We start from the raw sequence: 57,671 nt of genomic DNA on the forward strand, positions 1-57,671 counted from the left end.
GGCGCGGCGCTGGAACATCTGTTCGGCTGGACACCGCCAACGCCACGCCCGCCGTTCAGCCCGGCGCGGATCGACACTTTGCTCGCCCTGGAAGAGGACCCTCGCGCCTGACACATACATGGCGCCCACCCTGAAACTGTGGGAGCCGAGCTTGCTCGCGATGGCGGTGGATCAGCTTGCATTGAAGCTGGCAGTGCCGACGCCATCGCGAGCAAGCTCGCTCCCACATTGGATCTTCAGCGCTCCCTGAGGATCAGTCCCCAGCAAATTCCCTGTGGGAGCGAGCCTGCTCGCGATGGCATCATCACGCTCAACGCAGGACTACAGCGCCGGCACACCACTGTGAAAACGAAACTCCACGTCCGGCGATTCGATCAGGTCCCGCTCGGCCTCGCGCACCTTGTCGATCACCTGGGCGATGTCCTTGGCGTCGCCGTACTGGTAGGCGAGTTTCAGATAACCCTGAAAATGCCGGGCCTCGCTTTTCAGCAGGCCGAAATAGAACTTGCCCAGTTCTTCGTCCAGGTGTGGCACCAAGGCCTCGAAACGCTCGCAACTGCGCGCTTCGATGAAGGCGCCGACCACCAGGGTGTCCACCAGCTTGACCGGTTCGTGGCTGCGCACCACTTTGCGCAGACCCGAGGCGTAACGCCCGGCGGATAGCTGGCGCAAGCCGATCTTGCGCTTTTTCATCAGGCGCATGACCTGCTCGTGATGGACCAGTTCTTCCCGGGCAAGACGCGACATCAGGTTGATCAGGTCGACGTGGGAATGGTACTTGGCGATCAGGCTCAGGGCGGTGCTGGCGGCCTTGAACTCGCAGTTCTTGTGGTCGATCAGTAACGTTTCCTGATCGGCCAATGCGGCCTGGACCCAGCCGTCGGGGGTGCGGCAGCCAAGGAACTCGTGGATTTCGGGAAGGATCATGGGGCTCACGGGCAAAGGTAATCGAGCGAAGGGCGCCGATTATACCGGCCTGTCCCCAGACCACCAGTCACGGGCGTTGATATGCATCAAGTCGACGGCCCAGCCACAACCACTAGACTGCCCCACACCAACTATAGTTGAGCAACGCCACGCCCTTTCATTGCTGGAGACGCCGATCATGCAAGCCATTCGCAGCATCCTGGTGGTCATCGAACCCGAACACGCGGAAAGCCTGGCGCTCAAGCGTGCCAAACTGATCGCCGGCGTGACCCAGGCCCACCTGCACCTGTTGGTCTGCGACAAGAAACACGACCATGCCGGCCTGCTCAGCGTGCTGAAAGCCGGGTTGCTGGCGGACGGCTACAGCGTGACCACCGAACAGGCCTGGAATGAAAGCCTTCATGAAACCATCATCGAGGTGCAACAGGCCGAAGGGTGCGGCCTGGTCGTCAAGCAGCACTTCCCCGACAGCCCGCTGAAAAAAGCCCTGCTGACCCCGGCGGACTGGAAACTGCTGCGTCATTGCCCGACCCCGGTGCTGCTGGTGAAGACCTCGGGTTCGTGGAAGGACAAAGTGATCCTGGCGGCGGTTGACGTGGGCAATGCCGATGGTGAGCACCGGCACCTGCACACCACCATCATTGACCATGGCTACGACATCGCCAGCCTGGCCAAGGCGCACCTGCACGTCATCAGCGCGCACCCGTCGCCGATGCTTTCGGCGGCCGACCCGACCTTCCAGCTCAAGGAAACCATCGAGGCCCGTTATCGCGAACAATGTCGGGCGTTCCAGGCCGAATTCGACATCGATGACCAGCATCTGCACATCGAAGAAGGCCCGGCGGATGTGTTGATACCATTCATGGCCCACAAGCTGCAGGCGGCGGTGACAGTGATCGGTACGGTGGCACGCTCCGGGTTATCGGGCGCCTTGATCGGCAACACCGCCGAAGCTGTGCTCGATACCCTGGAAAGTGACGTACTGGTGCTCAAGCCGCAGGAGGTGGAGGATCATCTGGTGGAGCTGACAGTCAAGCACTGACCCTTGCCACGAAAGCTCACCTGTCAGCCGCCAAACGCATCCTTCAGGAACCCCGGCGCAATGTAGCGCTGGTAGTGGGCTTCGGACAGGAGGAAGAATTCCCGATCGATGGCGTCGCGCAGGTCCGGCAGTTCCCAGTCGCGAAATTCCGGCATCAGCACCATCCCATAGGCCTCAAGGTTGTTGATGACCCGCGCGCCCCGGGCGATCAACTGATAGGCCCAGCAGTACTCCGACTGGTGCGGCACGAAGCGGATCTTGCGATCCTCGAGTTGCCGGCGCAGCAGGCCGGGGTCGAACACCTCCAGCTTGGCCACCATCACCTGCACCAGCAGTTGCTCCAACCGCATCCACACCGCGCGCTTCTCGTCCTCGTTGTAGCCGTTCCAGTGAATCACTTCATGGTGGAACCGCTTGCAGCCGCGGCACACCAGGTCACCGTAGACAGTGGAGCAAAGGCCGACGCAAGGGGTCTTGATGAGCTGGTTGGGCATAAGGAAACGCGCACGCAAAAACAGGACAGGCTGGCATGTTAGCCCTTTGTCTAAGATTGATCACCCCTCAAACTTCCCGGCCGAACTTACCTTTAATTTTTTTTTGCCGTAGAATCAGCCAGCCTTTTAAGGCGCCAATGTCCGTTAGAAGCTGTTTTCAAAGCGTCACGAGCACAGTCGTTCCTTCAGAGCGGTGTTGGCGAAGGGTCTTTCCAGCGGGGAAAGCCCTACGCCAACCCTCATCAGCTCCCCGTTCTGCAGGCGTAAAACTTTGAAAGCAGCTTCTGTGAGGAACCCCGGAAACCCTGGCGTGGTGGCTCAAAAAGCCCCCAGACGCGCAGGCATACCGCGGGTTTCTGGATGAGCGTCCCGGACACCCATTTGGGACCACTGATGAGGGTAATAACTGTGCTTGAAGCCTACCGCAAACATATCGAAGAGCGCGCAGCACTGGGTATCGTTCCCCAGCCGCTTAACGCCGAACAAACCGCAGGCCTGATCGAGCTGCTGAAGAATCCTCCGGCGGGCGAAGAAGCTTTCCTCGTTGACCTGATCACCAATCGCGTTCCGCCTGGCGTCGACGAAGCCGCCTACGTCAAGGCCGGCTTCCTGTCCGCCCTGGCCAAGGGTCAGGCCCAATCCCCTCTGCTGGACAAGAAGCGCGCCGTCGAGCTGCTGGGCACCATGCAGGGCGGCTACAACATCGTGACCCTGGTCGAGCTGCTGGACGACGCCGAGCTGGCGCCCGTGGCCGCCGCGGAGCTCAAGCACACCCTGCTGATGTTCGACGCCTTCCACGACGTGGCTGAAAAAGCCAGGAACGGCAACGCTCACGCCCAGGCCGTGCTGCAATCCTGGGCTGATGGCGAGTGGTTCAAGAAGCGCGCGGTACTGGCCGACAAGATCAGCCTGCGGGTGTTCAAGGTCACCGGCGAAACCAACACCGACGACCTGTCCCCGGCGCCAGACGCCTGGTCGCGTCCTGATATCCCGCTGCACGCCCTGGCCATGCTGAAAATGGCCCGTGACGGCATCGTTCCGGACGAGCAAGGCAAGACCGGCCCGATGAAGCAGATCGAGGAAATGCGCGGCCAGGGCTTCCCGATCGCCTACGTCGGTGACGTGGTCGGTACCGGCTCCTCGCGTAAATCGGCCACCAACTCGGTGCTGTGGTTCTTCGGCGACGACATCCCGTACGTGCCGAACAAGCGTGCCGGCGGCTTCTGCTTCGGCAGCAAGATCGCGCCGATTTTCTACAACACCATGGAAGACGCCGGCGCCCTGCCGATCGAATTCGATGTGTCGAACATGAACATGGGCGACGTGATCGACCTGTACCCGCACGCTGGCAAGGTCTGCAAGCACGGTACCGACGAAGTCATCACCACCTTCGAAATGAAGACCCCGGTCCTGTTGGACGAAGTCCGTGCCGGCGGTCGTATCCCGCTGATCATCGGCCGTGGCCTGACCGAGAAGGCACGTGCCGAGCTGGGCCTGCCGCCGTTCGACCTGTTCAAGAAGCCCGAAGCCCCTGCCGAAAGCACCAAGGGTTTCACCCTGGCGCAGAAGATGGTCGGCAAGGCCTGCGGCCTGGCAGAAGGCCAAGGCGTGCGCCCTGGTACCTACTGCGAACCGAAGATGACCACCGTGGGTTCCCAGGACACCACCGGTCCCATGACCCGTGATGAACTGAAAGACCTGGCGTGCCTGGGCTTCTCCGCTGACCTGGTGATGCAGTCGTTCTGCCACACCGCGGCGTATCCAAAGCCGATCGACGTGACCACCCACCACACCCTGCCTGACTTCATCATGACCCGCGGCGGCGTTTCCCTGCGTCCGGGCGACGGCATCATCCACTCGTGGTTGAACCGCATGCTGCTGCCGGACACCGTTGGTACCGGTGGTGACTCGCACACCCGTTTCCCGATGGGCATCTCGTTCCCGGCCGGTTCGGGCCTGGTCGCGTTCGCCGCAGCCACCGGCGTCATGCCGCTGGACATGCCGGAATCGATCCTGGTGCGCTTCAAAGGCAAGATGAAACCTGGCATCACCCTGCGTGACCTGGTTCATGCCATCCCTTACTTCGCGATCCAGAACGGCCTGCTGACTGTCGAGAAGAAAGGCAAGAAAAACGCCTTCTCCGGCCGCATCCTGGAAATCGAAGGCCTGGAAGGCCTGACGCTGGAACAGGCTTTCGAGCTGTCCGACGCCTCGGCCGAACGTTCGGCTGCCGGCTGCACCATCAAGCTGTCGAAAGAATCGATCACCGAGTACCTGCAGTCCAACATCACCCTGCTGCGCTGGATGATCGGCGAAGGCTACGGCGATGCCCGTACCCTGGAACGTCGTGCCCAGGCGATGGAAGCCTGGATCGCCAACCCTGAGCTGATGGAAGCCGATGCCGACGCCGAATACGCCGAAGTCATCGAAATCGACCTGGCCGACATCAGCGAGCCTGTGCTCTGCGCGCCGAACGACCCGGACGACGCCCGTCTGCTCTCCAGCGTTGCTGGCGAGAAGATCGACGAAGTGTTCATCGGTTCGTGCATGACCAACATCGGTCACTTCCGCGCCGCCGGCAAGTTGCTGGATCAGGTCAAGGGTCAGCTGCCAACCCGTCTGTGGCTGTCGCCGCCGACCAAGATGGACGCTCACCAACTGACCGAAGAAGGCTACTACGGCATCTACGGTAAGGCCGGCGCTCGCATGGAAATGCCAGGCTGCTCGCTGTGCATGGGTAACCAGGCACGCGTCGAGCCGAACAGCACCGTGGTGTCGACGTCGACCCGTAACTTCCCGAACCGTCTGGGCGACGGCGCGAATGTCTACCTGGCATCGGCCGAGCTGGCAGCCGTGGCATCGATCCTGGGTCGCCTGCCGACCGTCGAGGAGTACATGGAATACGCCGGCAAGATCGACAGCATGGCAGCGGACGTGTACCGCTACCTGAGCTTCGACCAGATCGCCGAGTTCCGTGAAGCCGCTGCAAACGCCAACATCCCGGTCGTCCAAGCCTAAGGCTCAGACGCTCGACTGAAAACGCCGCCCTTCTCACGAGGGGCGGCGTTTTTTTATGCCTGTCATTTCGGTGCAAGCCGAACCACCGCTATCGCGAGCAGGCTCGCTCCCACAAGGGATTGAGGGAGGGCGCAAATCTCGACAACACTTCAGAACCACTGTGGGAGCGAGCCTGCTCGCGATGGCGGCGTGTCAGCCACATCCATTGCAGCTGACATGCCACTATCGTGAGCTCAGGCCGTCAGGGAATAGACCAGCGCCGTGATCGCCACCAACCCCACCATCACCACAAAGACATTCGACGCCTGGCCGCGGTAGCGGGCCATGGCCGGGACTTTGCGGATGGCGTACATCGGCATCAGGAACAGGATCGCCGCGATCACCGGGCCGCCGAGGGTTTCGATCATGCCCAGGATGCTCGGGTTGAGCGTGGCAACGACCCAGCACACCACCAGCATGAACGCCGCCGTGAGGCGATCCAGGGTCTTGGCTGCCGGGCGACGGCCGCTCTTGACGATCAACCCCTTGAGGCCCTCGCTCGCACCGATGTAGTGGCCGAGGAACGACTTGGAAATGGCCACGAACGCAATCAACGGCGCGGCAAAGGCAATGGTCGGGTTGCTGAAATGGTTGGCCAGGTACGACAGGATCGACAGGTTCTGCGCCTTGGCCTCGGCCAATTGCGCCGGGGACAGGGTCAACACGCAGCTGAACACGAAGAACAGCACCATCACCACCATCAGCAGGTGGGCGCGCGACAGGATCTGCGCGCTGCGCGCCTCGGCGTTGACACCATGGCGACGCTTCTGGTCCACCGCAAACGCCGAAATGATCGGCGAGTGGTTGAACGAGAACACCATCACCGGGATGGCCAGCCACAGGGTCTGCAGCAGCGCCGAAGGCTCAGGCAACGTGGACGCCGTGGTCAGGATGCCGCCATTCCAGTGCGGAATCAGGAACACCGCCAGGAACAGCAACGCGACGATGAATGGGTAGACCATCAGGCTCATGGCCTTGACGATCGCCTGCTCGCCGCAACGCACCACCGTCAGCAGGCCGAGGATCAGCACCAGGGACAGCACCGCACGAGGGGGCGGCTGGATGTGCAACTGGTGCTCCAGGAAGCTGCCCACGGTATTGGTCAGCGCCACGCTGTAGATCAGCAGGATCGGGAAAATGGCAAAGAAGTACAGCAAGGTGATCAACGCGCCGGCCTTGAGGCCGAAATGCTCTTCCACCACCTCGGTGATGTCCGCGCCATCACGGCCGGACAGCACGAACCGGGTCAGGCCCCGGTGGGCGTAGAAGGTCATGGGGAACGCCAGCACCGCCAGGATCAGCAGCGGCCAGAAACCGCCGAGGCCCGCATTGATCGGTAAAAACAGCGTGCCCGCACCGATGGCGGTGCCAAACAAACCAAGCATCCAGGTGGTGTCCTGCCGGCTCCATTGGCTGAGGGTGGCTGGGACTGTCGTTTCAAAGCGCTCTTCGACGCTATTGGCCTGATCATTCATCCGGTCGGATCTCCGCTGTCCGGTCACGTGCACCCGGCCGGGACGAGTCGGAAAAACCCGACAGGCAGCGCCCTGGCCGAAACAGGGGCGCGATTGTCAGGGATTAATGAGCAGAAGCAAAGGCTTAGCTGAGGAGTGGTGGTGGGAGGTAGCAAAAATGCTTCGGAGCAAGGCAGCGCAGCTATCGCCGCTTTACGCCAGCTCCTACACTCAGCACAGAACGCACAAAACCTGTGGGAGCGAGCCTGCTCGCGATGGTGGCGCGTCAGTCAACATCCTATCGACTGGTACACCGCTATCGCGAGCAGGCTCGCTCCCACCGGGTCTTGCCTGAATTTCCCACAGGAGCCCAGCATGCCCGTCACCGTCCTGGTACTGGTTGAAACCGTCAATGAATACCTGCCGATCCTGGAGCGCCAGGGCTATCACCTGGAGCTGGCGCCGACGCCCGCCGAGCGCAAGACGGCGATCCTCGAACACGGCGAACGATTCAACGCAGTGCTGACCCGTGGTCCCCTGGGTTTGACGGCCGAAGAAATCGCCGCCCTGCCCAACCTGCAGATCATTTGCGTGATCGGCGCGGGCTACGAGCAGGTCGACCTGCACGCTGCGCGCAATCGCGGCATCGTGGTGACCAACGGCGCCGGGGTCAACGCCTCTTCGGTGGCCGACCACGCCATGGCGCTGCTGCTGGCGCTGGTGCGCGACATTCCCCGGGCCGACGCCTGCGTACGCCGGGGCGAATGGGCGAAGGTCATGCGCCCTTCCCTGGCCGGCAAGCGCCTGGGCGTGCTGGGCCTGGGCGCGGTGGGCATGGCGATTGCCAAACGGGCCGCCCTGGGCTTCGACATGAGCGTCAGCTACCACAACCGCCGGATGCGCAACGACGTGCCCTACACCTTCTGCGCCACGCCTACGGAACTGGCACGGGCCTCGGACTTCCTGATCGTTGCCACGCCAGGCGGCCTGGATACCCGGCAGTTGATCAACAAACAAGCGCTCGATGCCCTGGGGCCGAACGGCTTCCTGGTGAACATCGCCCGGGCCAGCGTGGTTGCCACCGCCGACCTGATCAGCGCCCTGGAACAACGACGGATCGCCGGCGCGGCCCTGGATGTTTTCGATCACGAGCCCGAGGTGCCGGACGCGCTGAAAAACCTGCCCAACGTCGTCCTCACACCCCACGTGGCCGGCCTGTCGCCGGAAGCCACCCGTGGCACCGTCGAGCTGGTGGGCCAGAACCTCGGCGCGTTCTTCGCCGGCAAGCCGGTGCTGACACCCGTCCCGCTGCCCGAACCCTACAATTGACCGTGGCTGGGGAGCTTGCTCCCTCGCCACGGACTCAAAGAACCCCAAGCAACGTCCACAACCGCCGGGATTCCGCGTCGGCGCTGATCAGTTCGCCGAGCAGTTCACTCAGCGGCTTGTTCCCCCATTCCACGCCCCGTCGGATCAGATAAGGCACCGGGCTGTGGGGTTCGGTGCGCGCCAGGTAGCCGGCGATGACCAGCAGTTGTCGATAGGCTTCTTCGCGGCTGGCCGGTTCCCGGAAGTCCTGGGCAAGTGCAACCGGTGGCAGATCGGCCGAGGTGGTTCCCGTTGGTGCGCCGTGCACCGGCACGACGCTGGGTTGCTGTGGATGCATCGCGATGAACTCCTCTACCAACGCCAACAGGGCCTGCATCACGCCTTGCAGGGATTTGTAGCTCGGCGCCTGATGACCCAGGTAGGCATCGCTCCAGGCTTCGAGCCGTTGCAAGTGTTGCAGGCTCAGCATCAGGCTGCCCTGGCGATGCAACCAGAATGACAACGGCGTGGTGCGAATCAGCTCGCTGAGCTTCTTTTGCTCGGTGCGCGCGGCTTCGGCCGATGCCTTGGCATTCTTACTGTCGTTGCCCACCACCTGCTGGCGCTGCAAGCGTTGCCAGTCGTCCAGGCAGAAACCGGCGAAGGCCTGGTCGCGACCGTCGAACAATGGCACCCGCGTCAGCAACACTTCGCTATAGCGCCGGGCCAGCCACTCCAACGGAATCACCCGCCAGGATTGGTCGCCGTCGTCGGCCTGGGGATGCAAATGTTCGGGATAGCGCTCACACAGACCTGCCACCAGCGCCAGACTGCCCGGCAACCCCTCCAGCCCGGCCAGGTGCAGCCAGGCCTCCCCCAGCCAGGCGCTGATCATCAGGTCCTTGCTGCGCTCCAGCAACAGCGTGGTGGCGAGCTGTTCCAGCTCTGGCCATTGGGCGCGCTTGATCGAAGACTGCCAGACGCCGGTGGGCAGGCTGGTGTCGTCCTCGCGGCGCAACTCGCGCAACTGGTCATACTCCGCATCGTAGCGCAGGTCCTGGCCGCAGGGCGCTTGCACACCGAGCGGCTCCAACAACTGCGTGACCCGTTCCGGCAATGGGGTAATCGGCAAGCTCACGGGGCCTCCTCACGAGTGGCGATAGCGGGCGTCGATGAGGTCGCCATGAAAGGTGAGCGGGGTGCCCGGCTCGGCAATGGCGGGATCGACAGCGGCAACTTCGACCCCTGGCTCATCAATGACAGGCGCACGAACATCAGTGTTTGCTGCGCGGTGCTGGTCTGGGCCAGGGTTTGGGCCGGGTTCTGGACCGGGCTCGGATTCCGGGCGATGACCGGTAGCTGCAACGTCAGAGGAAAGTCGGTGTAGTCAACGTTTGGCTGACGTTGTACCGACACCAGCGAACGCATCAGGCGCAGCAACGACCACGGTCCCTGGTATTGCCAACCCGCTTCCAGGTCACGCACCACCAGGTTCGGTTGCAACGGGTCGTTGGCCGGACGCTGGTAGCCGTTGCGGGCCCAGCGTAACGTCAGGCTCACGGGCTGCCCGACCATCCAGCGCAGGTTCTGCTGAGCGTCACCGGGGTAGCTGATCTGCTGGTTGCCGGCGTTCAAGCCCCAGGCAATCACCTGGTCGGCGCCGCGTTCTTCCCCGCGATCGGTGCGCCAGCGCACGTCCATTTCCACGCCGAGAAGGCCGCTCTTGTCCCGCACGAACAGCGGCCCGAGCCAGGTGCCGGCCTGTTTCAAACGGTTGAGAAAATCTTCGGCGGCCAAACGGTCCTGCGTCTGGCTCAACGTCAGCCCGGCCTGGGCCAAGGGCAGGCGCGTGTCGATCAACTCCAGTAACCGCTGCACCCGCGCCGGGTCGGCATCGCTGGCCCGTACATCCTGGGAAAACGGAAAGCGCCCGGCCAGGTACTGGTTGAAGTAGTTGGCGAGATCATTCCAGGCCGTCGCCGCCTGGTTCTGCTGCAAGTACAGGCAACGTTGCAGGGCACTCTGTTGCAGCGCCACCGCCCGTTGGGCCACATCACCGCGCCCGCCGGACAGGTTGGAGGTTTGCAGGATCTGTGCACAGGACGCCGTGTCCATCTCGATGAAATCCCGGCTCACCAACTGCTCGAACTGCGCCGCCGAGCTGGCCGGGTTCTGACTCTTGTATTTGAGTAACTCGTCATTGAGGGCCATGAACCGTGACACCTGGTCGTGCTCCAGCGCCGACAGGTTGTCCTGCTGGACGATCAGCCATTCCAGCGCCGGCATCCGTTGCTCGGCGATCTGCAGCATGGCGGCGAACTGCTGGTTGAGGTTCAGTTTCAGGTCTTGAGGATCGGTTGCACCGTACAACTGCAAGCCGAAGTTCTTCGAACCGTTCCAACGCTGGACATCGGCCCGCTGACCGAACAGCGGCTGGGCCTCGATCTCCTGCTGGCCGCTCTTGATCTGCGCCAAGGCCCGGCGATTCAACAAGCGCTGAAAACGCGTGGCCAGATCACTGCGATGCAGGTCCATGAACGCTTTCTGCAGGGCAACCGCCTGGGTGGTTTGCACGTTGAAGGCCATGCCGGGCAACTGTTCGTCACTTTCATCCAGGCTCAACCACATCGCCCGGGCCACGGCGCTTTCCGCCGCCTGCATCAGCGCGTCGCGGTAGTCCGGCGGGATGCGCGACAGCTCTTCATTGGCGTAGCTCTTGTAGCTGGCGAAGTAGTTGAGGGCGACACTGAAATCATCGCTACCGTCGCCCTGGCCCAGCGCGCCGGAGCTGCTGTCCGAAGGATCCTTCTGCAAGGCCAGCGCGACGAAATCCCGCTTGAACAACGCTTGCACAGCGCCGTCCAGCGCCGTGATGTAATCCTGCAACACCAGCAAGCCGCTGCCCTGCTGTACCAGCAGATTGTCCCGGGAGCCGGTCTGGACAATCCATTGGTCGCGAAAGCTTTGCTGCAACTTGGCCGCCTGGCTTTCCAGGTCCTGCTCGACGTCCGGCCCGAGCAAGCTGCTGTGGCTGACCTTGTCCATCAATTGTGCGTAACCGGGTACCAGGTCCTGGCCCTTGCCGCGGCTCCACGCCGAGTTGGTCAGGCTGACCAGCGTCTGCAAGTCGTCGATCAGCGCCATCAGGTCTTCAAGCTCGCTCAAGGAGTTGCCACCACCGGCCTCCAGCCGTTGCAGGTGCAGCTTGAGATAGCCGGCCTGGCGCACGAAGTTGTCCGCCAGGAAATAGTGATCCAGCCAACGCTGCATCAGGCCGGTGAAATTGTCGGAGATCAACGGTCGCGCGGCGTTCAGGTCCAGGCCTTTCAGATCGGTATTCTGGGCGTCGAACAGAATCCGGTTGTAGAACCGCGCCCGGCTCAAGGTGCCCGTGTTGAGATTCAACGACAGAGCGTTGTCGCTCAGTTGCACCAGTTCATCCAGCGGCGCCTTGGGGTTGTTCACCGCCTGGCTGAAGAGTTGGTTGTGCTGTTCCAGGCGCACGGCGAGTTCCACCAGTTCCTTGGCCTTCACGTAGCTTTGCCATTGCGACGGGTCCTCACTTTGCACGTTGCCGCGGCGCTCGGTGTTGCGGATGGCCTTGAGCTGTTCCAGGTCCGCCGCCAACAGGTCACGCAAGGGCAGTACCCAATGATGCCGGGCGGTCAGGCGCAAGCCATCCTCCAATTGGGTGTCCACCGAGGAGAACCAGGAGGTGGGAAACACCACCGAGACGAAGCGCCAGCGCGGGGCTTTCTCCAGCATGTTCCAATAGTTCTGCACGTTGTGCCGGGTCGGCTCCAGTTGCGGCTTGTCAGGGTCGATCACCCAGTGGTTCTTGTGGGTGCTGAGGATCAGCTGCGACAGCTCCTCGGCCTGCTCCACCGAATCCCGCCAGACCCAGACCATGCCCCCCATCCAGAGCAATCCCACCACCAGCGCCACCCCGCCGGCCAACCGGTGCCAGCGCTGGCGCAAGCGCAACAGACGCGGCACCGGTTGGGCCAGGCCATGTTCGGCCACCAGCCGCCGCGACCACAACTGCCGGGCGAACACAGTCTGGCGCAGGGTGCTGTCGCTGGCGGCCAACCCGTCCGCGCCAGCGGCCGGCGCCTGGCTGGCGGTGAAGTACACCCCGCGAAAACGCGGCGCCTCGCCTTGGGCGTTGCCCTGGAACACCGGTTCCAGGAGGATCTGCAAGGCCCGCCGCAAGCCTTCGAAACGCTCGGGCAAGCCATAAAGATCGGGACCCAACTGGCCGGACAGCGCACCGATCTCGATGATCGATTGCGAGAGCGCGGCATTGACCTGGTCCAGCGCCTGGTCAGCCCATTGCGACTGCCACGCCGCGTCAGGCAAATAAGGCGACGACCAGCCCAACGTCGATTCCCGGGCCTCGGCGGGCAAGGCACTGACCAGTTCCTGGAACCCCGGCAATGCCTCCATGCCGGTGATCACCACGTACACCGGCAAGCTCAGGCCAAACCGTTGCAGGAGGTCAATAAAACAGCGGCGAACCTTCAAGCTGAGGTCGGCGGTGTGTTCGATGTCCTCGAGCCGGTCGAACGGAACGGTCCAGATCACCGCGTCCAATGGCCGTTTGCTGCGCAAGCGCAGGAGCAGCCCTATCAGGCGCCACCAGTTGCCCCGTTGCCGGTTCATGCCCTCATCGGGCAAAAACAGCGCCTGGGGCACCACCAGTACCGCGCCTTCGGCATCCGACCACCAGCGCCCGAACCACGCCGCCTTGTCCGTCGGTTGCAAGCGCCACTGGGCACACAACTGGGCCCCATCGGCTTCATTGCCGAGCATCATCAGCCAGGGCATCTGGTAACGATCACGGACGCCCTGCTCCTGTTCCATGTGGCGCACCGCCCCATAGAAACTGCGGATCGCCGCACCGCCCTGGGTGCGCAGCCACCCGATCACGGCCACGATCAACAGCACCAGGAGGATGGCGAGCACCACCAGCGCGACGATGCTCAAGGGGCTCATGAATCCTGCTCCTGAACCACCGACTCGTTCAACTGCAGCACCGGTTCCAGCTCCGCACGGATGTCCCGCCAGAACACGTGCCCCAACCCGGTCAGCAACGCCACCATCGCCAGGATTGCCAGACCCAGGCGCAACCCGTCCGGCATTGATTGCTGCGCGGGCATCCGCACCGGCACCGCCGCCGACGACAGCGCCAGGCGCTGGCTGACATCGACAAAATCGGGTTCGTGCTGCCAGGCGAACGTGAACAGCGCCAACCGCCATTTTTCATGCTGGACCTGGCCGGGCTCGCCACGCAGTCGGCCCTGGAAGCCGAGGATCAGGCATTGCAGGTAGACATTCGCCAGGTCGCGGGTACCGGGCATCTGCTCATCCAACAGTTTCTTGATCGCTGCGGGCAAGCGTTCGCCGGCCTGGCGACTGGCATACATGCGCGATTCCAGAGGATGCTGTTGCCAGGCGAGCAGCCCCGGCCAGGAGGTGAACAGCAAGGTTTCGTCCACCAGTGCGACAAAGGCATAGACCACCGACTTGACCTGCTCGGTGGCGGCGTCGCCGACGGTGGCGAACGCCACTCGCCACAGGCGCTGGGCACAGCGCCCGGAAAACTCCACCACGCGGTTGACCAGCACCGCAGGGTCGCTGTCCTTGGGCAGGTCCTGCCACTCCTGGGACCACTTCAGCCAGGCCTGGCGAAAAGCGCTGCTCAGCGGCGCCTCATGCAGACCCCGAACCGTCCCGCCACTTCCGTCTGGCATACGACTCCCCTTGCGCGATCAGGCACTTTCAGCGGTTTGTGCCACGAACAACACCACTTGCCACGGGCTGCTGGCCTGGGCCGACGCCGGGGCGACGATATGCAGTGGTAACTGCCCGTCGAACCATTGTCCGCTGGCGGCCACCACAAACAGGCGGGTGTCGTCGCCGACGCTGTAGGCGACCTGTTCATTGCGGCCCATGGCCTGATGGGGCAGACCGCTCATGCGTTGTCGGCTCAGCAGCGCGATGTGCGGCGCGGACGCAATGATTGCCCCGCGCAGCCACTCGCCCGCCGCCTGCTCGCTGGCGCCGTTGGGCATGCGCAGGCCGATCACCAGGCGTTGGTTCGGCTGGTCGTCGGGCAACTGGATCGAGAAGACCTGTTCATTGCGCTCGAAGGCCAGGCTGCGATAACCGGCGCGGATCAATTCCAGGGTGGTTTCCAGCCAGTCGAGCAGCGGCTCGTAGCCACGCTGCAACTCAAGGAAATCCAACGCGGCAAAGGCCGGCACGCCGGCCAGCGGATCGAGGGCCGACCACGCGCCGGCCAGCCCCAGCAGCAAACCGTAGAGCGACTGCGGGGTCGCCACCCGGGTGTTGAGGGCGCCCTCGACTTCCGGCAGCCGCGCCCACAACGCGGTCAGTTGCCGGCGGATCTCCATGGCATCGTCCTGGTTACCGGCCGCCTGGGCCTGACGCAACCGGCCGGCGAGAAACATGCATTTTTCCCGTGCCCGCGCGCACAGCCCGACGATGCGTCGACCGAGCAGCGACTCCGGCAACAGCACGGGGGTCGGTGGCGTATAGGGCACCCGCCAGAAACCGCCGCCTTCCTTGCGAATGCGCAACAGTGGCAGGCAGATAGAATCGGCCTTGCTCAGTTGGGTGCACAGCCTCGGGTTCGGCCGCCAGACGGTGATCAACTCGGGAAACTCGCCACTGGTGAGGTCCGGCAGTGCGTCGCCGACCACCGACTGCAAGCGCCCTTTGAGTGGCAGCAATTGCCCGGCTCGCCACAGCGGGCTGATCGCCAGGTACACCGTCACAGTGGCGTCGTCGGTCTTGTTGACCGCCTCACTGATGTCCAACTCCAGCGTCGGCCCGACACCGGCTTGCAGGTTCACCGGCAGCCCATCCGGCAAGGTGCCTTGCAGTTGCAGCAACCGCACCTGACCGGCGCTCAGGGCCGAGGGATCGACGTCCAGTTGGCTGACACCCCAGAACCACGGATTGCAGGCACCGGCAAAATGCGCGGCCAGGGCTTCGGCGCGCAGCCCTTGCAATTGAAAATGCTGGGGCAGCAACTGCATGCCCTCATGCCAGCACACCGCGTCAGGTAACAGACTCATACGACTCCCTTCGCCATCCCAATGTCGCCGCCCGGAGCGGCCCGCGGTCACTGCGCCTTGTCATCGTTGACAAGGGTCATCTCACGACTTTCGAACTTCAGCCACGCCTTGCGCTGATCGTCCAGCCGAAGCCGGTGGGCTCCGGGAGTGTTATAGCTGGCGAAGACCAAAAGTCCAGCGGCGCGCCGGCCCTCCAGCGGGAAGGGTTGGCGGTCGATGAATTGCCCCGGCACCAGCTCCAGCCCCCACACAGCCATGAGTTGACGATAGTCGCGCTGGAACTGTTCGCGCTCGGCAAACCATTGGCTGGCGGTGATACCCGACAGCTGCTTGAGCAGGTCCGGGTCGTTCACCGCGATAAAATCCACCGCGATCGGCGTGTTGTCGTTGGCGCCGGAAGCCACATCCAGGGTCAGGTTGTCGAGGTCGACACTGGGCGCGAAGAGCGAGCAACCGGTGAGCGTCAGGCTCAGGAAAAATCCGAACAAAAAGACACGCAAAATGAATTTTCCTTTTCGGGCAGGGGTCAAAAATTGTTTTCGCTTGCATTTTTATAGACCTGTTCTAGCGTCTTGGGTAGTTCGGCCAGCACGGCCGAATGCACCAGGTTCGTCAAGGGAATGACAGGTCTTCTGCCCTCCATTTGCAACCTGCGGATCAGCAAGGGATTGCGATGAGCGGGCCTCCCGATGCATTGCTCCCCACATGCATTGGAGTCGGCCGCCATGGCAGAAAGTACCCAGCACAAGCTCGACAGAATCCGCCCTCCCCGCGTCCAGATCACCTACGACGTGGAAATCGGCAACGCCATCGAGAAAAAAGAATTGCCACTGGTGGTCGGCATTCTGGCCGACCTCTCGGGCAAGCCACTGGACCCGCTGCCCAAGCTCAATGAGCGGCGCTTCACGGAAATCGACCGCGACAATTTCAACGAAGTCCTCGCCTCCATCGCCCCCCGCGCCACGCTCCAGGTGAACAACACCCTCAGCGGCGATGACAGCAAGCTCAACATCGAACTCAACTTCCGCCACATCGATGACTTCGACCCGGTCAAGGTCGTGGAGCAGGTCACGCCGCTGCGGCGCCTGTTCGAAGCCCGCCAGCGGCTGCGGGACCTGTTGACCAAGCTCGACGGCAACGACGACCTCGACAAGCTGCTGCGTGACGTGATCGCCAACACCGAAGGCCTGCAAGAGATCAAGTCGGCCCGGCCCCAGGACGCACCGCAAGAACTGCCCGCCGTGGCCGCCAACGATGACCCGGCCCCCGCCGAACCACAGGCCTGATCGCGCTCATCATTCAAGGGAGATACAGCCATGCCTGCTTCATCCAGCGCTCAAACCAGCGAGAGCACGACCCAGACCCTGTCCCTGCTGGACAAGATCATCGCCGAGGGCCGCATGGCCCACGACGACAGCCAGCAGGACTACGCCCGCGACATGCTGGCCGAATTCGCCACCCAGGTCCTCGACGAAGGCATGGCCATCGACAAGGACACCGTGGCGATGATCAACGACCGCATCAGCCAGATCGACCAGCTGATCAGCGCTCAGCTCAACGAAGTGCTGCACCACCCCGAGCTGCAGAAACTCGAAGCCTCGTGGCGCGGTCTGCACTTGCTGGTGCAGAACACCGAAACCAGCACCCGGCTCAAATTGCGCCTGCTCAACGTTACCCAGAAAGAACTGCAGAACGACCTGGAAAAAGCCGTCGAATTCGACCAGAGCGCGTTGTTCAAGAAAATCTATGAAGAAGAATACGGCACCTTTGGCGGGCACCCGTTCAGCCTGCTGGTGGGTGACTACACCTTCGGCCGACACCCACAGGACATCGGCCTGCTGGAAAAACTTTCCAACGTTGCGGCGGCGGCTCACGCACCGTTCATTGCCGCCGCCAGCCCCCGGCTGTTCGACATGACCAGTTTCACCGAGCTGGCGGTACCCAGGGACCTGTCGAAAATTTTCGAAAGCCAGGAATTGATCAAGTGGCGCTCGTTCCGTGAAAGCGAAGACTCGCGCTACGTGTCCCTGGTGCTGCCACACTTCCTCCTGCGCCTGCCCTATGGTCCGGACACCCTGCCGGTGGAAGGCATCAACTACGTCGAAGACGTCAACGGCACCGACCACAGCAAATACCTCTGGGGCAACGCGGCCTGGGCGCTGTCGCAACGCATCACCGAAGCCTTCGCCAGATACGGCTGGTGCGCGGCGATTCGCGGGGCCGAGGGCGGTGGCGCGGTGGAAGGCTTGCCTGCCCATACCTTTCGCACCAGTTCCGGGGACCTGTCACTCAAATGCCCGACCGAAGTGGCGATCACCGACCGCCGCGAAAAAGAGCTCAACGACCTCGGTTTCATTTCCCTGTGCCACAAGAAAAACAGCGACGTGGCGGTGTTCTTCGGCGGCCAGACCACCAACAAGGCCAAGCTCTACAACACCAACGAGGCCAACGCCAACGCACGCATTTCGGCGATGTTGCCCTACGTGCTCGCGGCCTCGCGCTTTGCCCATTACCTGAAGGTGATCATGCGCGACAAGGTCGGCAGTTTCATGACCCGCGACAACGTGCAGACATACCTCAACAACTGGATCGCCGACTACGTGCTGATCAACGACAACGCGCCACAGGAAATCAAGGCGCAGTACCCGCTGCGCGAAGCGCGGGTGGACGTGACGGAGGTGGCCGGCAAGCCCGGGGCGTACAAGGCGACGGTGTTCCTGCGGCCGCACTTCCAGCTTGAGGAACTGACCGCCTCGATCCGCCTGGTGGCGACCTTGCCGCCACCGGTTGCAGCCTGACGGCATAGGACCGTGACAGAGAAATCCATGGCCAGGGAGCTGGCTCCCTCGCCATGGATTACATGCTTGCCCTTAACCAATCGGTACCTCTTTTTCTGGAGTTCCACACAATGGATGCAATCATTCTCGACCTCGGCGGCGACATCAAGGGCGACAGCCTGCTGGAGGGCTTCACGGACAAGATCGAAGTCATGTCCTACAGCCACAACGTGGCGATGCAAGTCACCAACGACGTCAGCAACTCGGAGCGCACCTCCGGCCGTCCGCACATCGGCGAATTTACCCTGACCAAATTCATCGACAGTTCCACCCCCTCGCTCAACGAGTACTGCTGCGCCGGTAAACCGATCCCCCAAGCCGTCATCACCATCGGTCGCAATGCCGCCGAAGGCAGCGGCCAGATCATGCCGTTTATCGTCTACACCCTCACCAACGTGGTGCTGTCCAACGTCAGTGTCAGTGGCGGCACGGGCGGCAAACCGGTGGAAACCCTGTCGCTGAACTTCACCAAGATCAAATGGGAACTCACTGCCCAGAAAGACGACGGCACCAAGGAAGGCACGGCGGGCACGACCTGGGACCTGGCGGCCAACAAGATGACCAAGTAAGGAGGCCGCGCCATGGCTGGCTTCGGGTTTCGCCCGCCGCTGTTCGAACGCCTGGCCAGCCCGGCGGACGACGCTGGCCGGGTGTTCGATCGACAGGCGCTGCAGGATTCGGTCCATGCCGAACTGCTGCGCCTGTTCAACACCCGACGCGGGCCACGGGCGCTGACCGATCCGCCGAGCATCCTCGACTACGGCATCGCCGACTGGACCGCGCTGCAACAACAGCGCAGCGATGACCGCCGCCAATTGACCCGGGAAATTCGCCAAGCCATCACTCACTTCGAACCTCGCCTGCGACTGGGCGAGGTGCAGGTCTGCCCGGTGCCCGGTCATCCGCAGCAACTGTGTATACGGTTGTTGGGTGAACTGCGTGGCGACCCACATGCCTGGCCGGTGGCCTTTGTCATCGAGCAGGCCGGCGACGGCCTTGAGGTACGCCATGAGCGACTCGATTGACCCGCAACTGCTGGACTATTACCAGCGTGAGTTGACCTGGCTGCGCCATGCCGGTAACCAGTTCGCCGAACGTTACCCCAAGGTCGCCCGACGCCTGGAGTTGTCACCCGGAGAATGCCAAGACCCCCACGTCGAACGTCTGCTGGAAGGTTTCGCGCTGCTTGCCGCACGCTTGCAACGCCGGCTGGACGACGACTATGCCGAGTTCAGCGACGCCCTGCTCGAACAGCTTTACCCGTTGGCCATGCGCCCTCTCCCGTCTTGCGCCATCGTGCAATTCGAACCCGACCCGAGCAAAGGCAACCTCAACGAGGGTTATCCACTGCCTCGCGACACACCGTTATTCGTCACCACCGATACGGGCCAGAGCGTGCATTTTCGCACCACTGCCGCGGTTCACCTGTGGCCGCTGGAAATCAGCGAAGCGCTGCTGCTGGGCAGCGACGAAGCCCAGGCGCTGACCGGGGTGGTCCAGGCCCGTTCTGCACTGCGCCTGAACCTGCGTTGCCTGGGGGAAAGCCAGTGGTCGACGCTGGGGATCGAGCAGTTGCGGGTGCACCTGGCGGCCTCACCGATGATCAACGCCTGGCTCTACGACCTGCTCGGTGCTCACGCGATCAAAGTCCTGGCCGGGCCGCCGGGCAGCGTGCCGGAACCGCTGGCCGGCTTGCCGCGAATCGTCGGTTTCGCCAGTGACCAGGCCTTGCTCCCGGACGAAGACGGCGTGCACCCGGGCATGCGCCTGCTGGCCGAGTATTTTGCCTTCCCCGATAAATTCGGCTTCTTCGATCTTCCCCTGGCCGGGGCAACCAGCGACAGCCAGTCCTTGTACCTGTACATCGTTTTCGACCGTGCCCCGGCCAGTCGCCTGCCACTCCAGGCCAGCGACATCGCCCTTGGCTGCGCCCCGGTGATCAACCTGTTTCCCAGGACCTCCGAGCCCCTGCGCCCGGACGGCACCCGCAGCGAATACCGCCTGGTGGCCGACAGTCATCGGGAAAACAGCGTCGAGATCCACAGCATCCGTGGCATGCGGGCCAGCTCCAGCCGTGGCGTGCGCAAGGTCCCGGCCTATTACGGCAGTCAGCACGGCAATGATCAGACGTGCTACTGGCATGCGCGGCGGGTCAGCGGCATGAGCCCGAACCGGCTGGGCACCGATCTTATGGTCAGCCTGGTGGACACGCAATTCGACCCCCTGGCCGAAACCCGGGACTACAGCCTCACCGCCGAATTGCTCTGCACCAACCGGCACCTCGCCCAGAGCCTGCCGGCCGGCACGCCGCTGGGTTTCGAGCGCCCGGGCCCGGTGGCCTGGGCGCGCCTGCGCAACCCGCCCAGCCCGCAAAGCCTGCCGCGGCTGAACGGCGAGTCACGCTGGCGACTGGTGTCGCAATTGACCCTCAACCATTTGTCACTGGTCGAAGGCCCCCAGGCACTCGACGCCCTGCGGGAGATCCTCGAGCTGCACAACCTGCGCGACGAGGCCAGCGCCCGGCGCCAGATCGAAGGGGTGCTGGGGCTGGGTTGCGAGCGGGTCATCGGCCACGTTGGCGAAGACGCCTGGCGCGGCTGGCGCAACGGCCTGGAAGTGCGGCTGCAACTGGACCCGCAGCATTTCGTCGGCAGCAGCGCCGTGCTGTTCTCCGGGGTCCTGGCGCAGTTCTTTTCCCTCTATGCCACCGCCAATCGCTTCGTACGCACCGTACTGGTCCAGTCCGACAAGGAGGTGAAGACATGGCAACCCCAAGCCGGCAAACCCCTGGCGCTCTGAACCTGAGTCAACGCCTGAGGCGCGATCCACAATGCTTCGAATGGCTCCAGGCCTTGCTGTTGCTGGAGCGCGAACACCCCCAGGCGGAAACGCTCGGCAGCGGCACCGCGCCGGATGCCGAAGCCGTGTGCCTGCGCGGGCCGCTGACGCCATTGTTCGCCGCCAGCGAGGTCGAGCGACTGGACCAGGAAGCGGGCGCGCTGCCGACCCTGACCACGCCGATCTTCGGCCTCGGCGGCCCGGACGGCCCACTGCCCTACGCCTATCAGGAATGGCTGCAACAACGGGCGCGGGCGCGAGATCATGCGCCGGCGGAATTCCTCGACCTGTTCCAGCATCGCCTGCTGAGCCTGCTCTACAAGGTGATGCGCAAACACCGCATCGCCCTGGGTTTCACCGCGCCTGCTCATCCGCGGTACAAGCGCAACTGCGCGCGTTGACCGGCCTGCTGCCCAAGGCCCTGCAAGAGCGCCAGGCCGCCCCCGACTCCGCGGTGCTGGCCTGCACCGCGCTGTACGCCGACGGCCGCCGCTCCCTGGCCGGGTTCGCGGCCATCGTCCGTGAACAGTTCGGGCTGCCGGTGGAACTCACCGCCTACGCCGGCGGCTGGCGCGAGATCCCCCCCGCCAGCCGCAGCCGCTTGCAGCCCGGTGGGCGCAACTTATGCCTGGGCCGCTCGGCGGTGGCCGGCACCCGGGTCTGGGACGAACACGCCGGTGTGCGCCTGACCCTCGGCCCGCTGAACACCGCCCAGGCCAGCGGCCTGTTGCCCGACGGCGAAACGCATCCACTGCTGGCCAGCCTCTATGCGCTGTATTTCGGCCCTGACCTGGACTGCATGCTGGTGCTGCTGGTTCGTGGCGCCGGGCCGCTACGACTTGACCGCCAGGCACCGCCACGCCTGAACTGGAACGGTGGTTTGCAACGCCAGCCGAGCCTGGCCGTGCAGTGCATCGAAACCCGCCTTCGTCAGCCGGAGATCGCCTGAAATGGAACTGGCCAGCCTGATCGGACGCCTCAACCCGGATAACCGCCGCGCCCTGGAGCGGGCCGCGCAACGCTGTCTGCAGCGCGGTCATCATTACGTTGAAATCGAACACCTGCTACTGGAGCTACTGGACATCGAGGGGGGCGACTTCGCCTGCCTGCTGCCGCGCTTTGGCCTGGAGCGCGACGCCGTGGCGGCGGAGACCAACAAGGCCCTCGACCTGTTCAAATCCGGCAGCACCCGCACCCCGGCGCTGTCGGCGCAAACCATCGGCCTGCTGGAAGATGCCGTGGTCCAGGCCAGCGTCCTCGGACTGGACAGCATCCGTTCCGGGCTATTGCTGCTCGCCCTGCTGGACCGTGACGAGCGCCGCAGCCTGCTGCTCAACAGCGCCTCGTCGCTGCTGCGCATTCCTCGGGACGCCCTGCGCAGCCATCTGCTGGAATGGACCGAAAACTCCCGCGAACAGGTCGGCGGCGCCCGCCCGGCCAAACCCGGCGAGGCGCCACACAAGCAGGACCCGGTTCTCGACCAGTACACCCAGGACCTGACTGCGGATGCCCGGGACGGACGCATCGACCCGATCGTCGGGCGTGACGGCGAGATTCGCCAGTGCATCGACATACTCCTCAGGCGCCGGCAGAACAACCCGATCCTGGTGGGTGCGCCGGGCGTCGGCAAGACCGCCGTGGTGGAAGGCCTGGCCCTGCGCATTGCGGCCAGGGACGTGCCGCCGTCGTTGCAGGAAGTCACGCTGCGGGTGCTCGACCTCGGCCTGTTACAGGCCGGCGCGGGTGTCAAAGGTGAATTCGAACAACGGCTCAAAGGCGTGATCGACGCGGTACGCAGCGCCGAAAAACCGATCATCCTGTTCATCGACGAAGCCCACACGTTGATCGGCGCGGGCGGTGCTGAAGGCGGCAGCGATGCGGCCAACCTACTCAAGCCGGCGCTGGCCCGGGGTGAGCTGCGCACCCTGGCCGCCACCACCTGGCTGGAGTACAAAAAATATTTCGAGAAAGACCCGGCCCTGGCGCGCCGCTTCCAACTGGTGCAGGTCGAAGAGCCGGACGAACTCACCGCCGTGGAAATGCTTCGGGGCGTGGCAACCAAGCTGGAACAGCACCACGGCGTGCAGGTGCTGGATGCGGCCATCCACGACGCGGTGAAGTTATCTCACCGCTATATTTCCGGGCGCCAGTTGCCGGACAAAGCCATCAGCGTACTCGACACCGCCTGCGCCCGGGTCGCCCTCGGCCAGCACGACGTACCGCCGCCACTGGAAAGCCTGCGCCACCGCCAGAACAGCCTCAAGGACGAAGTCGAACGCCTGCGCCGGGAACAGGCCACCGGCCTCGACCACCGCGAGCGAATCACGCTGTTGGAAGGCGAATCGGCCAGCAACGTGCAAGCCATCCGCGAGCTGGAAACCCGCTGGGGCGAAGAGCGTGAAGCGGTGCGCGAACTGCTCGACACGCGGCGCGAACTGCTCGCCCTGAGCGAACGCGCCGACGCGGAAAAAGCCGACACCGAGGTGGATAACCGCATCGACCATCTTGCCGCCGAGCTGCTGCGCCTGGAAGCCGGCCTCGACGCCATCCGCCAGGACGATCCCCTGGTGCCCGAACAGGTGGACAGCAAGACCGTCGCCGCCGTGATCGCCGGCTGGACCGGTATTCCGGTTGGCAAGATGCTCGCCGACGAAGCCCACGCCGTGCGCACGCTCGGCCAGCGCATGGGCCAACGGGTGATGGGCCAGGGCACGGCGCTCAGTACCATCGCCCAACGCCTGCAAGCCTACCGCGCCGGCCTCACCGACCCGCAGAAACCGGTCGGCGTGTTCCTGCTGGTGGGCCCCACCGGTGTCGGCAAGACCGAAACCGCCTATGCCCTGGCCGATGCCTTGTACGGCGGCGAGCGCAACCTGATCAGCATCAACCTTTCGGAGTACCAGGAAGCCCACACCGTCAGCCAACTCAAAGGCGCCCCGCCCGGCTATGTCGGCTACGGCAGCGGCGGCGTGCTCACTGAAGCGGTGCGGCGCAAGCCCTATTCGGTGGTGTTGCTGGATGAAATCGAAAAAGCCCACCCCGATGTGCTCGAAGCGTTCTACAACGTCTTCGACAAGGGCCTGATGGAAGACGGCACCGGCCTGGTGGTGGACTTCAAGAACACCGTGATGCTCGCCACCAGCAACGTCGGTGCCGAGCTGCTGCTGGACACGCCCACCGCGCAACTGGGTACTGACGCCTTCAACGAAGCCCTGCACAAGGTGCTGCTGCAAGCGTTCCGCCCGGCGTTTCTGGCGCGCATGACGGTGGTGGCGTATCGGCCGCTGGATGAGGCGACGCTGGAAGGGATTGTGCTGGCGAAGCTGGAAAAATTGCGTGGCCGCTACAAGGCCGCAACCGGCAAGCCGTTTGACTTTGATGCGGGGATCGTCAAGGCCGTGCTCGCCAAGTGCAGCGCGGCCGGGGCGCGGGATATCGAGAATGTGTTGATGACCCAGGTGACGGGGAAGTTGGCGGAGTGGGTGTTGGAGTAAGCGACATGTCAAAAGCAGAAGCAGACGTACTGATTACTTACGGCAGGTTCTGGCTCGCGAAGGCGGGGATTGCCAATAACGCCGTTGAGCGCGACGCGATTATTTTGCATGTCAATGGTCAGTTTAACGCTTCAAACTTACCGATAAGACTTGGGAGAGGTTGGCAACCTCACGATCCGGTGATACGGACGAACAATAGGTGCCACCGTTATAACGATGTAGCAACGTGGGCCGCCGGCCATCACGATGGCGGCGTGGCGGCAGCCCAGCTGTTTCGGGATTGGTATACGGATGACGACACTACGCTCGCAAATTTGCCGGACGAGCTCAAGGCACTGGCAGTCATTACACACTTGGCAGAAGTTGGCCGAGGCTACGTCAGCGCCCTGGCCAGTCATCTTTCCCCATGGATTGATGACATCTGCAACGCCGCGAACCCAGTTGCCGCGAGAGCATTGTGGCAGGACTTTATAAACCGATTCCCGCCATCGCTGACGTACGCCAGGGATGTCGGGCTGGATTACATTCCTTGAATCAATGCCCGGGTAGAAACAGCAGCAGGCTTCAAGCGCACGGAACCCTTTAATAAAAGGCCTTTCAATGCCCCGATCCACCGACAGCAACACCACCCTCTCCCTCACTGCCGCCACGCTGGCGGCGCTGTACCCTGATTCGCTGTCCGGCGAAGAGCGCCTCAACGCATTGGGCTCACACACCCTCAACGGCATCAACGACGGTGCTTCGCTGACGCTCGTCACGGCCATCGCCAGCCACGTCACCACCACCCTGCACCAGGACGCGCTGCTGCGCCCGATGGATTGGCTGGTCGCCGAAATCCGCCAGCTTCCCGCCGACGCCACCGCCGAACGCTATCAACTCCTGCTGCGGCCCTGGCTCTGGTGGCTGAGCCTGGCCAGCAACAACCGAGTGTTCCAGAACCTCGCCACCTCCGACATCGTCACGACGATTTTCAAGGCCCACGGCTTTACCGATTTCCAGCTCCAGCTCAGCGGCAGCTACACCCCGCGCGAGTATTGCGTGCAGTACGGCGAGACGGACCTGGTGTTCGTCTCGCGCCTGCTGGAAGAGGACGGAATCTTCTGGTTTTTCACCCACGAGGAAGGCACGCACACGCTGGTCCTGGCCGACAGCAACGACGCCTTCAAGCCGATTCCCAATGGGCCGACGGTGAATTATCTCGGGCAGAAGATGGGCGAGCGGGAACTGCACGGCATCCGTGCCGGGCACGTGAGCCTGCAAGCGGTAGCCGGGGTCTACCAGGCGACTGATTACCAGTTCACCACGCCCACGACATCGCTCTACAGCCAGGCCGAAGCCGTGGCCGGACCACGCTCGATATACGACCACCCGGGCGGCTACACCGCCAAGGCCCAGGGCGATGCGCTGACCAAGCAGCGGGTGGACGGCTTGCGCAGCCAGGCGCAACGCTTTGTCGGTGAAAGCGACTGCCGCTGGCTGGTACCGGGCTATTGGTTCACCCTCGCCGGGCATGAAGACCCGTCGCTGAACATTGATTGGCTGGTGACCTCGGTCAGCCATGAAGCCAGCCACGACGGCTATCGCAACCGCTTCGAAGCGATCCCCAAGGCTACCGCTTATCGACCGGCCCGCCTCACGCCGAAACCGCACATGCACACCCAGACCGCGTTGGTGGTGGGCAAGGCCGGCGAAGAAATCTGGACCGATGAATATGGCCGGATCAAGTTGCAGTTTCCCTGGGATCGCACCGGCAAGAACGATGAAACCTCATCTTGCTGGGTGCGCGTGGTATTGCCCTGGAGCGGCAAGGGTTTTGGCATGCAGTTCGTACCGCGCATCGGCCAGGAAGTCATCGTCACCTTCATCGACGGCGACCCCGACCGTCCGCTGGTAACCGGCTGCGTCTATAACGGCGACAACGCCCTGCCCTATGCGCTGCCGGCGAACCAGACCCAATCCGGGATCAAGACCAACTCTTCCAAGGGTGGCGGCGGTTTCAACGAGTTGCGCTTCGAAGACAAGAAGGATGCCGAGGAGGTGTTTCTCCAGGCCCAGAAAGACTTCAACGTCAACGTGCTCAACGACAGCACCGCCACCGTCGGCCACGATGAAACCCTCACGGTGCAGAACGCCCGCACCCGTACGGTCAAGGAAGGTGACGAGACCGTCACGCTGGAGAAAGGCAAACGCAGCGTGACGATCCAGACCGGCAGCGACAGTCTCGATGTGAAGGACACCCGCACGGTCACGGTGGGCTCGGACCAGAATCACAGCACCGGTGGCAACCACGCACACAAGGTCAGCGGCAACTACGACCTGACGGTGGACGGCAACCTGACCATCAAGGTCAGCGGCACCCTCACCCTGCAAAGCGGCGGCAGTTTTGCCATCAAGAGCGGCGCGGACCTGGCGGCCCAGGCCAGCACCTCCATCAGCCAGAAGGCCGGTACGGCCCTGAGCAACCAGGCCGGCACCTCGCTGGAAAACAAGGCCGGCACCACCCTGACCAACGACGCCGGCATCAGCCTGGTCAACAAGGCCGCCGCCGAACAGACCGTGGACGGTGGCGGCATGTTGACCATCAAGGGCGGCCTGGTGAAGGTCAACTGACGGAGCGCAGCGATGGCCTCGAAAAAAATCGACGTGGAACGTGGCGACAGCCAGCTGGACGGTCAACTGGTAGACGGCCGCCTCGACGGCCCGCTGCGGATTGAAGAAGCCCATCGCCCCCAGGCGAAACTCAACTACAGCCAAGGTGAACTGCAAGGCACCAGTACGCTGTACCACCCCAATGGAAAGGTCTCGGCGATATTGCCATTCGTCAGCGGAAAATTGCACGGCGTGGCGAGCTTCCATGCAGCCGAAGGCGGCTTGCAGCGCCAGGCCACCTACCGCGCCGGGTTGCTCCACGGTGATGCCAGCAACTACTTCCCCGACGGGCAACTGGCCGAAGCCGAGTGCTACCGCGATGGCGTGCGCGACGGCCGCTATCGCCGCTTCCACGCCAACGGCAAACCCGCCGTCGAGGCCCGCTACCTCAATGGCCAACTGTTGGAACCGGCCCATGCCTACGCCGAGGATGGGCGACCGCTGGATGCCGAAGGCAAACCGATCTCCCGGGTACGCTGGTGGTTCTGGCGATGGAATGATCCGACACAAGCGTGAGCATTCCTGCCCCTGTGGGAGCCGGGCTTGCCCGCGAAGACGTCGGTACGTTCAACATCAATGGTGACTGATATACCGCCTTCGCGAGCAAGCCCGCTCCCACAGGGGGATCACCGATGCCTGAATGATCGCGCCAGTCAGGGAATCAACATCTGCACCTGCCCCGGCACGACGATCTTGATCACCCCGGCCCAAGTGCACATCAAGGTACTGTTGGCATCGATGGCCGGCATGTTGCCCAATAGCAGGGTCGGTGCGCCACCGGGGATCCACGGGGCGGCGGTGGCGGGGATACAAGGCATGGGCGTCAATACACCCAATGCCGCCGCAGTTGCCGCGGCCACGGTCGGGTTCGCCAGGCTCATGCACATGCCGAACGTGGTGATGTTCACCAGCGGAATGTGATCCATGATGTTCGCCGCCGGCATCCCGCCGGTCAGCATTCGATTGACCGGCAATACGTTGAGCACCGCCGGCGCGGCGCCAAAGCTGCATTGCAAGGTGGCGGTGCTGCAGACTTGCGGGCATCCCATCGCGGCGACTCCTTGAAGCGACCCCCCAAACCATAGCTCACCTGCGCACATCAGGCCCACTGATCATCCTGCAACACGCTAACCTATAAGACCCTGGGGTGCTTGTGACGCCCCCCTCACCCCATTAGATTAGCCAATGATCGATGGCCTCCAAAATAAGCAGAAGGGATAAGCATGGCGTTTACTGATCAGTCCACCCGTGTGCGCGACGGTGAAGAACTCGATGCCAACCTGATCGACCCGTACCTCAAGGCCCACATCCCAGGGCTCACCGGCTCGCCACGGATAAGCCAGTTTCCCGGTGGCGCGTCGAACCTGACTTATCTGCTGGAATACCCCGAACAGGAATTCGTCCTGCGGCGTCCGCCGTTCGGCCACAAAGCCAGATCCGCCCATGACATGGGCCGTGAATTCCGCATCCTCAATCAACTGCGCGAGGGCTTCCCGTACTGCCCGAAAGCCTATGTGCACTGTACGGACGAGTCGGTGATGGGCGCCGAGTTCTACGTGATGGAACGGGTCAAGGGCATCATCCTGCGCGCCGAATTACCGGATGAACTGGGCCTGGACGCCGCTCGCACCGAAACCCTGTGCAAGAGTTTCATTGACCGGCTCGTCGAATTGCACCGGGTCGACTACACCGCTTGCGGCCTGGCCGACCTGGGCAAGCCGGAAGGCTACGTGGCCCGGCAGATCCGCGGCTGGAGCGAGCGCTACGAGAAGGCCCTGACCCCCGACGCGCCACAATGGGAAGCAGTCAAGGCCTGGCTCAACGAAAAAATGCCCACCGACCACCCTACCTCGAGCATCGTCCACAACGACTACCGCTTCGACAACGTGATCCTCGATCCCGAGAACCCGATGCAGATCATCGGCGTGCTGGACTGGGAACTGACCACCCTCGGCGACCCGTTGATGGACCTGGGCAACAGCCTCGCCTACTGGATCGAGGCCAATGACCCGGCGCCGGTGCAACTGATGCGTCGCCAACCCAGCCACGCGCCCGGCATGCTGACCCGTCGCGAGTTCGTCGACTATTACGCCGAGCGCGCCGGCATCCGCATCGACAATTTCGACTTCTACTACACCTACGGCCTGTTCCGCCTGGCCGGCATCGTCCAGCAGATCTACTACCGGTTCTTCCATGGCCAGACCCAGGACAAACGCTTCGCGCAGTTCGTTCAGATGAACAAACTGCTGGAGCAGATGAGCCTGCAGGTCATCAGCAAATCCACGCTCTGAGCGCACCTACAACAAGGAAACAGCATGTCCAAGACTCAGTTGTTCGACCTCGACGGTAAAATCGCTTTTGTGTCCGGCGCCAGCCGCGGCATCGGCGAGGCCATTGCCAAGTTGCTGGCTCAGCAAGGCGCCCACGTGATCGTTTCCAGCCGCAAGCTCGACGGTTGCCAGCACGTGGCCGACGCCATCATCGCCGCGGGCGGCAAGGCCACCGCCATCGCCTGCCACATCGGCGAAATGGAGCAGATCAGCCAGGTATTCGCTGGCATTCGCGAGCAGTTCGGGCGCCTGGACATCCTGGTGAACAACGCCGCCACCAACCCGCAATTCTGCAACGTATTGGACACCGACCTGGGCGCGTTCCAGAAAACCGTCGACGTAAACATCCGCGGCTACTTCTTCATGTCGGTGGAAGCCGGCAAATTGATGCGCGACAACGGCGGCGGCAGCATCATCAACGTGGCGTCGATCAATGGCGTCTCGCCGGGAGTTTTCCAGGGCATCTATTCGGTGACCAAGGCGGCGGTGATCAACATGACCAAGGTCTTCGCCAAGGAATGTGCGCAGTTCGGCATTCGCTGCAACGCCCTGCTACCGGGCCTGACCGACACCAAGTTCGCCTCGGCCCTGGTGAAGAACGACGCCATCCTGAAAACCGCCCTGGCGCAGATCCCGCTCAAGCGCGTGGCCGACCCGAGCGAAATGGCCGGCGCGGTGCTGTACCTGGCCAGTGATGCGTCGAGCTACACCACCGGTGTGGCACTGAATGTGGACGGTGGGTTTCTTTCCTGACACTGCCCTGTGTCCCTGTGGGAGCGAGCNNCAGGCTCGCTCCCACAGGGCTCTCTACCAGACCAAATGAATATTTATTCCAATATTTGCATTTAGAGAATATTTATTCCATAAAGAGCCCTCCTGAACATAACCATTCAAGAGGGCTCTTTTCATGCGCGAACTCGGCATCGGTCTGATTGGCACCGGCTTCATGGGCCGTGCCCACGCCTTGGCGTTTCACAATGCCAAGGCAGTGTTCGACCTCCCCCTGAACCTGACGCTGGCGGCCCTGGCCGACGCCGATCCGCAGCGTGCCCGGCAATGCGCCCGGAGCTGGGGCTTCGAGACGGCTCACAGCGACTGGCAGCACCTGATCGACGACCCGAAGGTCAACCTGATCGCCATCACCACGCCCAATCACCTGCACTTCCCGATGGCCATGGCCGCATTGGCAGCGGGCAAGCCGGTCTATTGCGAAAAGCCCCTGGCGGTTTCCCTCGAACAGGCCAATCAGATGCGCCAGGCGGCCAAGGCGGCTGGCGTGGTCACGCGGGTCGGCTACAACTACCAGCACAACCCGATCATCCAACTGGCGCGGGAGATGATCCAGCGCGGGGACCTGGGGCAGATCATCAGTTTCCAGGGCGAGTTCAGCGAAGACTTCATGGCCGATCCGAGCTCGCCGTGGTCATGGCGCTGCGAAGCGGCCCATGCCGGCGGCGCCTTGGCCGACTTGGGCAGTCACTTGCTGGCGATGGCCCGTCACCTGTTGGGTGAGATCGAGGCGGTGTGCGCCGACAGCCAGACCGTGCACACCCAGCGCCCGGCCAGCGCCGGCGGTGTCGAGCAACGCGCTATCGCCGTCGATGACCAGGGCCACGCCCTGCTGCGTTTCGCCAATGGCGCCCGTGGCACGATGAGCAGCAGTTGGCTCAAGCATGGCTACAAGAACCACCTGGCGTTCGAGATCAGCGGCACCCTCGGCACGCTGACGTTCGATCAGGAACGGCTCAATGAGCTGCGCCTGTGCCGCGCCGGCCAGGCCGGGTTCCAGCGTCTGCTGGCGGGGCCGGATCTGCCGGGTTATGCCGCGTTCAGCCCGGCCGCCGGGCACCAGTTGGGCTACAACGAGTTGAAGACCCTGGAGGTGCAGGAACTGGTCCTGGCCCTTGCCGGCGAAGCAGGCCATGGCACGGACTTCAACGAAGCCTGGGCAGTGGAGCGGCTGGCGGCGGCGATTCGCCTGGCGGCGCGGGAGGAGCGTTGGGTGAAAATCAGCGGGCTATAACCCTCCACTGACTCAGACTATGAACACTGTAATGGGGTAAGAAATAGGCCTTCTACCGTTTTCTTATTCCATTAACGGCTAGAGAACTGTCAACTCTGACAGTGGGTGGAACTCCTGATTTGCGCCAAATTAGCTCTCTGCACACTCGCGTAGAGCCTGGCAATGAATCAACCGGAACCCTTGAGCATCACCCCTCCTTCGTTGCCGAAGGGCGGCGGTGCCATTCAGAGCATCGGCAACGGCTGGGGCGAAGTGGGCTCCACCGGCAAGGCGTCTTTCGACTTGCCTCTGCCGATCTCTCCCGGACGCGGCTTCGCCCCTGCCTTGCGACTCGGTTACAGCAGCAGCGTGGGCAACAGCTTGTTCGGAATCGGATGGGGGCTGTCGCTGGGCTGCGTGGCACGGCGGACAAGCAAGGGGGTGCCGGCCTATACCGACGACGACGTCATATTGGGCCCCGACGGCATGGTTTGGATGCCGGAGCGCGAGGGTGACGGAGCGATCATCCGCCGACCTGCCGAAACTTATCAAGGTCTGGACCTGGGTACGGTCTATCAGGTCGCACGCTACTTTCCACGTATAGAAGGCGCCTACGAACGTATCGAACATTGGCGTTGCGCGGATGACTACCCAGGGTTCTGGTTGATTCACGGGGCCGACGGCAGCCTGCATTTGTACGGTTTCAACGCATCGTCACGCAGCACCGACCTTAAAGAAGCACTGCATGTCGGCGAGTGGCTGCTGGAGGAAAGCCTGAACGCCCACGGTGAACATATCCTTTATGAATACGCCGGCGAGGATCATGCAGGCATGCCCGCCGATACGCCACGCGACTTTCGCGCCCAGTGTTACCTGAGCCGAGTGCGCTATGGCAACGTCGAGGCGAACGCGCACCTTTATCACTGGGCACCGACAGAACTCGAGCAAGCCCGGTGGCACTTCGATCTGATCTTCGATTATGGCGAACGCGACACGGGGCTGACGGCCATTCCCGCCTACGAACCGACGGCTCAGTGGCCGGTTCGCAGCGACCCTTTCGCTACCTACGGCTATGGCTTTCTGCTGGGCAACCTGCGTTTGTGCCGGCAAGTGCTGATGTTCCACCATTTCCCCGAACTGGGTAGCGAACCACTGCTGGTACAACGGCTGCTACTTGAGTACCACACCACAGACCTGGGCTACAACCTGCTGTCCGCCGCGCATCAGCAAGGCTATGACGAACACGGGCGAATCGAGTCGCGCCCACCGGTGGAGTTCAGCTATTCGGCGTTTTCGACTGAAGACGCTGAGTGTCAGCAATTCGATGCCATGCCCGGCCTCAACGACGGCCAGCAATACCAGTTGGTCGACCTGTATGGCGAAGGCATGCCCGGTGTGCTCTATCGCAGCGACAAGGCTTGGTATTACCGAGAGCCACTGCGCGCGCAGGCGGCACAAACAGCTGATGAAGTGAGTTACGACGCCTGGAAACGCCTGGACGCCATTCCGGTGACGGACAGCCGCAAACCGGTTCGCCAGTCACTGATGGACCTCACCGGCGATGGCCGGCTGGATTGGGTTATGGCGCAATCCGGTGTGAGCGGCTTTTTCACCCTCAACCCGGATCGCCACTGGTCGAAGTTCGTCACCTTTGGCGCCTTTCCCGTGGAGTTCTTCCACCCGCAAAGCCAGTTGGCCGATCTGATGGGCGGTGGTTTGTCCGACCTGGCCTTGATCGGCCCACGCAGCGTGCGGTTGTACGTCAATCGTCGAGATGAAGGCTTTGCGGCGGGAAACGATGTCGCTCACTTCGTCGAAACGGCCCCAGACGACCGCTTACCCCTGTTGAGCCAGGCGCAGACGGAATTGGTGGCGTTCAGTGATGTATTGGGCACTGGCCAGCAGCATCTGGTGCGCATTCGCCACAACGAAATCGTCTGCTGGCCCAACCGCGGCCACGGTCGTTTCGACCCGGGCTTTCGCCTGGGATCCTTGAATTATGCCTACGAAGCCTTTGATGCCTCGCGGGTGTTGCTCGCCGATCTTGACGGCTCCGGTGCGACTGACCTGATTTACCTCACCAGCGAGCATGCCGAGATCTTCATGAACCGCACCGGCATGGGGTTTGAAAGCACGCCACGGATCCAGCCCTGGCCACCGGGCGTGCGGTATGACCGCTTGTGCCAGGTCAGCACTGCCGACCTGCAAGGGCTCGGCTGCTCTAGCCTGGTGATCACCATTACCCATATGAAACCCCAGCACTGGCGCTGCGATTTTGTCCAGGCCAAGCCGTATCTGCTGCACCGCACGAACAACAACATGGGCGCCGCGGGCGAGGTGATCTACCGCAGCTCGGCCCAGGAATGGCTCGACGAAAAACAGGCCTTGCTGGCGGCGCAGCTGGAAGTCGCCAGTTATGTGCCGTTTCCGATGCCGGTGGCAACGCTGCAAACCCAACTGGATGAAATCACCGGCAACCGGCTGACCCAGCGCTTTGCGTACCGCCAGGGCTTCTACGACGGACTGGAGCGCGAGTTCCGTGGCTTTGGCCTGGTGCTGCAAACCGACCGCGAAGTCACTGGCGACGCACATCGGCAGGCCGGCTATACCGCGCCGCTACTGCGTAAAAGCTGGTTCCATACGGGGCGCGCCCCCGACCTGCCGGGGCTCGATTATGACCCTTCGGACAGCGCGGCGGTGCCCCTGGGCAGCGCCTTGCTACTGGCACCTAACGGTGACGCAGCGGACGAAATCATCAGCGATGCCAATGACGAAACCTGGCACGACATGGCCTACGCCCTGGCAGGCAGGCCCCTACGGGTGGAGGTATTCGGTTCCGACGGCGACGACCCGTCGCAGGCCAAGCCTTACTCGGCGCAGCAATCTCGATATGCCGTGCGTCTGTTGCAACAGCGCAATGAGTATCAGCCCTATTGCAGGATGCACCCGCTGGAACTGGAATCGATCACTTACACCTACGAGCGTCAACCTGACGATCCACTGTGTCAGCACCATATCAGCCTGGCGTGGGATCCTTACGGTGGGTTGATTCATGACGTGACGGTCTACTATGCCCGGCGCAAGGGTATCCATGACGAACCGCCGTTCAGCGAAGCCCATGAACAGACCTGGTGGCGTGCGGCCCACGATGATGCGCAGAGCTTCTACTACCTGAATGAAAACCGAGCGCAATTTATTCACCTGGAGGATCCACAAGCCGTTCGCCTGGGCTTGTCCTATTTGTCCCGTAGCAACGTGATGGTGCTGTCGAAGACGGCACTCAGGCCGCAAGACATTTCCCATGAAGCGATGTACGACCATCTCAATTCCCCGCCCAGCGGTAACTTCCAGCGGGTGCTGGCCCACTTGTCCGAACAGCGCTATCAACACGCAGGCCAGACCTTACCGGCGGGACAGGCCAGCTTCGAAGCCTTGGCCGACTACCTTGAGTCCGCCGAACTGGATGAGTCGGCGCTCCAGGCATATGCCTCAGTGCTCAGCCCCGAGGAGCTGGCGGACAAACTCCCCACGCTCGGTTACCGCCCCATGGCCGCCGCGCTGCCAACAGAAACGGAGCGGGTGTTGTGGTCGACACGCAAGGGTTTTATGGCTTACGCCGGACTGGAGGGGTTTTACCGATTGATCAGCGTCCGGCCCACTGAAAACCAGGGGCCGACAGACATGATTTTCGATGTCTATCATTGCCTGCCGCTCAGTGTCACCACCGCCGATGGATGTCGCACCCGCGTGGCCGAAGTCGACTACCGGTTCCTGCTGCCCCGGCGCATCGTCGATCCGAACCAGAACATCCAGGAGGCATGCTTTGACGGCTTTGGTGAACTGTTAGCCAGCAGCTTCCATGGCACTGAGCGCGGCGTCGAGGTCGGGTTCGACCCGATAGACGAGTACCAGCCCGGCGTCCGTTTGCCCGCCGAAGCCATTACCGACCCCGACGCCGCCCTGCAAGGCGCGGCCAGCGCCTGTTTTCGCGATGCCTTCAGTTGGATGCAGCGCCGTGAGCCGGTCCACGCCGCCGTCCTGCAAGCCGACCGCTATCCACAACCACCGGACAACCCCGGACGCAAGATCCGTATCGCCGTGCAGTGCTGGGATGGCTTTGGCCGCAGCCTGCAAAGCAAGCAGAAGGTCGAGCCGGGCATGGCCTATCAAATCGCGGAGGACGGCAGCCTGGTGCTTGACGACGACCAGCCGGTGAGCGCACCGGCCACCGAGCGTTGGCGGGTCAGCGAACGGGTCGAATACAACAATAGAGGGCTGGCGGTGCGGGTCTACCGGCCGTACTTCGCCGACGGCTATCGCTACATCAACGATGAATCGTTTCGCCGCTTCGGCCATTGCGACCAGCAGTTCTACGACCCTCTCGGGCGCCCGACCCTGACGATTACGGCGATGGGCTATTGGCGACGTCAGCGGTATCTGGGGTGGTACGGCATTGCCGAGGATGAGAATGACACCTTGGAAGAGTCCCAGGTGAACAAGGCGTCTTTATCGGGAGACCATCGGTCATGAACAAGCCCCCCAGTGCTCTATTGCCGCTGTTGAGCAAGACCGAGCGGGGTCGCACCCAGCTTTTGGAGCACTACGACTCGGTGCTGGAGATCGCCAAGGGTTCGCTCCAGCAGTTGATGGACACTGGCAGAAACTTACACATCAGCGAAGCACGCGCCCTGCATGAACAAGCCAGGGCCATCAGCGTCGTCACGGTCCGGCAGTTTCGCGAGCAGCGGCTGACCACTGCGGTACGCCGGGCCTTCGAACCCGGTACCGGCATCAGGGGGTTGGTGGATACCCCGACCTACAACGATCTGTTCCGCCCGGACTGGGCCAACCATTGCCCGACCGATGCGATTGAAGCCACGACCTCGCCCGTTGCCTACCTGGCCGATCTCTATCGCGAAGTACAGAAAATCGAGCAAAGCGGCAGGCTGAACGAGGGGCATGACAACCGCATCCTGTTGGCCGAGCGGCGTCCCGACCTGGCGGACCTGTGGCTGGACCATAGTGCCCTCGAACGTGTCGAACCGACCCTGGTGCTGGTCAACGAAATACTGGAAACCTCGGCGTACCACTATCTGGAAAGCTTCGGTGACGAGCGCTCGCTGGACGATGTGCTGTTGGATGTTCGTTATCCCACGACCTTGCCTTACGAGCGCTACCAGCAACAGATCAATTACACCTTGCAGCGCAAGGAGCGCCTACCCGGAGACATGATCCGTTGCGCCGACCGGGCCTATCCCTATTTCAAGGAACCCGGCGTGCATTCGCTGCTGTCGGATATCGCTCTGGTACAAGACACCGGCTTCGGTCCGGTGCAGCAGGGAATTTTGCTGGAAGCGCCGTATTTTCCGGAGTTCGACCCCGATCAGGAACCCGAGCAATCCCTGGCCTTGGCCCGTATCAATCCCAGGACCCGTCTGCTGGAAACTTCCAGCATTGATCCCGAGCACTTTTTCAAGGTCAACTTTGGCGAGGGTGATGTTTTCAGGTTGCTCGATACCCAAACCTTCTGCCTGCACACCGGGCTGAAGACCGAAGAGCTCGAATCACTGTTGTCCGTCGGGGCTTATGCGCCCTACTCTTCGATAAATTTCCTCTGTACGGACGAGACGCCGGTGGATGGCGCGGTGTTCGGTTCGGTGTACGTCAATGCCGGTATCAGCCCGGCCCTGGCGATTGAAACGACTGGCGACGCTGCAAGGGGTCCCAGCCACCAGATCGTCAACTGGTCCCATGATCGTTTCGATCGCCTTAACCGCATGATTCGCCTGGCACGCTGGCTCAAGCTGCCGTTCGACCAGGTTGATCGTCTGCTGGTAGCCTCGATTGGCGCCGAAAGGCACACTCCGGATTATCGGATCACTACCGACACTCTGCGGGCCCTTGGCTTGTTCCAGAGCTTGCGCACGCGCTACAAGGTCAGCGCCCTGGACTTTGCCGCCCTGCTCCAGGGACTGGCTGTGCATGGCCGGGGTAAGCAGCCGACGCAGTTCGATCAGATATTCAACAGCCAGGCGCTGTTCCCCATTCCCCTGATCCTGGATGGGGAGGTCTTCAGTATCACGCCAGAGGACGACGCGCAGCGGCGGAAAATCGATCATCTGTGCGCCGCTCTGGGCATGACTTTCGAGATGTACCGCTTTACCGCCAAGGTCATCGAACAGGCTTATGCCGGTGAGCCTTTGCGCTGGAACCCGGGGGTGGTGTCGGCGTTCTATCGGTTGGTGCAGCTGCCGCATTATTTAGGGTTGACCACCATCGAGGCGCTGGCATTGCTCGAACTGCTGGACAACGGTGGCAGCCATTTGGTGTCGAAACTGGCCGGACCGACCCAGATCGCCTCCTACCAGACATCCGGAAACACCGACACCTTGAGCGTGATCCATGCGCTAGTCGAAGCCAGTGCCTGGCTGGCCGAGCACAAATGGACCGTCGGCCAAGTCTGTCGGATCGTGCTGCCGGCGCTGACCAAGCCGGTGGCCAGCGAGGCCGAGCTTAACTTGCTCAAACAGATGCACTCACGCCTGGCGGCGGCGCTGATCAGCGACAGCAGTTTTGCCGAAATCGGTGCGCCGCAAACCCGCGTGGTCGTTAATATCAATGAAGAGGGCCGTGAGGAGTTTTCCTCGGTCGTCATCGATTGGTTCGACGAGCTGAAAGAGTTCATCGAGGCCGGGGAAGCCACCCCGGCGGCCAGGGGTCTGGTCAAATATTTGAAGGGAGAGACCGAAGAGAACTATGAGGCTGCATTGAGCGGCACCGTGGCCGAGGTGCTGGAACGATTCGATCTGCCGATTGAAAGCCTGCACGCCCAGTTCTGCAATATGATCATGCGTGCTCGCGGCGCGCAGGAAGCCTTGCTGATGGAAGGGCTGGCCGGTTATCTGGACAGCTCTGTCGAGCTGGTCAAGGTGCTGCTGTTCTGGGCCGAGGGCAATCGCTATCAGTTGCTGATGGAGGTGCTGCGGGTCTATGGACAAGCGGGTAATACCAGCGGCCCCCTACAACTGGCGATTGGTGACGAAGTGCTGCTGGTGCTCGACAGCCTGGGCAAGCGAGCCGCCGTGACTACGCATCTGGACCTTAGCCCGGCATCTATCGACCAATGCGTGCAACATCCGCAGTGGTTTGGCCTTGACGATGTCGGATTGTCTCTGCAGACCCTGTACTTCTTTTCTCAATATGCCTCGACAGTACGCCTGAGCGCTCAACCCGAAGAGCGGCTGTTGGATTATCTGCAACTGATCAACACCCTCTGGGACAAGGCTCAGGAAGGTGACAAGCGGCTGATCCGCGACAGTGCGGCGAACAGGCTTGCCGGCTTTCTCGACTGGGGTGTGCGTCAGGTGCTGGCAGTCGCCTTTCATCTGAACCCCGAGGACGGGGTGATCTTCACCCTCGCCGAGTTGGATCTCCTGGTACGCACCTGCCGCCTGGCACGGCATATCGACCTGGATGCCGAGGCGCTATTGGCCTTGGGCGCCTTGACGCCGACCAGTGACGTGGCGGATTTCCGTTATGCCGCGGAACTGGCGCTGGCCAGCCTCACCGAGCCCGTACCCGGAACGCCGGCTGGTGAAGTCGGGCAAAGCCATAGCAGCGTGATCACGGTGACACCGGACTATCTGGTGGCCAACAAGCCTGGTGAAAGCGCAACCTACAGAATCACCCTCCTCGATTTCATGGACGAGCCGTTCGAAAGCGTCACTATTACCTGGAGTACCAATCTGGGCGTACTGGGAAAGCGGTCGACCGTGACCGACGAGTATGGCGAGAGCAGTGTCACGCTGGAGAGTGGCGACGCCATGGGCATTGCACATGTGGTGGCCGAGTATGGGTTGGGCGACAAGGTGCTGGCACCGGTGGTGACCATTGGCTGCGATGAAGCCTCGTTGCACTTTTCAGCACCGACTCATGATCGTTCAGAAGCACTGTCCAATAAACTCGAAGCGATCAATTTCAGCGTCACCTTGGTGGATGACTTTACCAACCTTGGCATTGATCGTCTGGTGGACTGGGGCACGACTTGGGGCGAGTTCCAGCGTTACCAGACAATGACCAACCACGAAGGCATCAGCCATTCGAGTCTGCGCAGTGGGCCACTGGGCGAAGCCACGGTTGTCGCACGATACGGAAATGGCACCCAGTGGGTGTTTCCAATCGTGAAGTTTATCAGCACCCCATATTTTCAATATGTTCGATTTGATAACACTGTTGTGGAGAACATTGAGGTGGGCCTCAGTTGCAGGCTGGTTGAACTCAATGGCGATCCGGTAGCCGCAGGAACCACGGTTACTTGGGCGGCGGATGCCGAAGGCTTGCTTGAGCTGACCAGCACAACCGATGACGATGGGGTGGCTCGACTGCGATTCAAGTCTGTTCATACGGGGACGGTCACCGTAACGGTCAGTGCAACTGCACCGGTCCAGAGTAAGTCGAGTGCCGTCACAACGATTTACCCTCAAGCCAGAATTATCAGACATGAACCATTGAACAGCCAATATATGGTGGGTAGCCCGAATGGAATCGAATTTTATGTCTGGCTGCAGGTGGGAGAAGAGGAAGGACGAGGCATATCGATAGAGTGGAAGTCCAATGACGGCCCTTGGTTGCCTGCTCTTTCCGATCGAAACGGAATGGCGAGTTTCACATCGAAATTTTCCGCAGGGTCCCAAACCGTAACCGCCAGAGTCGCCGGGCAAGAGGATGTTGTGGAGTTTTCGGTTTTTGCCTACCCACCGTTTAATTTCGTCGCGGAACTTTCCGGACCTTATGGGATTGAGCGTAATTTGCTATCGAGAGGCTCGGTCTATTCGCTTAATGTCAAGGCGGTTGACGAATCAGGCAGGCCGGTAGAGGGGCTGGAATTTTCATTGAGAAATTCCGGGACAGACTTGAGTATTTTGAATGTGGTCATTCCAGATGCCGGAAAAAATATTGAGTCATCCCGTGCGGGGCATGCTTTCGAAATCAATGTAAAAACGATGACTGAGCCGCTGAGAGACATTCTCAAGCTAAAAATAGAGGGAATGGGGGTGGCCAGTGAACATGAATATAAAGTCGGCTTGGTCATCATTAATAGCAATGCGCAACTAATGACATCTATGAACTCCTTGGTGATTTTCTATACATCAGTCAGCGGAAACTCCAATCCGAATGTAGGCACGTCTCTTACGCTCACAGCGAACTGCCCAGAGCAGCCGTGGAGCGACAGCAGTGAGATGAGGACCATATTCACTAATGGACGACAGTTACTGGTTGCTTCCTACAGAAGTTTCAGTCCTGGTGAGAGCGGTGGCGGCCAAAGCTGGGAGTGCATTGTTGATGAGGCCGTCAGTGCGGATGGATATGTCGTGGTGAAGGCTGCTCACTTTATGACACCTCCTTATTACACGTGAACCGCACGTGGCCCTGTGGCCGAGGTATTAATAATGAAAAGTGGAATTATTCATGAGCTCGAAGAGCAACGCCGCGACGCCTTGGTCGCCTATTACCTGGGCCAGATCGTGCCGTCATCGAATACGGCAGCCCCTTTGCGCCTGACCACCCCCGAGGACCTCTACGAATACCTGCTGATCGACAACCAGGTCAGCGCCCAGGTGGAAACCAGCCGCGTCGCCCAAAGCATCGCCAGCCTGCAACAGTATATCCACGCCATCTACAACGGCATGGAGCCCGGCTACCCCTATGGGTTCAGTACCGAGGAACTGCGCTTGTGGCGCGAAAGCATGAGCCAGTACAGCATCTGGGCCGGCTATCAGATGATCGAAGATTACCCGGAAAACTACATTGACCCGGCTCTGCGCCTGGGCAAGACCAGCCAGTTCAAGGCTCTGGAGAACGACCTGGGGCAAAGTCGCCTGACCGAGGACAGCGTACAGACCGCGCTGAAAAACTACCTCAGTCAGTTTGAGTTGGTCAGTAATCTGAAGGTGCTCTCGGGCTATATCGACGGCACGGACTTCAGACGCGCCAATTATTACTTTGTCGGTCGGCAAAACGTTGAACCTTTCGCGCCCTATTGGCGCAAGGCAGCGATTGACTTGGACGATTCGAGTACCCATGTTTCGCCCGCGGCCTGGAGTGAATGGAAAACCATTGATGTCGCTTTTGCGGCGGGCGTCACTCAGGTTCGACCAGTGGTGATTCGCGACCGGTTGCATCTGGTCTGGGTCGAAGTCGACCAGCCGGAAGTCAGCGATGACGGCAGTAAGACCGGAAAGTACTTTTATTCGGCCAAGATGGCTTATAAACAGCTCAACGATCAATGGTCACCGGCAACGACACTCTTTACCGAACGCACTGCGGTAAACAACTTGACCGACAAGTTGGCGGCGGAAACTTATATCAGCAGGGGTGCGTTTTCGGTGGCCATGGACCTTCGTCTCGCCTCGGCCCCTCGGTTGGTCGTAGCCTTCAAGCTGGGCGCCGATGAGGAGGTACGCGCGTATGATGAATTGTTCGGTCGGATCTTGTTGACGGTGGCAGAGGCGAGTGAGTTGTCCGCCGTGGCGGGTTCGATGTACGGGGACGACCCAACACGCTTGCAGTTTCCTTATCGGGGTATCGATAGCGGTTCTCCGGAGGTTGACTGGGTCGTCAGCTCGGTGGTGTGGGACCGTGACAATCTTCATAACTATCATCCGTCTCCGGCAGAATATCCGGACGCCTTGAATGCTTACCTGGAACTCACCGCAACGTTGCACATGAACAAAAATGCTCAGCAAGAGCTGGTGGGAGGCAAGCTTGAGGTGCAGGGCGTATGTGAAGTGGTGCGCATAGAAAAACTGGGCATCACATTGTCTGTTGAGGATCGTTATATCATTAATCGGTATGCTCTAGCATCTGTTCCGTACCAACTTGAAGCTTACTTTAATATTTTTTACGAGGATGGGCAGTTTTTTGCGGTGTGTGAGATCGCTAATTTCGTGCAGTTTTTTCAGGAGAAAAAGAATCATAGTCATGTTTTTAGCTTTGATGGGGAAACAATTGCCTCAATAGACCAGGACACCTTTGGTATGCAATTAGGTCCGGGGTGGAACACCCCTTATCATCCATGGCTCATGATAAGGATGCGTTACAAAATTCCCCTTCCAACGCTGGAGCTGAAAAATTTTCCGTCTCTCTCACCTCAGGAGACTCAGGCTGGTGCTTCTTTTGAAGTTGAATCGAGGATTCAGCCTATCTGGGGGCCGGAGCCAGAAGACGGCAAAACCTTAAAATTCATTAATAAGTCAAACGTGTTCGCTGAGATTTTTGGTCCTGCCACGAGAAACTTTGGCGTTTGGTACGCTTATGAAGTTGACGGCGTCTATAAGGAAGATCGACTGGGCGCAATTCCCCTCACGTTAAACGGTGCGGCTAAAACCCCTGTATTCACACAAAGTTGGACCGGCGCATTCAGCACTTTCTATGCGTTCCCTTTTGGCGTGGCGAAAGGTACCGACCCTGGAATCGGGTGGAACAGATTTCTGGTGACGCTCAGTCCAACGCTCCGTGACGTCCCCAAAGTGACGATCACGGCGACGGGTGCGCAGTTTCTTGACTTGCAGGCGTTGGAATTGGACGCCCTGCGTTACGTTCGGCTGAACAGCTTGTTCGCTGCGGAGTTGGTCGCCAAAGCGGCCTTCTCGGTAGAAGCGGCCCTGAGCTGGGAGACCCAACACACTCAGGAACCCCCCGTACCCGGTACCTCGCAACCGGTTCCCGTGGACTTCAACGGTGCCAACGGTCGTTACTTCTGGGAGTTGTTTTTCCATGCCCCGCACCTGGTCGCACGACGTTTGCACAGCGAGTTCGACTACCTGGGCGCGGAAACCTGGTACCACGCCATTTTCAATCCGCTGGCGCGGATTCAACCGCTCTACCCCGCCCCCTCCGCGGACTATCCGTATTGGTGCGTCAGGCCCCTGGCCCAGCCGGATCGTCCCGCCGAACAGTTTTTCGGCCTTGGTGGCCTGCGCGATCCGGATGCAATTGCCTATAGCGCGCCCTCGCACTACCGCAAGGCCATCTTTATCGACTACGTGCAGAACCTGATTGCCCGCGGCGACATGCTTTACCGACAACTGACACGCGATGCCCTCAACGAAGCCAAGCTCCTGTATGTACGGGCCTTGTCCCTGCTCGGCCCCTTGTCCAAAGGTCGCAGCATCAGCCGCTGGGAGCCCATGTCCCTGGAGGACGCGGCGGCCTATGACAGCGCACTGTTCAGCACATTCGAGTCGTCAATCCAAGAACTGTTCATCCAGGATATTCCACGCCATATCCAGGGTGATCCCTGGTTGCGCCTGATCGACGCGCCCTGGTTTCGCTTGCCGGTGAACACGCAACTGCTCGACCTGTGGAGCAACCTTGACCTACGGCTGGGCAGCCTGCGCAACAACCTCACCCTGGACGGCAAACCCTTGCTGCTGGCGCTTTACGAGGCGCCGGCCAACCCGTTCGACCTGTTACGAGCGCAGTTGGCTGGCGAGAGCGGCGGGGCCCGGCGGCTAGGATCCCTGGCGATCATTCCGCCGTACCGCTTCCGAGCCATGCTACCCCGTGTGCAGAGCGCCGTGGACACCCTGATCCGCTTTGGCGAACAGGTGCGCGGTTATATGGAACTGCGTGATCGAGCCCAGCAGGAAGAGCTGCTGCAGGCCCATGTACAGGAACTTTCCGAGTTTGCCGTGAGTTTGCAGGAGCTGGCCATTGACCAGGCCAAGAGCAGTAAGAGCGCTCTGAACGAAAGCCTGGCTATGGTGGGTGCTCGTCAGCGCTATTACGAGGGGTTGCGTGAAGAGGATATCTCCGACAATGAAAATAGAATCATGGATGAGCACATGGCTGCGGGAATCCTCAATACGTTGTCGTCCGCCGCGACGGCAGCCGGGCATTTGGCTGATTCCAATTTTTTCAATAAGGCGGGAACGACTGTTGGGCCACGTAAACCCGCCGCGCTTGCATTTGCGGCCGCGGCAGGATTCGAGGTGGTGTCCAAAGGGCTTATGATCGACGTAGAGCGGCGAACACGTAGTGAGCAGTATCGCCGTCGCCGCGAAGAATGGGACTTCATGATCGAACAAGCCAAGGCTGAAACCGACGTCCTCCACGAACAGCTTAAAACTCAGGAGTTCGTCATCAACTCTGCCACCACCGGTTTGAGTCAGGCCGAAAAAGCCCGCGAACAGGCGCAAATCTACTACGACTTCCTAAAGCACCGCTCTACTGGCCCGGGACTTTACCAATGGCTACTTGGCCAGATGTCGACGCTGTATTTCCAAGCCTATGACGCCGTGTTGTCGATGTGCCTGGCCACCGAAGCCGGTTGGCAATATGAGCTGGGCGATCATGACACGCGCTTCATTCCCCATGATGCCTGGGCCGACAACCGCCACGGCCTGAACGCCGGGGAAGCGTTGAAGCTGGGCTTGTTGCGCATGGAGTCGGCTTTTCTCAACCGCCATGAACGCCGCCTGGAACTGATCAAGACCATTTCCCTGAAAGACTTGCTCAAGGATTACGACCCCAACGCCATGCTCGATAGCACGGCACCCAGGGCGGTCGGTTGGGAGGCCGCCCTCGACCAGCTCAGGGAGCGTGGCGAGATCCCTTTCCAACTGAACAGCTCGCTGTTCGACAAGGATTATCCCGGCCATTACCTACGCCAACTGGTGAGTGTGGCCCTGTCGTTCCCCGTGGTGCTGGGGCCGTATCAGGATATCCATGCCACTCTGATACAAACGCGCAGCAGCACCCTGTTGAAGCCCTCGTTGGGTGGCGTGGCCAGCCTCTACAGCGATGCCAATGAGCTGGCAGCGGACAGCGATATCGAACTCGATCGGCGGTCCATCGTGTTCAATCCAAGGCTAAGCCAGCAAGTCGGCTTGTCCAGCGGCCTGGATGATCATGGATTGTTCACCCTGAGCTTCGACGATGAGCGCTACCTGCCCTTCGAGGGAACGGGTGCCGTGTCGAGTTGGATGCTGAGTTTTCCTCGACATCTCTCAGCGCATCAACAAGAAGTCTTCAATTCGTTGACCGACATTATTCTGCAGGTGCGTTATCTGGCGGTGGATGGTGGCCAGGCATTTGCTGCCCAGGTCGAGCCGCTGGTGACGTATGTGGAACAACAAGAGCCAGTGCAGAGCATGCTTCAACTGCATCAGGATAGGTGATGAACAGCGTAGGAACCGAGCATATCCATACTCACACACCCACACTGACAGTCATTGCTCCCCGTGGGCTGCCGGTGCGCTCGATCGCTTATTGCCGTTCCGTCGAAGCGGCGCAACCTGAAGAACGGATCAACCGCAGTGCCTATGACGCGATAGGTCGTCTGATCGAACAATGGGACCCTCGTCTTTGGGCGATGGGTGCCACGGTGCCCGCAACACCGGCCAATCTGACCAACCGTCATTCACTGTCAGGCAAGGTACTGGGCACGACGAGTGTCGATGCCGGTGAACGAATCAGCCTGTTCGGCGATGGCGATCAACTGATCCAAACCTGGGACAGCCGGGAGACTGAGCGACGGGTCGAATACGACGATCTGCTGCGTCCACTGGCCGTTTACGAACAGGGCAAAGGCCAAGCCTCGCGTTGCACCGAACGTTATGAATACGCGGATGCCAGCGCCGATTTCGCCACCCACAATCAATGCGGGCAAGTGCTCCGACACGATGATCCCGCAGGCACTCAGACACTGGACGAATACGCGCTGATCGGGGGCGTGCTCGAGCAGACCCAGCGCTTTTTGCGCTCTTTGGAAACGCCGGATTGGCCGCAGGCACTGTCTGAACGCGACGCGCTGCTGGAGTCGGTGGCGCAGGCGGCCACCAGTGCAACGCATTTCAACCCGCTGGGCGACGTACTGGAACAAACCGATGCCAAGGGCAATCGGCAACTGTTCGATTACACCGTCGATGGCTTGTTGCTCGCGAGCCATCTGCAACTGAGCGGCCAGGCGACGTCCCGGACGTTGGTCAGTGACATCGCCTACAACGCCTATGGCCAGGTCGAACAGGAAACGGCCGGTAACGGCGTTGTCAGCACCCTCACTTACCGCGCCGAGGACGGACGCCTCCTGCGGCTCCGCGCCGGACGCGACGCCGAGGCCCCTCTGCAGGATCTTCGCTATGCCTACGATCCGGTGGGCAATGTCCTGAGCATCGAAGACGCCGCCTTGCCGATTCGCTACTTCGCCAACCAGCGGGTGGAACCGATCAACTGTTTTGACCATGACAGCCTCTATCAGTTGATCAAGGCAACCGGCTGGGAAGCCGGGAGCGTCAGTCGAGGACCGCAATTCGACCGCTTCGAGGATCCTCGCGCAGTCGCCAACTATCAGCAAACTTACCATTACGACACGGGTGGCAACCTGCTGGAACTGGTCCATACCGGCCCGCAAAGCCATAGCCGCAAACTGACGGCCGCGCGCTATAGCAACCGTTGCCTGGCTGACCTGGATGACCGGCCACCGACCGAAGAGGACATTGCCGCCGCTTTTGACGGCAACGGCAATCTGCTGGTACTGCAACCGGGACAGGCGATGAGCTGGGATCTGCGCAATCAGTTGCGCGAGGTGCGACCGGTTGAGCGTGAAAGTGCTGACGATGATAGCGAGTTATATCTTTACGACGGCGATGGTCAGCGACGGCGCAAAGTTCGATCTACCCAGACCAATGCTCGTTCATTGGTGTCAGAGGTCCGCTATTTGCCGGGCCTGGAAATTCGTACCCATGAAGGCTCTGGCGAAGTGTTGCAGGTGATCTGCGTCCAGGCCGGACGTAGCACCATGCAAGTGCTGCACTGGGAAACGGCACCCCCTTCCGGAATCAGCAACGATCAATATCGCTACAACCTGACCGACCATCTAGGTTCCAGCAGCTTGGAGTTGGACAGCGATGCCGAGGTGATCAGCCAGGAAACTTATCATCCGTTTGGTGGCACGGCTTGGTTTGCCGGGCGCAGCGAGGTGGAGGCCAGTTACAAGACGGTGCGTTATTCAGGGAAAGAGCGTGATGCGACGGGGCTTTATTATTATGGGTTCAGGTATTACGCGAGTTGGTTGCAGCGGTGGGTTAATCCAGATCCGATTGGAATTATGGAAGGGTTGAATCTTTATCGAATGGTCTCTAACAATCCACTCGCGTTCGTGGATGTTGGGGGGCTGATGCAGCGGAGGTTCCCAGTCATTCCATCCCGCCCTTCGTCGAGATCAGGTGCCCCACCAGTTGCTTCTTCCCGGCCTCTGTCGACATTGGACGTTCCCCCTGTTGCTCCTTCCCGACCGTCCTCAACACCCCCCGACAGCCCAGGCTCCGCCCTACTCGAAGGTTTGAATAGTGGCCAGTCGTCAGGCCCGAGCAGGGTATCGGTGATACCTGCTTTACAAAGCAGACAACTACTAGTGAGTGACTTAAATACAAAAGTCGCGCAGTCGCAACAGCTGAGCGATGCTCATTTGAGCAACCTAAATAGTATTTTCAAAAGTCGCTTGGCCATGACACCTCTAAAAGTAGTCAACCCTATGGAGCAGATAGAGGCTAGGCCAAACCAGGTATTAGAATTACAACGAGACTCAACAGATAATTACCACTTCTTGCCAACCACACCGGAAACAAAGGAAGTGCCTGCTCCGCATGGGTCGTTCATTTACGTTATTCTTGCTGACGATCCCGGACGTATCTACTCGGCTGCTTCCCTAGGCTCCACAACAACAGAAGAACAATTCCGAGTTCATGGGCACACCTCTATTTCACGCAGGGAAGACGTTCTTTATGCTGGGCATATTATTCTTGACCAAGGCAAACTTGAATCTTGGAATAATGGTAGCGGTCACTATACGCCACCGTACGATCTACACCAAACAAACCTTATACCTGCTGTTCAGCTTCTTTTGCCCAGCAATCTATTCATCGATTACAGAAATATGAATCAAGAACAACTAAATCGCACCTTCGGATTGCGTGGTTATTTAACATTCTAGTTTCTTAAGTTCTGTCCCCTGCAGCTGTTTGCGGGAAATTAAGAAGCTTCGTAGGAGCGGGCAATGCTATTGGTTATCGACCGTTGGTTGTTGCCCGTCGACAGCAGACCGAGGAGGGACGGCCGTCCACTCGCCACAAGGAAAAAGTCCTCAGCCTGGATACTGGGTTTGCAACTCAACCAACCGCCCCGCCAACGCCTTCGCCTGACTCGCCACATCAGTCACAGCCGTACTTTCCCACCAGATCCCCCGCAACGGCGGGCCCATGGCGAACAGGCGCTCGGCGGGTTCGCCTCGGGCGTCGAGCACCGCGCCGTCGGGCCTTGCGGCGATGCCCAGGGCCAGCGGGCCGGGCCGGATCAGGCCCCGGGCCAGCAATTGTTGCGGCAACGGTCGCGCCACACGTCGCCAGTCATATTCGATGCCGCTGGAGTTAATCAACGCAGCGCCCTGCACCACCGTCACCCCAGCCTCGCCCCGCCGGCGGATGCGAATCCCCACGGCCCCGTTGGCAGACGACACCAACCCCTTGAACGAAGCCGCCTGTATCCGCAACCGCCCTTCTTCATGCAAACGCGCCACCAGCTCGGCACTCAACGGCGGAGAACGATGGTGATGGCTCTCCCACCACGGCCGCACATGCTGCACGAACTGCCGACGCTGCACATCGCTGGCCTGGCTCCACAAACGCCCGATATGGGCACGCACCGTGTCCAGCGGCGCTTGCCAATCGATCCCCTGGGCGTGGGCCAGACGGCATTGCTCACGCAAGGCCCGCATTAACTGGCGCGGCGAACGCAAGCTGTGATCCTCGCCGAGGAAATCCACCCACGCGGGCGGTTGGCGCCGCACATGGGGCAGCAAGCCATGGCGGGAAAACACTTCGATCGGCCCACGGTGCCCGGCCTGCTCCAACGACACCACGGCATCGACCATGGTCAGCCCCGAGCCGATGATCAGCACCGTGGACTGCGGATCGAGCTGGCGCATCGCGGCCATATCCCAGGGGTCCAGGGCCGCGGCATTCAAGCCGCTGGATTCGGTCTGGGGGGTTCGCGCCGCCGGGAACATGCCGGTGGCCAGCACCGCGAAACCGCCATGCAAGACTTGGCCATCGTCCAGCGTGACCACCACGGTATCGTCGGCAAGCCGCAAATCCACGGCCTCCCCGCGCACGTGTTCAGCGGTTGAACCGTTTTGTGCGCCCAATGCGCGAGCTTCGGCCAGGCGCTGTTGCACATACAGGCCAAACATCCCGCGAGGTGGAAACAGCTCGCTGACCGGCACGTGTTGCTGGTCCGATTCAGGCCAACCGCCGGCCTCGATGAATGCGGTGAGCCATTGGGTCAGGTCATCGGCATTGTCCGGATCGACGCTCATCCGCGCCGCGTTGCCGTTCAACGTGTGGCCCAGCTCCACGGCGCTGTAGGCCTCGCCCCGGCCGAGTTCGCCGCGCGGCTCGATGATCAGCACCTTGCGCCGGCCCGGCAGGCGCAGCAATTGCACCGCCAGCAGCGCACCGCTCAGGCCACCGCCGATAATCAGGATATCCGCATGTTGCTCCGGCGCTGTGTCCATACCGCTCTCCCAAGGAATCAAATCACCACATTGCGTACAAACCGCACCGCCACCGGGCCATCATTGCGATAGGCGTGGGGCTGGTTGCTGGCGAACATGAAAAACTCACCGGCGCTGATCCGCCGCTCTTCGTCGCCCAACAACAGGGTCAGGCAGCCCTCGAAGACATAGAGCTGCTCGCTCCAGCCATCGGCGTCGGGTTCCGAATGGTAATGCTCGCCGGGCTCCAGGCGCCATTCCCAGAGTTCGACTTCGCGGCTGGCGGTGGCTTTGGCCAGCAACACGGCTTTGCTGCCGGGAATGGTGCCGGCCCAGGCCAGTTCGTTGATACGGCTGGGGTCACGGGCGTCCGGGGCTTGAATCAGGTCGCTGAAGGCCACATCGAGGGCTTCGGCGACGCGGTCCAGGGTGGTCAGGCTGACATTCTTCTCGCCCGCCTCGATTGCCACGAGCATGCGCCGGCTGACCCCGGAGCGTTCCGCCAACGCGGTCTGGCTGAGCTGCGCGGCATGGCGCAGGCGACGGACGTTCTGGCTGACGTGTTGCAGGACAGACGCCCGCTGGCCGGATTCTTTGTGCACTATATTGCTCACGTGGTGGGGCTGCGCATTATACTGCCCAACTGCGGACGCATTGTGCGTCCGCCTCAAGTGGCGCGCAAGGTCATGGCATCGGTGAACTCCCCTCAAGCTTCTTCCCGTTTCTCGCGGTTCAGCAAGGCTGAATGCGTGCTGGTGCTGATCACCATGATCTGGGGCGGGACGTTCTTGCTGGTGCAGCACGCCATGACCGTCAGCGGGCCGATGTTTTTTGTCGGCTTGCGCTTTGCTGCGGCAGCCGCGTTTGTAGCGCTGTTCTCCTGGCGTCAGCTTCGGGACCTGACCCTCTTCGAACTCAAGGCCGGCGCCTTCATTGGCGTGGCGATCATGCTCGGTTACGGCCTGCAAACCGTCGGCCTGCAAACCATCCCCAGCAGCCAGTCGGCGTTCATCACCGCGCTCTACGTACCCTTCGTGCCGCTGTTGCAATGGCTGGTGCTGGGCCGGCGGCCGGGCTTGATGCCCAGCCTCGGCATCATGCTCGCGTTCACCGGGTTGATGCTGGTCTCGGGCCCGGCCGGGGCCTCGTTGAATTTCAGTGCCGGCGAGATCGCCACGCTGATCAGCGCCATCGCGATTGCCGCCGAAATCATCCTCATCAGCGCTTATGCCGGCCAGGTCGACGTCCGCCGGGTGACCGTGGTGCAACTGGCAAGCACGGCGGTGCTGGCGTTTCTGATGGTGGTGCCGACCCGGGAAACGCTCCCGGGGTTTTCCTGGCTGCTGCTCGCCAGCGCCGTCGGTCTGGGCGCCGCCAGCGCAGCGATCCAGGTAGCAATGAACTGGGCGCAGAAAAGCGTCTCGCCCACCCGCGCCACGCTGATCTATGCCGGCGAACCGTTGTGGGCCGGCATTGCCGGGCGGCTGGCGGGCGAGCGGCTGCCGGCGATTGCCTTGTTCGGCGCGGCCTTGATCGTGGCAGCGGTGGTTGTCAGCGAGCTGAAAACCCGGGGCAAAACCGCCGTTGAGGCGGATGAAGGGCTGGAGCGAGAGGGTTGAAGCTATCCTCTGATAGTCGGCAAAGTCGGAAAACTCCACCTATCTTGTAGGATTCTGCGACACCCTCGCGGTTGGTGATCCGGGACTGTGCACGTATGATCCTTGAGAACCTACCGCCGAATAGAAGCCTATGTCACTGATAGTTCTATTGCTTTTACCCTTCATCGGCAGCTGTGTCGCGGCGCTGCTGCCGCATAACGCCCGTAACGCCGAATCGCTGCTGGCGGGCCTTTTGGCCCTGGTCGGCACCGTTCAGGTGGCTTTGCTGTACCCGCAGATCGCCGATGGTGGCGTGATTCGTGAAACCTATTCGTGGCTGCCGAGCCTGGGCCTGGATTTCGTCCTGCGCCTGGACGGCTTTGCCTGGCTGTTTTCGTTGCTGGTGCTGGGCATCGGCACGCTGGTGTCGTTGTACGCTCGTTACTACATGTCGCCGGACGACCCGGTGCCGCGCTTCTTTGCGTTTTTCCTGGCGTTCATGGGCGCCATGCTCGGGCTGGTGATCTCCGGCAACCTGATCCAGATGGTGTTCTTCTGGGAACTGACCAGCCTGTTCTCGTTCCTGCTGATCGGCTATTGGCACCACCGCGCCGATGCCAGGCGTGGCGCCTACATGGCCTTGATGGTGACCGGGGCCGGCGGGCTGTGCCTGTTGGCCGGGGTGATGCTGCTCGGCCATGTGGTGGGCAGCTATGACCTGGACAAGGTCCTGGCCGCCGGCGAGCTGATCCGAGCCCATGCCCTCTACCCCATCCTATTGACGTTGATTCTGATCGGCGCCTTGAGCAAAAGCGCCCAGTTTCCCTTCCACTTCTGGCTGCCCCACGCTATGGCCGCGCCGACGCCGGTGTCGGCATACCTGCACTCGGCGACCATGGTCAAGGCCGGGGTGTTCCTGCTGGCGCGGCTGTGGCCGTCGCTGTCGGGCAGTGAACAATGGTTCTACATCGTCGGTGGCGCGGGCGCTTGCACCTTGCTGCTGGGCGCTTACTGCGCGATGTTCCAGAACGACCTCAAGGGCCTGCTGGCCTACTCCACCATCAGCCACCTCGGGCTGATCACCCTGTTGCTGGGCCTCAACAGTCCGCTGGCGGCAGTGGCGGCGGTGTTTCATATCCTCAACCACGCCACCTTCAAGGCCTCGCTGTTCATGGCGGCCGGGATCATCGACCACGAGAGCGGCACCCGCGACATCCGCAAGCTCAGTGGCCTGGTCCGGCTGATTCCGTTCACCGCGACCCTGGCGATGGTGGCCAGTGCGGCGATGGCCGGGGTGCCGCTGCTCAACGGGTTCCTGTCCAAGGAAATGTTTTTCGCCGAGACCGTGTTCATCTCCGCCACCGCCTGGGTCGAGTTGGCCCTGCCGATCATCGCCACCATCGCCGGGACCTTCAGCGTGGCGTATTCCCTGCGCTTCACCGTGGACGTGTTCTTCGGCCCTACCGCCACCGACCTGCCCCACACGCCCCACGAGCCACCGCGCTGGATGCGCGCACCGGTGGAACTGTTGGTGTTCACCTGCCTGCTGGTGGGAATTTTCCCGGCCCAGGTGGTCGGCTCTCTGCTGGCGGCCGCTGCGTTGCCGGTGGTGGGCGGCACGCTGCCCGAGTACAGCCTGGCGATCTGGCACGGTCTCAATGCGCCGATGATCATGAGCCTGGTGGCGATGTCCGGCGGCATCGTGCTGTACCTGCTGCTGCGCAATCAGTTCAAGCAAGGGCACATCAAGCACCCGCCGTTCATAGGCCGGCTCAGCGGCAAGCGCTTGTTCGAGCGCTGCCTGGTGCTGATGATGCGTCAGAGCCGGCGGGTGGAGCGTCTGATCAGCACCCGGCGCCAGCAAGCCCAGTTGTTCTGGCTGGTACTCGCCGCCGTGCTGGCCGGGCTGATCCCGATGCTGCACAACTCGCTGGCCTGGGGCGATCGGCCGAAAATCCCCGGCTCCAGCGTGTTCGTCATCCTCTGGCTGCTGGCAATCGCTTGTGCCCTGGGCGCAGCCTGGCAGGCCAAGTACCACCGGCTGGCGGCCCTGACCATGGTCAGCGTCTGCGGGCTGATGACCTGCGTGACCTTCGTCTGGTTCTCCGCCCCCGACCTGGCCTTGACGCAATTGGTGGTGGAAGTGGTGACCACGGTGCTGATCCTGCTGGGCCTGCGTTGGCTGCCACGGCGGATCGAGGACGCATTGCCGCGCCCCAACAGTGAACGACGTGCGCGCGCCCGTCGTCTGCGGGACTTGCTGTTGTCCATCGCGGTAGGCGGCGGCATGGCGCTGCTGGCCTACGCCATGCTGACCCGCCAGACGCCCAACGATATTTCTTCGTTCTACCTCAGCCGCGCCCTGCCCGAAGGCGGCGGCAGCAATGTGGTGAACGTGATGCTGGTGGATTTCCGCGGTTTCGACACCCTGGGGGAGATCACCGTGCTGGTGGCGGTGGCCCTGGCGGTGTTCGCTCTCCTGCGCCGCTTCCGCCCCCCGAAGGAAAGCATGCAGCTGCCGGCGCAACAGCGCTTGCTCGCGCCAGACGTGGTCACCGATCTGGTCAACCCGCGTCATGCCAGCGACACCGCGCTGGGCTTCATGATGGTGCCGTCGGTGCTGGTGCGCCTGCTGCTGCCGATTGCCCTGGTGGTTTCGTTCTACCTGTTCATGCGCGGCCACAACCAACCGGGTGGCGGCTTCGTGGCCGGGTTGGTGATGTCGGTGGCGTTCATTCTCCAGTACATGGTGGCCGGTACCCAGTGGGTCGAGGCCCAGATGAGCCTGCGGCCGCTGCGCTGGATGGGCACCGGGCTGTTGTTTGCCACCGCCACGGGCCTGGGGGCAATGGCCGTGGGTTATCCGTTCCTGACCACCCACACCTGGCATTTCAAGCTGCCGTTGCTGGGTGATATTCACCTGGCCAGCGCGCTGTTCTTCGACATCGGCGTCTACGCCGTGGTGGTCGGCTCGACCCTGTTGATCCTGACCGCCCTGGCTCACCAGTCGGTACGGGCGCACAAACCGGGCCTGCAGGCCAAAGCCGCCCCCCTCAAAGGAGCCACTGCCTGATGGAAGAAGTCATCGCAATCGCAATCGGCGTCCTGGCCGCCTCCGGTGTCTGGCTGGTGCTGCGGCCCCGGACCTTCCAGGTGGTCATGGGCCTGTGCCTGCTGTCCTACGGCGTGAACCTGTTCATCTTCAGCATGGGCAGCCTGTTCATCGGCAGGGAGCCGATCATCAAGGACGGCGTGGCCCAGGACCTGTTGCACTACACCGATCCGCTGCCCCAGGCCCTGGTGCTGACGGCCATCGTCATCAGCTTTGCCATGACCGCGCTGTTCCTGGTGGTGCTGCTGGCGTCGCGGGGCCTGACCGGCACCGACCATGTGGACGGTCGGGAGCCTCGGGAATGATGTTGACGCCGCATCTGATCGCCGCCCCCATCCTGCTGCCGCTGCTGACCGCTGCGGTGATGCTGCTGCTCGGCGAGAAACACCGCCCGCTCAAGGCGCGGATCAACCTGTGCTCCAGCCTGCTCGGCCTGGGCATCGCGGTGCTGTTGCTGCTCTGGACCCAGGACCAGGCGCTGCCCGCGTCCATTGGCGTGTACCTGCCCGGCAACTGGCAGGCGCCGTTCGGCATCGTTCTGGTGGTCGATCGCCTGTCGGCACTGATGCTGGTGTTGACCGGCATCATCGGCGTCAGCGCCCTGCTGTTCGCCACCGCGCGCTGGCACGCTGCCGGGGCAAGTTTCCATGCCTTGTTCCAGATCCAGTTGATGGGCCTCTACGGGGCCTTCCTGACCGGTGATCTGTTCAATCTGTTCGTGTTTTTCGAAGTGCTGCTGGCAGCCTCCTACGGTTTGCTGTTGCACGGCTCGGGCCGGGCGCGGGTGTCGTCGGGGCTGCATTACATTTCCATCAACCTGGTGGCCTCGTCGCTGTTTCTGATCGGCGCGGCGCTGATCTATGGCGTCACCGGCACCTTGAACATGGCCGACCTGGCCTTGAAGGTGCCGCTGGTTCCGGAGGCCGACCGGGGCCTGCTGCACGCCGGGGCGGGCATCCTCGCGGTGGCGTTCCTGGCCAAGGCTGGCATGTGGCCGCTGAATTTCTGGCTGGTGCCGGCCTATAGTGCCGCCAGCGCGCCAGTGGCCGCGCTGTTCGCGATCATGACCAAGGTCGGTGTCTACACGATCCTGCGCCTGTGGACGCTGTTGTTCTCCGGCCAGGCCGGCGCCTCCGCGTACTTCGGCGCCGACTGGCTGGTCTACGGCGGCATGGCGACCATCGTCTGCGCCGCCATCGCCATTCTCGCGGCCCAGCGCCTGGAGCGCATGGCCAGCCTGAGCATCCTGGTCTCGGCCGGTATCCTGTTGTCGGCCATTGGCTTCGCCCAGCCCAACCTGGTGGGCGCGGCGCTGTTTTACCTGGTGAGTTCGACCCTGGCGCTCTGCGCGCTGTTCATGCTGGCGGAGTTGATCGAACGCTCGCGCTCGGCCAATGAATTGGCGCTGGACGACGACTTCGACAGTTTGCCGCGGCCGCTGGAATCCCTGCAGCCACCCAAGGGCATCAACCTCGACGACGAACAGAAAGCCGTGGTCGGGCAAGTGATTCCCTGGACCATGGCCTTCCTCGGCTTGAGTTTCATTTTCTGCGCGCTGCTGATTATCGGCATGCCGCCGCTGTCCGGGTTCATCGGCAAGCTGGGCCTGCTGAGTGCCTTGCTCAATCCCCAGGGCCTCGGGGCGAGTGCCGGGGTGCCGGTGTCAAACCAGGCGTGGGTTTTGTTGGCGCTGCTGGTCCTGTCCGGGCTGGCTTCGCTGATTGCTTTCTCACGCCTGGGCATCCAGCGCTTCTGGACACCGCAAGAGCGACCCTCGCCGTTGCTGCGGCCCTTCGAATGCCTGCCGATCATCGTGCTGCTGGGCCTGGGCATTGCGTTGACCTTCAAGGCCGAGCCGTTGTTGCGCTATACCCAGTCCGCCGCCGATGCGCTGAATAACCCGGAACATTATGTGATGTCAGTGCTCGCCACCCGCGCCATTCCCAACCCTGAAGCCAGCGCCGCCTTGCAGGAGGCTCAGCCATGAAGCGACTGTTTCCCGCACCGTGGTTGTCCCTGGCACTCTGGCTGCTGTGGCTGGTGTTGAACGTATCGCTCAGCGCCGGCCATCTGCTGCTGGGGGCCGCGCTGGGCTTCCTGGCACCGTTGATGCTGCGCCCGTTGCGACCGCGCCCGATCCGCATCCGCCGGCCGTGGGCAGTGCTGCGCCTGTTTCTGCGGGTGGGCCGCGACGTGGTCGCCTCCAACCTGGCAGTGGCCTGGGGCGTGCTGAACGCCAGTCGCCGCCCGCCGCGCTCGCGGTTCGTCAAGGTGCCGCTGGACCTGAACGATGCCAACGGCCTGGCCGCGCTGTCGATGATCACCACCGTGGTGCCGGGAACGGTCTGGTCGGAACTGGCGCTGGATCGCAACATCCTGCTCCTGCATGTGTTCGATCTGGACGACGAAGCGGCATTCATCGCCCATTTCAAGGCCACCTACGAGCGCCCCTTGATGGAGATTTTCCAATGAGCCCGCTGCTGTCCAACGCGATTGTTTTGAGCCTGTTACTGTTCGCCCTGGCGATGGCGCTGACCCTGCTGCGGCTGTTCAAGGGGCCGTCGGCGCAGGATCGGGTACTGGCCCTGGACTACCTGTACATCCTGGCGATGCTGATGATGCTGGTGCTAGGCGTGCGTTATGCCAGTGACACCTATTTCGAGGCGGCGCTGCTGATCGCCCTGTTCGGCTTTGTCGGCTCGTTTGCCCTGGCCAAGTTCCTGCTGCGTGGCGAGGTGATCGAATGACCGGCGAATTGTTGATGTGGGTGGAAATTCCGGTGGCGATCCTGCTGGTGCTCAGCAGCCTGTTCGCCCTGGCCGGGGCCATCGGCCTGGTGCGGCTGAAGGACTATTTCCAGCGCATGCACCCACCGG

38 protein-coding genes and 1 pseudogene (1 of these 39 running past the window's edge) are annotated in these 57,671 nt (G+C 61.9%); 28 read left to right on the forward strand and 11 right to left on the reverse strand.

Features of this window, described 5'->3' with window-relative positions; translation table 11 throughout:
• The coding region (locus tag J7E36_RS25605; RefSeq protein WP_435304181.1) for a hypothetical protein at positions 1–111 on the forward strand (111 nt) is incomplete at its 5' end.
• A gap of 210 nt (positions 112–321) precedes the next feature.
• Here J7E36_RS25605 and J7E36_RS17540 read toward each other — a convergent pair.
• Positions 322–927 carry a tRNA-(ms[2]io[6]A)-hydroxylase gene (locus J7E36_RS17540; protein ID WP_215005386.1) on the reverse strand — a complete coding sequence of 202 codons (606 nt, stop codon included), beginning with the start codon at positions 925–927 and terminating at the stop codon, positions 322–324.
• Positions 928–1,105: 178 nt separating this feature from the next.
• Between J7E36_RS17540 and J7E36_RS17545 the strand changes: the two genes are divergently transcribed.
• Entirely contained in the window at positions 1,106–1,969 is an 864-nt protein-coding gene (locus J7E36_RS17545; RefSeq protein WP_215005389.1) for a universal stress protein, read from the forward strand.
• A gap of 23 nt (positions 1,970–1,992) precedes the next feature.
• Here J7E36_RS17545 and J7E36_RS17550 read toward each other — a convergent pair whose 3' ends face one another.
• Positions 1,993–2,463, reverse strand: a complete 471-nt coding sequence (locus J7E36_RS17550; protein ID WP_215005392.1) for a DUF1289 domain-containing protein — start codon at positions 2,461–2,463, stop codon at positions 1,993–1,995.
• A 408-nt stretch (positions 2,464–2,871) separates the two neighbouring features.
• Here J7E36_RS17550 and acnB point away from each other — a divergent pair, with 408 nt between their 5' ends.
• Positions 2,872–5,481, forward strand: coding sequence for a bifunctional aconitate hydratase 2/2-methylisocitrate dehydratase (gene acnB, locus J7E36_RS17555; RefSeq protein WP_215005515.1), 2,610 nt, complete (start codon positions 2,872–2,874; stop codon positions 5,479–5,481).
• Between the two features lie 233 nt (positions 5,482–5,714).
• Here acnB and J7E36_RS17560 read toward each other — a convergent pair whose 3' ends face one another.
• The gene (locus tag J7E36_RS17560; RefSeq protein WP_215005394.1) at positions 5,715–6,995 is read right to left on the reverse strand and encodes a serine/threonine transporter; all 1,281 of its coding nucleotides are present in this window, start codon (positions 6,993–6,995) and stop codon (positions 5,715–5,717) included.
• A gap of 354 nt (positions 6,996–7,349) precedes the next feature.
• On the opposite strand from J7E36_RS17560, the gene J7E36_RS17565 reads away from it, so the two are divergent.
• Positions 7,350–8,303 carry a 2-hydroxyacid dehydrogenase gene (locus J7E36_RS17565; protein WP_215005397.1) on the forward strand — a complete coding sequence of 318 codons (954 nt, stop codon included), beginning with the start codon at positions 7,350–7,352 and terminating at the stop codon, positions 8,301–8,303.
• A 34-nt stretch (positions 8,304–8,337) separates the two neighbouring features.
• Here the strand turns inward: J7E36_RS17565 and tssA are convergent, their stop codons facing one another.
• From tssA to J7E36_RS17590, 5 genes are read right to left on the reverse strand one after another with little or no spacing between them, the layout of a single operon-like run.
• A complete protein-coding gene (gene tssA / locus J7E36_RS17570) occupies positions 8,338–9,420 on the reverse strand; it encodes a type VI secretion system protein TssA (protein WP_215005400.1) in 1,083 nt (360 codons plus the stop codon).
• The gene (locus tag J7E36_RS17575; protein ID WP_215005403.1) at positions 9,417–13,277 is read right to left on the reverse strand and encodes a type VI secretion protein IcmF/TssM N-terminal domain-containing protein; all 3,861 of its coding nucleotides are present in this window, start codon (positions 13,275–13,277) and stop codon (positions 9,417–9,419) included. The genes tssA and J7E36_RS17575 overlap by 4 nt, the downstream gene beginning before the upstream one ends.
• Positions 13,274–14,035: a DotU family type IV/VI secretion system protein gene (locus tag J7E36_RS17580; protein ID WP_215005406.1), complete on the reverse strand. Its 762-nt coding sequence runs from the start codon at positions 14,033–14,035 to the stop codon at positions 13,274–13,276. The genes J7E36_RS17575 and J7E36_RS17580 overlap by 4 nt, the downstream gene beginning before the upstream one ends.
• An 18-nt stretch (positions 14,036–14,053) precedes the next feature.
• Entirely contained in the window at positions 14,054–15,385 is a 1,332-nt protein-coding gene (gene tssK / locus J7E36_RS17585) for a type VI secretion system baseplate subunit TssK (RefSeq protein WP_215005409.1), read from the reverse strand.
• A gap of 47 nt (positions 15,386–15,432) precedes the next feature.
• On the reverse strand, positions 15,433–15,885 hold the full coding sequence (locus tag J7E36_RS17590; protein WP_215005412.1) for a type VI secretion protein: 453 nt from the start codon (positions 15,883–15,885) through the stop codon (positions 15,433–15,435).
• 225 nt (positions 15,886–16,110) lie between these two features.
• Between J7E36_RS17590 and tssB the strand changes: the two genes are divergently transcribed.
• The 10 genes and pseudogenes from tssB to J7E36_RS17640 all read left to right on the forward strand — a co-directional run bounded on the left by tssB (position 16,111) and on the right by J7E36_RS17640 (position 27,719).
• Positions 16,111–16,671, forward strand: a complete 561-nt coding sequence (gene tssB, locus J7E36_RS17595) for a type VI secretion system contractile sheath small subunit (RefSeq protein WP_215005415.1) — start codon at positions 16,111–16,113, stop codon at positions 16,669–16,671.
• A 30-nt stretch (positions 16,672–16,701) separates the two neighbouring features.
• A complete protein-coding gene (gene tssC / locus J7E36_RS17600) occupies positions 16,702–18,183 on the forward strand; it encodes a type VI secretion system contractile sheath large subunit (RefSeq protein ID WP_215005418.1) in 1,482 nt (493 codons plus the stop codon).
• Between the two features lie 110 nt (positions 18,184–18,293).
• The gene (locus J7E36_RS17605) at positions 18,294–18,791 is read left to right on the forward strand and encodes an Hcp family type VI secretion system effector (RefSeq protein ID WP_014337905.1); all 498 of its coding nucleotides are present in this window, start codon (positions 18,294–18,296) and stop codon (positions 18,789–18,791) included.
• Between the two features lie 12 nt (positions 18,792–18,803).
• Positions 18,804–19,247 carry a type VI secretion system baseplate subunit TssE gene (gene tssE, locus J7E36_RS17610; protein WP_215005422.1) on the forward strand — a complete coding sequence of 148 codons (444 nt, stop codon included), beginning with the start codon at positions 18,804–18,806 and terminating at the stop codon, positions 19,245–19,247.
• Positions 19,231–21,021: a type VI secretion system baseplate subunit TssF gene (gene tssF / locus J7E36_RS17615; protein ID WP_215005425.1), complete on the forward strand. Its 1,791-nt coding sequence runs from the start codon at positions 19,231–19,233 to the stop codon at positions 21,019–21,021. The genes tssE and tssF overlap by 17 nt, the downstream gene beginning before the upstream one ends.
• Positions 20,985–22,009, forward strand: a pseudogene (gene tssG / locus J7E36_RS17620) (type VI secretion system baseplate subunit TssG). Before tssF ends, tssG begins: the two are co-directional and overlap by 37 nt.
• A 1-nt stretch (position 22,010) precedes the next feature.
• A complete protein-coding gene (gene tssH / locus J7E36_RS17625) occupies positions 22,011–24,554 on the forward strand; it encodes a type VI secretion system ATPase TssH (protein WP_215005428.1) in 2,544 nt (847 codons plus the stop codon).
• A gap of 5 nt (positions 24,555–24,559) precedes the next feature.
• The gene (locus tag J7E36_RS17630; RefSeq protein WP_215005431.1) at positions 24,560–25,087 is read left to right on the forward strand and encodes a hypothetical protein; all 528 of its coding nucleotides are present in this window, start codon (positions 24,560–24,562) and stop codon (positions 25,085–25,087) included.
• 67 nt (positions 25,088–25,154) lie between these two features.
• Positions 25,155–27,164 (forward strand): type VI secretion system tip protein VgrG, encoded by a 2,010-nt coding sequence (tssI, locus tag J7E36_RS17635; RefSeq protein WP_215005434.1) that lies wholly within the window; start codon positions 25,155–25,157, stop codon positions 27,162–27,164.
• A 12-nt stretch (positions 27,165–27,176) separates the two neighbouring features.
• Positions 27,177–27,719, forward strand: coding sequence for a toxin-antitoxin system YwqK family antitoxin (locus J7E36_RS17640; RefSeq protein ID WP_215005437.1), 543 nt, complete (start codon positions 27,177–27,179; stop codon positions 27,717–27,719).
• Between the two features lie 137 nt (positions 27,720–27,856).
• On the opposite strand, the gene J7E36_RS17645 is transcribed toward J7E36_RS17640, so the two are convergent.
• Positions 27,857–28,252: a DUF4280 domain-containing protein gene (locus tag J7E36_RS17645; RefSeq protein ID WP_215005440.1), complete on the reverse strand. Its 396-nt coding sequence runs from the start codon at positions 28,250–28,252 to the stop codon at positions 27,857–27,859.
• Between the two features lie 174 nt (positions 28,253–28,426).
• On the opposite strand from J7E36_RS17645, the gene J7E36_RS17650 reads away from it, so the two are divergent.
• The 7 genes from J7E36_RS17650 to J7E36_RS17680 all read left to right on the forward strand — a co-directional run bounded on the left by J7E36_RS17650 (position 28,427) and on the right by J7E36_RS17680 (position 48,528).
• Positions 28,427–29,494 (forward strand): phosphotransferase family protein, encoded by a 1,068-nt coding sequence (locus J7E36_RS17650; RefSeq protein WP_215005443.1) that lies wholly within the window; start codon positions 28,427–28,429, stop codon positions 29,492–29,494.
• Between the two features lie 24 nt (positions 29,495–29,518).
• Positions 29,519–30,286, forward strand: coding sequence for an SDR family oxidoreductase (locus J7E36_RS17655; protein WP_215005445.1), 768 nt, complete (start codon positions 29,519–29,521; stop codon positions 30,284–30,286).
• A 154-nt stretch (positions 30,287–30,440) separates the two neighbouring features.
• Entirely contained in the window at positions 30,441–31,556 is a 1,116-nt protein-coding gene (locus J7E36_RS17660; protein ID WP_215005448.1) for a Gfo/Idh/MocA family protein, read from the forward strand.
• Between the two features lie 162 nt (positions 31,557–31,718).
• Complete coding sequence (locus tag J7E36_RS17665; RefSeq protein WP_215005452.1) at positions 31,719–36,065, forward strand: SpvB/TcaC N-terminal domain-containing protein; 4,347 nt, start codon at positions 31,719–31,721, stop codon at positions 36,063–36,065.
• Positions 36,062–40,951, forward strand: coding sequence for a Tc toxin subunit A (locus J7E36_RS17670; protein ID WP_215005455.1), 4,890 nt, complete (start codon positions 36,062–36,064; stop codon positions 40,949–40,951). Before J7E36_RS17665 ends, J7E36_RS17670 begins: the two co-directional genes overlap by 4 nt.
• Before the next feature lie 33 nt (positions 40,952–40,984).
• A complete protein-coding gene (locus tag J7E36_RS17675; protein WP_215005458.1) occupies positions 40,985–45,715 on the forward strand; it encodes a neuraminidase-like domain-containing protein in 4,731 nt (1,576 codons plus the stop codon).
• A complete protein-coding gene (locus tag J7E36_RS17680; protein WP_231286521.1) occupies positions 45,715–48,528 on the forward strand; it encodes an RHS repeat domain-containing protein in 2,814 nt (937 codons plus the stop codon). Before J7E36_RS17675 ends, J7E36_RS17680 begins: the two co-directional genes overlap by 1 nt.
• A 150-nt stretch (positions 48,529–48,678) precedes the next feature.
• On the opposite strand, the gene J7E36_RS17685 is transcribed toward J7E36_RS17680, so the two are convergent.
• Together J7E36_RS17685 and J7E36_RS17690 are read right to left on the reverse strand one after the other, a co-directional pair.
• Positions 48,679–50,106 (reverse strand): FAD/NAD(P)-binding protein, encoded by a 1,428-nt coding sequence (locus J7E36_RS17685; RefSeq protein WP_215005460.1) that lies wholly within the window; start codon positions 50,104–50,106, stop codon positions 48,679–48,681.
• Between the two features lie 17 nt (positions 50,107–50,123).
• Entirely contained in the window at positions 50,124–50,687 is a 564-nt protein-coding gene (locus tag J7E36_RS17690; RefSeq protein ID WP_215005463.1) for a helix-turn-helix domain-containing protein, read from the reverse strand.
• Here J7E36_RS17690 and J7E36_RS17695 point away from each other — a divergent pair.
• The 7 genes from J7E36_RS17695 to J7E36_RS17725 all read left to right on the forward strand — a co-directional run.
• Positions 50,682–51,704 (forward strand): DMT family transporter, encoded by a 1,023-nt coding sequence (locus J7E36_RS17695; protein ID WP_215005466.1) that lies wholly within the window; start codon positions 50,682–50,684, stop codon positions 51,702–51,704. The genes J7E36_RS17690 and J7E36_RS17695 overlap by 6 nt on opposite strands.
• Positions 51,705–51,834: 130 nt before the next feature.
• Complete coding sequence (locus J7E36_RS17700) at positions 51,835–54,756, forward strand: monovalent cation/H+ antiporter subunit A (RefSeq protein WP_215005469.1); 2,922 nt, start codon at positions 51,835–51,837, stop codon at positions 54,754–54,756.
• Positions 54,756–55,100: a Na+/H+ antiporter subunit C gene (locus tag J7E36_RS17705; RefSeq protein ID WP_215005472.1), complete on the forward strand. Its 345-nt coding sequence runs from the start codon at positions 54,756–54,758 to the stop codon at positions 55,098–55,100. The genes J7E36_RS17700 and J7E36_RS17705 overlap by 1 nt, the downstream gene beginning before the upstream one ends.
• A complete protein-coding gene (locus tag J7E36_RS17710) occupies positions 55,097–56,782 on the forward strand; it encodes a monovalent cation/H+ antiporter subunit D (protein ID WP_215005475.1) in 1,686 nt (561 codons plus the stop codon). Before J7E36_RS17705 ends, J7E36_RS17710 begins: the two co-directional genes overlap by 4 nt.
• Positions 56,779–57,267, forward strand: a complete 489-nt coding sequence (locus J7E36_RS17715) for a Na+/H+ antiporter subunit E (protein WP_215005478.1) — start codon at positions 56,779–56,781, stop codon at positions 57,265–57,267. Before J7E36_RS17710 ends, J7E36_RS17715 begins: the two co-directional genes overlap by 4 nt.
• Positions 57,264–57,542, forward strand: coding sequence for a K+/H+ antiporter subunit F (locus J7E36_RS17720; protein ID WP_215005481.1), 279 nt, complete (start codon positions 57,264–57,266; stop codon positions 57,540–57,542). The genes J7E36_RS17715 and J7E36_RS17720 overlap by 4 nt, the downstream gene beginning before the upstream one ends.
• A protein-coding gene (locus J7E36_RS17725) for a Na+/H+ antiporter subunit G (RefSeq protein ID WP_215005485.1) crosses the window boundary here: on the forward strand, positions 57,539–57,671 show its start. It continues 239 nt past the right edge of the window; 133 of the gene's 372 nt are visible here — the first part of the coding sequence; the start codon lies at positions 57,539–57,541; the stop codon falls past the right edge of the window. Before J7E36_RS17720 ends, J7E36_RS17725 begins: the two co-directional genes overlap by 4 nt.

This window comes from Pseudomonas fluorescens (genome assembly GCF_018614775.1).
Taxonomy (GTDB): Bacteria; Pseudomonadota; Gammaproteobacteria; order Pseudomonadales; family Pseudomonadaceae; genus Aquipseudomonas; species Aquipseudomonas fluorescens_BY.

What these genes read in the sequence shown, in the direction of transcription:
- J7E36_RS17540 (WP_215005386.1), bottom strand. Translation starts at nt 927, where the DNA reads ATGATCCTTCCCGAAATCCACGAGTTCCTTGGCTGCCGCACCCCCGAC.
- J7E36_RS17545 (WP_215005389.1), top strand. Translation starts at nt 1,106, where the DNA reads ATGCAAGCCATTCGCAGCATCCTGGTGGTCATCGAACCCGAACACGCG.
- J7E36_RS17550 (WP_215005392.1), bottom strand. Translation starts at nt 2,463, where the DNA reads ATGCCCAACCAGCTCATCAAGACCCCTTGCGTCGGCCTTTGCTCCACT.
- J7E36_RS17560 (WP_215005394.1), bottom strand. Translation starts at nt 6,995, where the DNA reads ATGAATGATCAGGCCAATAGCGTCGAAGAGCGCTTTGAAACGACAGTC.
- J7E36_RS17565 (WP_215005397.1), top strand. Translation starts at nt 7,350, where the DNA reads ATGCCCGTCACCGTCCTGGTACTGGTTGAAACCGTCAATGAATACCTG.
- J7E36_RS17575 (WP_215005403.1), bottom strand. Translation starts at nt 13,277, where the DNA reads ATGAGCCCCTTGAGCATCGTCGCGCTGGTGGTGCTCGCCATCCTCCTG.
- J7E36_RS17580 (WP_215005406.1), bottom strand. Translation starts at nt 14,035, where the DNA reads ATGCCAGACGGAAGTGGCGGGACGGTTCGGGGTCTGCATGAGGCGCCG.
- tssK (WP_215005409.1), bottom strand. Translation starts at nt 15,385, where the DNA reads ATGAGTCTGTTACCTGACGCGGTGTGCTGGCATGAGGGCATGCAGTTG.
- tssB (WP_215005415.1), top strand. Translation starts at nt 16,111, where the DNA reads ATGGCAGAAAGTACCCAGCACAAGCTCGACAGAATCCGCCCTCCCCGC.
- tssC (WP_215005418.1), top strand. Translation starts at nt 16,702, where the DNA reads ATGCCTGCTTCATCCAGCGCTCAAACCAGCGAGAGCACGACCCAGACC.
- J7E36_RS17605 (WP_014337905.1), top strand. Translation starts at nt 18,294, where the DNA reads ATGGATGCAATCATTCTCGACCTCGGCGGCGACATCAAGGGCGACAGC.
- tssE (WP_215005422.1), top strand. Translation starts at nt 18,804, where the DNA reads ATGGCTGGCTTCGGGTTTCGCCCGCCGCTGTTCGAACGCCTGGCCAGC.
- tssF (WP_215005425.1), top strand. Translation starts at nt 19,231, where the DNA reads ATGAGCGACTCGATTGACCCGCAACTGCTGGACTATTACCAGCGTGAG.
- tssH (WP_215005428.1), top strand. Translation starts at nt 22,011, where the DNA reads ATGGAACTGGCCAGCCTGATCGGACGCCTCAACCCGGATAACCGCCGC.
- J7E36_RS17630 (WP_215005431.1), top strand. Translation starts at nt 24,560, where the DNA reads ATGTCAAAAGCAGAAGCAGACGTACTGATTACTTACGGCAGGTTCTGG.
- tssI (WP_215005434.1), top strand. Translation starts at nt 25,155, where the DNA reads ATGCCCCGATCCACCGACAGCAACACCACCCTCTCCCTCACTGCCGCC.
- J7E36_RS17640 (WP_215005437.1), top strand. Translation starts at nt 27,177, where the DNA reads ATGGCCTCGAAAAAAATCGACGTGGAACGTGGCGACAGCCAGCTGGAC.
- J7E36_RS17645 (WP_215005440.1), bottom strand. Translation starts at nt 28,252, where the DNA reads ATGGGATGCCCGCAAGTCTGCAGCACCGCCACCTTGCAATGCAGCTTT.
- J7E36_RS17650 (WP_215005443.1), top strand. Translation starts at nt 28,427, where the DNA reads ATGGCGTTTACTGATCAGTCCACCCGTGTGCGCGACGGTGAAGAACTC.
- J7E36_RS17655 (WP_215005445.1), top strand. Translation starts at nt 29,519, where the DNA reads ATGTCCAAGACTCAGTTGTTCGACCTCGACGGTAAAATCGCTTTTGTG.
- J7E36_RS17660 (WP_215005448.1), top strand. Translation starts at nt 30,441, where the DNA reads ATGCGCGAACTCGGCATCGGTCTGATTGGCACCGGCTTCATGGGCCGT.
- J7E36_RS17665 (WP_215005452.1), top strand. Translation starts at nt 31,719, where the DNA reads ATGAATCAACCGGAACCCTTGAGCATCACCCCTCCTTCGTTGCCGAAG.
- J7E36_RS17670 (WP_215005455.1), top strand. Translation starts at nt 36,062, where the DNA reads ATGAACAAGCCCCCCAGTGCTCTATTGCCGCTGTTGAGCAAGACCGAG.
- J7E36_RS17675 (WP_215005458.1), top strand. Translation starts at nt 40,985, where the DNA reads ATGAAAAGTGGAATTATTCATGAGCTCGAAGAGCAACGCCGCGACGCC.
- J7E36_RS17680 (WP_231286521.1), top strand. Translation starts at nt 45,715, where the DNA reads ATGAACAGCGTAGGAACCGAGCATATCCATACTCACACACCCACACTG.
- J7E36_RS17685 (WP_215005460.1), bottom strand. Translation starts at nt 50,106, where the DNA reads ATGGACACAGCGCCGGAGCAACATGCGGATATCCTGATTATCGGCGGT.
- J7E36_RS17700 (WP_215005469.1), top strand. Translation starts at nt 51,835, where the DNA reads ATGTCACTGATAGTTCTATTGCTTTTACCCTTCATCGGCAGCTGTGTC.
- J7E36_RS17705 (WP_215005472.1), top strand. Translation starts at nt 54,756, where the DNA reads ATGGAAGAAGTCATCGCAATCGCAATCGGCGTCCTGGCCGCCTCCGGT.
- J7E36_RS17710 (WP_215005475.1), top strand. Translation starts at nt 55,097, where the DNA reads ATGATGTTGACGCCGCATCTGATCGCCGCCCCCATCCTGCTGCCGCTG.
- J7E36_RS17715 (WP_215005478.1), top strand. Translation starts at nt 56,779, where the DNA reads ATGAAGCGACTGTTTCCCGCACCGTGGTTGTCCCTGGCACTCTGGCTG.
- J7E36_RS17720 (WP_215005481.1), top strand. Translation starts at nt 57,264, where the DNA reads ATGAGCCCGCTGCTGTCCAACGCGATTGTTTTGAGCCTGTTACTGTTC.